This is a genomic window from Marinilabiliales bacterium (assembly GCA_007695015.1).
Taxonomy (GTDB): domain Bacteria; phylum Bacteroidota; class Bacteroidia; order Bacteroidales; family PUMT01; genus PXAP01.
Genome location: REEN01000044.1, coordinates 1 through 57671, shown reverse-complemented (window position 1 = coordinate 57671; position 57671 = coordinate 1). Strand labels below are relative to the sequence as shown.

Below are 57671 nucleotides of genomic sequence, written 5' to 3'. Positions count from 1 at the left end.
CAGGCGTGACAGTGATGATGCTTCACAGATATACATACTCCCGCTCAGGGAGCCGGGTGAGGCCATGAGGCTCACAGAGGTGCCAACAGGAGTGAGTGCTCCCAAATGGGCAGGAGACTATATCTATTTCATCACCCGTGTTTGGCCTGAAGCGGACTGGGATGAGATGGCAGCCCGGATCAGAGAGAACCGCGACTCACATATGTCAGCCCGTACATGGAACGCACTGCCCTATGCACACTGGGACCACTGGATAGACGAGGAACGCCAGGCCCATCTCTACAGGATACCCTCCGCCGGGGGAGATGTTGAACCAATTACCCTCCCCACAGGATGGGAGCTGCCCCGCTCAAGCCAGGGAGCTTCAAGCTATGATGTGGCGCCCGATAATTCATGGTTGGCCTTCACGGCCGACAGCAAAAGAGACGGAGTTGATCCCGAGATAGATGTTTTCATTGTAAGGCCCGGCAGCAGTGAGGCGATCAATATCACAGAGGCGAATGAAGCAAGCGACGGTTCGCCCCTTTTCAGTCCCTGCAGCCGCTACCTTGCCTTCAACCAGCAGAGGATAAAAGGCTTTTATGCAGATACCAGGAGGCTGCTGATCCATAACCTGCAAACAGGCAGGCAGAGGGAGGTGACCGGAGGATGGGACAGGTCGGCTGACGGACTTGTATGGATGCCCGACGGTAACGGTCTTTACGGCGCCATTGACGATGCGGGCACCAGGAGGATATATCATATAGATGCAGACACCGGCACCCCCCGGGCAGTAACGGGCGAAACCGATTACAGCGGACTGGACATTTCCGGAAACGGAACGCTTGTCGCCCTTAACCAGAGCTTCATGTACCCGCCGCGACTGGTGGTTGTCGATACCGGCAACGGGCAAACGCGGAGAATTGACACCATTAACGATGATATTCTGGCGAATGTTGACATGGGCACATACGAATCGGTTACCTACACCGGTGCTGATGGCAACGACATTCAGATGTGGGTCCACTACCCGCCGGGATTTGACAGAAACAAAAAGTACCCGCTCTTTCTCCTCATACATGGCGGACCGCACAGCGGGATAACCGACGGATTTCACTTCCGCTGGAACGCGCAAACTTTCGCTTCATGGGGATATGTAACGGCATGGCACAATTTTCACGGCTCTTCCGGATTCGGGCAGGAGTTTACAGATGCGATCAATCCGGACTGGATCACCAGGCCATACGAGGATACCCGGAAGGCGGCAGAATGGTTTGCCGGCCAGCCCTGGATAGATGAAACACGCATGGTTGCAGGCGGAGGCAGCTACGGGGGTTACCTGTCAAGCATTCTGCTTGGGAAAGAGCATCCGTTCAATGCCCTGGTTATCCACGCCCCTGTATACAATTTCTACAGCCAGATGGCCAGCGACTTTGCCGTCCATTCAACCAGATTTGGCAACTACTGGGAGGATCCCTCGCTGTACAGTGAGCTTTCTCCCCACTATTATGCAGAGAACTTTAACACGCCTGCGCTTATAATTCACGGACAGCTGGATTACAGGGTTCCTGTCGGGCAGGCCTTCGAGCTGTTCAGGACCCTTCAGTCCAAAGGCGTTGATTCGAGGCTTATCTACTACCCCGATGAGAACCACTGGATACTGAAGCCGAACAATTCCATCTACTGGTACTCGCAGGTAAGAAAGTGGATTGAAGAATACGCTGCCCCTGGGGGAAGATAGTTGTTTCAGGTTTTCCAGGTACCCGGCAATCTGATATTGGAGCCTGGTGCAGGAGCTTCAGACCATTTTGCGCTGTATCCTGATGGCGTTGAAGATGGCGGCAAGAGCAACGCCCATGTCGGCAAACACCGCTTCCCACATGCCGGCAAGTCCCATAGCGCCAAGTCCGAGAAACACCGCCTTGACCACAAATACCATCCAGATGTTCTGCCACACTATCCGGCTGGTGGCCCGGGATATCTGCACGGCCCGTGCGATCTTTGAAGGCTGGTCGGTCTGGATAACCACATCGGCAGTTTCTATTGCCAGGTCGCTGCCCATGGCCCCCATGGCAATGCCGACATCTGCCAGGGCAATTGAGGGTGCATCATTTATACCATCTCCGGCAAAGGCCACAACACCGGCTTTACGGTCCAGGTACTCCCTTACAATCGCCGTCTTCTCCTCAGGCAGGAGGTCGCCGTGTGCATGATCAATACCCAGCTTCCCTGCTATTTCCCTTGTGATGTTGTCGCGGTCGCCCGAAAGAACCACGATCTCCTTAACACCCAGCTTATGAAGATTGGTGACTGCCGCTCCGCTGTCTTCGCGTACCTCGTCGGCAATAACAAAGTACCCCAGGTATTTACCGTCCACTGCAACGTGCACACAGGTAAAGGGGATTGATGCCGCTTCAGGCGGGATCTTCACCGAATGCATATCCATCAGCTTCCCGTTGCCGGCAATAACCTCCCTGCCTTCAATCTTTCCGGTCATGCCATGTGCCGGGATCTCCTTTACATCTTCAACCTCTGTGCCTGAAAAGCCGTTTCCTGAATATTCAACTATGGCACGGGCAACAGGATGGTTTGACCGGCTTTCCAGGGCGGCGGTGAGCCTGACAAGCTCATCTCTGTCTGCATCATAAACTTCCACCCGGGTTACCCTGAAATTTCCCTTTGTAAGCGTTCCTGTCTTGTCAATTATAAGTGTATGGAGGTCCTTCATCCGGTCAAGAAAATCGGCGCCCTTGAAAAGAATTCCGTTCTTTGAAGCAGCGCCTATGCCCCCGAAATATCCCAGCGGGATAGAGATATACAGGGCACAGGGGCAGGCAATAACAAGGAAGACAAACGCCCGGTAAACCCAGTTGGCAAAAACGTACTCTTCCACGATAAGTAAAGGAAAAAAAGTGATAAGCAGGGCCATGGCCATTACCAGCGGGGTGTAATACCTTGCAAAGCGGCGCATGAACCTTTCGGTGGGAGCCTTCCTGTGTCCGGCCTCCTCAACAAGCGCCAGTATACGCGAAAGGGAGCTGTCGGCAAAAACGCGAGTGGTGATTACCTCGATCACCCCGTCAAGGTTTACCGACCCGGCCAGAACCTTATCGCCCCGGCGGATCCTGTCGGGCCTGCTCTCTCCCGTTAATGCGGCAGTGTTTAAGGTGGCGCCTTCAGTTGTCAGCTCTCCGTCGAGGGGGACCTTCTCCCCGGGCCTGACCATGATGATCTCGCCTTTCGCGACATCATCGGGCTTAACCGTGAGCCAGTCACCATCGCGCCTTACCGTGGCACGGTCCGGCCTCAGATCAAGCAATGCCTTTATGTTTCCTCTTGCCCGGTTAACAGCGTTAGCCTGGAAAAGCTCGCCGACCTCATAGAAGAGCATCACGGCAACGGCCTCTGCATACTCGCCAATTGCAAAGGCCCCGATCGTGGCAACAGACATCAGGAAAAACTCGTTGGCAAAATCGAGTCTGAGCAACTCCCTTACTGCCCTCACCACAACAGGCGCGCCAACAGGCAGGTATGCCAGGGCATACCAAAAAATCTGCACCTGTTCACTGAAGAATTCGGCATCAAGAACACTGAATGCTATTCCTGCCGAAACAAGCAATGCGCTGAATAAAGCGGGAAAATACTGTTTGAATGAACCCATCAGAAGCTGCCTGAATTGCCGAAATAATAAAACCAGGATGTCAGAGCAGTCCCAGTTCGAGCATGGCCTCTTCGCTCATCATGCTCTTGTCCCAGGGGGGATCGAAGGTAAGGTTGATGACCAGGTCGTTTACCCCCTCAATGGCCCTCACCTTTTCATTGATCTCGGCCATCAGCTCATCAACCATGGGGCAGTTGGGAGCGGTGAGCGTCATCACTATCTCCACCTTCTGCTCATCATCCACAATTATCTCATAGATCAGTCCCAGATCATAGATGCTTACCGGTATCTCGGGATCATAAATGTTCTTGAGCACCCGGCCGACCTCCGTCTCAAGTTCAAGGTAGTTATCCTGTTTTTCCATCGTCATTCGGTTTTTCACTTTTCACCTTGTATGCCAGGGCATACAACTTCATCTGTTTTATCATGGAAACCAGTCCGTTCGACCTGGTTGGAGAAAGATTTTCCTTAAGTCCTATCCTGTCAATGAACCAAAGATCATTGTCTATGATCTCATCGGGCTTCCTGTCCGACAGCACCCGTATGAGCAGAGCAATTATACCCTTGGTTATTACAGCGTCGCTGTCGGCAGTATAGACAACCTTCCCATCGTCCATGCCCGCATGAAGCCAGACACGCGACTGGCACCCTTCAATAAGGTACTCCGGTTTTTTGTGTTTTTCATCTATAACCGGAAGTGATTTGCTGAGTTCGATCAGGTAGTTGTACTTGTCCATCCAGTCGTCGAATAACCCGAACTCATCAACTATCTCTTCCTGAACTTTTTCTATATCCATGCCAAAAAAGTGTTACTGTTTTACCAGGTTTTGCCTAAGATGCCCGCCTGCCGTGCCGGGCGGTATATGGTTTGCCATGCAACCGGAGATCACCCAAACATCTCTTTTACCTTCTCAATGGCTTCGCAAAGCCTGTCAACCTCCTCGCGCGTATTGTACATGGCCATAGAGGCCCTTATAGTACCCCTTATACCGAACCGGTCCATTACCGGCTGGGCACAATGGGTGCCGGTACGAACCGCAATGCCGAACTTGTCGATCACCATTCCCGCATCGTATGGATGTATATCCTCAAGCACAAAGGAAATAACACTGATCTTATTCCGGGCATTGCCAAAAATGTGCAGTCCCCTGACAGAAGAAAGGCGCCGGGTTGCATATTCAAGAAGATCCTTCTCATATGCGGCAATTTCTTCAAGTCCGGTTTTTTCAAGGTACTCCAGAGCTGCTCCCAGCCCTATGGCCCCGATATAATTCGGGGTGCCCGCCTCAAACTTGAAGGGAAGGCGGTTGAACGTGGTCTTTTCAAATGTTACCTGGTCTACCATCTCGCCGCCCGTCTGGTAAGGCGGTATATCCTCAAGCAGGCTTTCCTTGCCGTATAGAACCCCTATACCGGTCGGGCCGTACATCTTGTGCCCCGAGAATATGTACATATCGGCGTCCAGGTCCTGTACATCGACCTTCCCGTGCTGCACGGCCTGGGCCCCATCAATGATTACCGGCACCCCCCTTTCATGTGCAAATGCGATCATCTCCCTTACCGGGTTGACTGTTCCGATTGAATTGGCAACATGCGTCAGCGACACCAGCCTGGTCCGGTCGCTGAAAAGCTTTTCATATTCAGCGGTAATGAGTTCGCCGTCATCATTAATGGGGATTATCCTGAGCCTTGCCTTCTTCCTTTCACACAACATCTGCCAGGGAACAATATTTGCATGGTGCTCCAATGCAGAGATTATAATCTCATCATCCTTATTGACATACTTCTCTCCGAGACTGAAAGCTGCAAGGTTGATCCCGGAAGTTGTCCCCCCTGTAAAAATGATCTCATGGTCATGCCTCGCATTGATAAACCGGCGTACCGTTTCACGGGCATCCTCATACTGCCGTGTAGTCAGGTCACTGAGGTAATGTACGCCTCTGTGTATATTGCTGTTGGTCTCACGGTACACCCGGTCCATAGACTCGATAACACTCACGGGTTTCTGGGTTGTGGCTGCATTATCTAAATACGCCAGCCGCCGGTTGTGTACCGTGCTCTTGAGGATAGGGAAATCTTCTCTTATTATATCTATATTGAACTCCATATTACCCGCATTGCATTGCGCAGTTGTTGCAACGGCTCAGCTCACCTCTCAGCCGCTTGTCAACCAGATCGTCTATCCTGTCCCTGAGAGCGTCGACCTTGATATTCTGAATTACCTCATGTGTAAAGGCAAACATAAGAAGCAACCTTGCCTCCCGCCGGTCAATACCACGCGAACGCAGGTAAAACAGTGCGTTCTCATCAAGCTGCCCCATTGTAGACCCATGGCTGCATTTCACATCGTCGGCATATATTTCGAGCTGTGGCCGTGAATACATCTTTGCATCATCGGTCAGCAAAATATTGTTGTTTGCCTGGTATGCATTTGTCTTCTGTGCATCACGGCGAACAAGTATACGACCGTTAAATGAACCTGATGCATAGTCATCAAGCACTCCCTTGTACAGCTGGTTACTGAAGCAATTGGGGGCCGCATGGTCAATGTGAACGAAGTTGTCTATGTACTGACCCTTGTCGGTCAGGTAGAGCCCCATGGTCTTGTTTTCGGCGCGCTCGCCGTCAAGCCTGACATAGACATTGTTCCTGATAAATCCGCCATGCAGTGATATGGTTATGGCCGACTGTTCCGACCCTCCTTCCTGCCGGCTGAATGTGTGTGTAACCTGCGAAGATCCGTTGTGCTCATTCTGAATTCTCGTGAGACTTAACTTTGCCCCTCCCGCGGTATATATCTCGTTCACCGAATTGGTGAGGAACCTGTGGGCAGATAGGGTATGGTCACAAACAACGATCCTTGCCTCAGCGTCTTCCTCAGCTATGAACAGGTTTCTGTGCTGGGTCATAAGATCGTTTTCAGCAATCATTATATTAACGACCTGAACCGGCTTTTTAACGCTGACCCCTTTGGGGACATATATGAATATGCCATCCTGGGCAAAAGCCGTATTGAGAGAAACCAGGCCGTCTTCCGAATCACCGGCATACTTTCCGTAATGTTTCCTGACGAGATCCGGATATTCTTTGGAAGCCTGTGCCAGGCTGCCGGCAATTATCCCTCCCGGCATCTTGCCGAGCATCTGCCCGTTATTATAAAACCTTCCGTTCACCAGAAGAAGGAGATTTGTTTCAAGATCGGGCACATCACAATGGAATATCTCCCTGATATTGAAGTTTACTTTCTTTTCGCCAAAATATTTCTCCAGATCGGCGCCGAAAACACCTTCAATATCAGCATAACGGTAGTTTTCGCTTCCCTTTCGGGGAAGTCCGGTCTTTGCAAACCTTTCAACAGCATCCTCCCTGAAAGAATTCATAAGATCCGAGGAATTACTATTGATTTCCCCTGACTTCTCCCTGTAAAGGCTGATGAAATGGTCCTTTAGTGATATTTTGCTGGTTACTGTACTCATAATTCAAATTTCGATCATTTTTAAACCCGGCAACCGGAGGAGAGGCTTTCTGCCATGCTGCTGACTGCCCGGTCATATCACTGTTTACCTTCAAGCTCCTCATTCTTTACCCATTCGTAACCCTTCTCCTCGAGCAGCAGGGCAAGCTCTTTCCCGCCCGACCTCACTATACGGCCCTTGTATAGAATGTGGACAAAGTCCGGTATTATATATTCCAGCAATCTCTGGTAATGTGTGATCACAATAATTGCATTTTCCGGAGATTTAAGATTGTTTACCCCTTTTGCAACCACCTTGAGGGCATCTATGTCAAGCCCCGAATCGGTCTCATCCAGTATGGCCAGTTTAGGCTCCAGCATCGCCATCTGAAATATTTCATTCTTTTTTTTCTCCCCGCCGGAAAAGCCTTCATTGACCGACCTGCTGGTAAGTGATGAATCTATCTCAACAAGCTCTTTATTTTCCCTCATCTTTTTCAGGAACTCAGAAGCCGATAACGGTTCCTCACCCCTGTGCCTGCGCATCTCGTTAATAGCAGTTTTCATAAAATTCACCATGCTTACTCCCGGTATCTCAATCGGGTACTGGAAGCCCAGGAAGAGCCCATCCTTGGCACGTTCTTCCGGTGATTTTTCAAGCAGGTCCTCACCGTTGTACCTCACTTCTCCCGAATCAACGCGGTACAGATCCCTTCCGGCAAGCACGGAGGCAAGGGTGCTCTTGCCGGATCCGTTCGGACCCATTATGGCGTGAACTTCACCCGCTTTTACCTCAAGATTGACACCCTTGAGTATCTCTTCTCCTTCTATGGAAGCTTTTAAATCCTTGATTATTAACATTCCTTGAGTTTTACACTTTAAAAATTAAGGGTTTTTCCCAGACAGCAATCATCCAACACTGCCCTCAAGACTTATCTGCAGCAGCTTCTGGGCTTCCACTGCAAACTCCATCGGCAGCTTGTTGAGCACCTCCTTTGCATAACCGTTAACGATAAGGCCTATGGCATCTTCGGTTGAAATTCCCCTTTGGTTGCAATAAAATATCTGGTCCTCACCGATCTTTGAGGTTGTTGCCTCGTGCTCGATGATGGCGCTCTGGTTGTCTGACTCAATATAAGGGAAAGTGTGAGCACCGCATTTATCTCCAAGAAGGAGTGAATCACACTGGCTGAAGTTCCGGGCATTCCCGGCGCCCCGCAAAACCTTTACCAGTCCGCGATAGCTGTTGTTGCTAAACCCGGCACTGATTCCCTTTGAAACAATTATGCTCCTGCTGTTCTTTCCTATATGTATCATCTTGGTACCGGTATCAGCCTGCTGATGGTTATTGGTTACAGCAACTGAATAGAACTCACCCGTGGTATTGTCTCCTTTGAGTATGCAGCTTGGGTATTTCCACGTTATCGCCGAACCGGTTTCAACCTGTGTCCACGATATCTTTGAATTATCTCCCTCACAGATACCTCGCTTTGTGACAAAGTTATAGATGCCGCCCTTGCCGTTTTTATCACCCGGGTACCAGTTCTGAACCGTCGCGTACTTCACTTCAGCATTTTCCATGGCAACTATTTCCACAATAGCGGCATGAAGCTGGTTCTCATCCCGCATCGGGGCAGTGCAGCCTTCCAGGTAACTAACATAGCTGTTGTCTTCGGCAACGATAAGAGTACGCTCAAACTGGCCGGTATTTGCAGCATTTATCCTGAAGTAGGTGGACAGCTCCATGGGGCAACGTACACCCTTTGGTATGTAGCAGAATGATCCGTCGCTGAAAACTGCTGAATTAAGTGCAGCAAAATAATTATCGGTGTATGGAACAACCGATCCCATATATTGCTTCACAAGGTCAGGATACTCACGCACCGCTTCACTGAAGGAGCAAAAGATGATCCCCATCTCTGCCAGGGTCTCCTTAAAGGTTGTCTTGACAGAAACACTGTCCATAACGGCATCAACAGCGACACCGGCAAGCTGCTTTTGCTCCTGCAGCGGTATACCCAGCTTTTCAAAGGTTTCAAGCAATTCCGGATCGACCTCATCAAGACTGTCCAGTTTGGCTTTCTGCCTGGGAGCCGAATAGTATATATGATCCTGGTAGTCAATCACTGGAATATCAAGGTGGGCCCAGCGGGGCATCTCCATCGTAAGCCAGTGCCTGTAGGCCTTTAGCCGGAACTCAAGCATGAATTCCGGCTCATTTTTCTTTTCAGATATCGTCCTGACAACATCCTCGTTAAGTCCCTTTCCTATGGAATCCTGCTCAATGTCGGTATAGAAGCCGAACTTATATTCCCCGGAAGTTACCTCGCTCAGTATTTGATCCTGTTCGTTCTGCATAAATTTATGAAACCGTATTATTTTATCAGGCCTTATTGATAACTTTGCATCCTGTTACGTTAAAGGCGCTCCTGCATTTGCCAAATTATCAGATTAAACGAATTGAATTAATCTAAATAAGTGCAAAGTTAGTAAAATAGTAACAAATTTTGTCCGCAATTGTTAACAGCTTGTTTCAAAACCAAAGATGAAAAAAAAGAAAAACAAGATAAAAGAACTGGGAGAATTTGGGCTGATAAGGCATCTTACATCGGATATCACGATGAAGAACCCCAGCACCCTTAAAGGACCCGGCGATGATGCCGCCGTACTTGATTACGGAGGAAAGCTTGTAGTTGTAACCAGTGATATCCTGATGGAGGGGATACATTTCAATCTGATCTACACTCCTATGAAGCATCTGGGATACAAGTCTGTTGTTGCAAACCTTTCTGATATCTATGCCATGAATGCCAGGCCGAGGCAGATAATAGTATCATTGGCTTTCTCCTCAAAGCTTACCCTGGAGCAGGTAGAAAACCTCTATGCCGGGATAAAGCTGGCGTGTGAAACATACAATGTTGATCTGGCCGGCGGCGACACCTCCACCTCCGTAACCGGGATGGCAATAAGCATCACTGCAATAGGCGAGGGAGAGAAAAATCGGATCGTATACCGGAACGGAGCAAAGAAAAATGATCTTATTTGTGTTTCAGGTGATCTGGGTGCGGCTTATCTCGGACTTCAACTGCTGGAGAGGGAGAAAAAGATATACCTCAATAATCCTGAGGTTCAGCCTGAACTGGAAGGATACGAGTACCTGCTGCAAAGACAGCTGAAACCTGAACCCAGGGCCGATATCATTGAGTATTTCAGGGAGCATAATGCAAAGCCATCTGCAATGATAGATATATCTGACGGCCTTTCATCAGAAGTCATGCACATATGTAAAGAATCAGGTACCGGATGCAAACTCTTTGCCGAACATATTCCAGTTCACAGTGAAACAGAAAAACTGGCAGCAGAATTCAATATAACCCCGCTTGTTGCAGCTCTGAACGGAGGAGAGGACTATGAGCTTCTGTTCACGGTATCACCTGGTGAATTTGTAAAGCTTAAGGAGAACCGGGACATAAGAACGATCGGACATATAACTGACAGGGAGAGCGATTGCAACCTGATCACCCATGACGGTTCGTTCATTCCACTTCAGGCACAGGGATGGAATGCCTGGCATGATAAGGACTGATCTTCGGCCTGATCAGGCGTCATCTTCCTCCCGTGGATCTGTTTCAGGATCATACCCCTTGATTATTCCCCTTGTTGATTCCCTGACAAACTCCACGACAAGATCCCTTTCATTACTTTGCGGAAGTTCACTGAGTATCCTCTCTATTGCCTGCGAAGTATTCAGCCCTTTCTGATAGAGTATCCTTAAAACATCCTGTATGGCATAAATCGTTTCATTACTGAAGTTTCTTCTTCTGAGCCCTATTGCATTAACTCCAACATACCTGAGTGGCTCGCGCGATGCCCGAATAAAGGGCGGGATATCTTTCCTTACCTTTGAGGCTCCCCCAACCATTGTATGTGCACCGATCCTGCAAAACTGGTGTACGGCTGTCATGCCGCCGATAATTGCAAAATCTCCAACTTCAACCTCGCCGGCAAGTCCCACACTGTTAACAAGAATCGAGTTATTCCCGATCAGACAGTCATGGGCAACATGAACATAGGCCATTAGCATGGTGTTGCTTCCAACTGCCGTTCTGCCCTTTGCGGCAGTACCCCGGTTAACTGTAACGCACTCCCTGATTATGGAGTTATTGCCTATCTCGGCATAGCTCTCCTCACCCCTGAATTTGAGATCCTGTGGGATAGCTGAGATAACGGCACCGGGAAAGATTTTGCAGTTTTTGCCTATCCGTGCACCATCCATTATTGTTACATTCGGGCCTATCCAGGTGCCGTCGCCAATAACAACATCTCCTTGTATGGTCGTAAATGCCTCTATTACTACGTCCTTGCCTATCTTCGCATCCGGATTGATTACATTCAGCGTTTTACTCATTAATTAAGCTTATGATTATTCTTTATTCCTGATTATCTGGGCCATCAGTTCCCCTTCCGCGGCAACCTCATCTCCGACGAATGCCCGCCCGAACATATAAACAATCCCCCTGCGCACCGGGGCCAGGTATTCAAGTTGAAAAACCAGGGTGTCGCCAGGAACCACCTTGCGCTTGAACTTCACCTTGTCTATTTTCAAAAAATAGGTTGAATATTTTTCAGGATCAGGCACCGATGTCAACACGAGTATACCCCCGACCTGGGCCATTGCCTCAACCTGCAGCACACCGGGCATTACAGGTTCATCAGGGAAATGCCCGACAAAGAAACCCTCGTTCATAGTCACATTTTTCACTCCCACGATGGTGGATTCGGTCACTGCCATGATCTTGTCAACCAGCAGAAAGGGCGGTCTGTGGGGAAGTATTCCCATTATCTGGTTGATGTCAAAAACAGGTTTGGCTTTGGGATTATATTCAGGAAAAACCGTCCTTTTCTCCTCTTCCTTTATCATTTGCCTAATTTTCCTGGCAAGCTTGTTATTTGCATAGTGTCCGGGGCGGCTGGCCACGATCCTTCCTTTGATCGGGCGCCCGATCAGGGCAAAATCACCTATTATATCCAGGAGCTTATGCCTTGCCGGTTCATTGGGAAAGTAAAGGTCTACATTGTTAAGCACCCCCTCGGAATTTCTTTTAATCCTCGGTTTGTTGAAAAGGTCGGCAATACGGTCCAGCTCCTCCTGCGGGACCTCCTTATCGAGTATTACAATTGCATTTTCAAGGTCACCGCCTTTGATAAGATTATTTTTAAGGAGAAACTCAAGTTCGTGAAAAAATACAAAAGTCCGGCACGGAGAAACCTCACTTTCAAAATCCTGCAGTCCGGACAGGGAGGCATACTGGTTTCCAAGCACCTTCGAATTATAGTCAATCATAACATCGACAGAGAGCCTGTCGTCAGGAAATATAACTATCTCAATCCCCTTTTCCTGATCCGCCCAGACTATCTTCTCTTTTATCTCATAATAGTTCTTCTCCTTTTCCTGTTCAACAATACCCGCTTCCTTAAGGGCGCGCACTATGAACTTGGAACTGCCATCTATTATCGGTGTCTCCGGGCCATTGATCTCCATGAGTATATTGTCTATTTCCAGCCCGTACAACGCAGCCATGACATGTTCAATGGTCCCTACCTTAACCCCGTTCTCTTCAATGGTCGTTCCACGCGATGTATCAGAAACATATTCGGCCCATGCATGCAGTTCCGGTTCACCGTCAAGATCGATCCTTTTGAATACATAACCATGATCAACAGGAGCAGGCCTGAATGTAAGGTCAACGTTCACACCGGTATGCAATCCCTTTCCACTTAAGGTAACCGACTTATTTAGAGTTTTTTGTTTTTTTGCCATCTGGGTGGTTATAACAGAAATTCTGATAAAAATTTCCGCAATATACAAATTTTCAACTAAATCGAAGGAAACTGGTACCAGTTTTTACCTGAAATTACCATAGCCCGGTGATTCTGCAGGATCTCTCATTACCAGAAACCGGACCATTTTATTACCTGATCTAAGCTCACTCCTTTTTCCTGTTTCCGGCTTCTCCAAGTTCTCTTTCAATTCTCTCAAGCCTGCTGTAGATCTGTGGCAATTTCCTGAAGAATACATATGACCTTTGATAACTGCTGTACCGGAATGACGGCGAACCCTGAACAGTAGTGTCCTTTTCATTTATACTGCCACCAACACCCGATTGGGCTGCGATCCTGGTACCATCGGCAATATTAAGGTGACCGACAATACCTGCTTGTCCGCCGATCATGCATCCTGCACCGATCCTGGTAGATCCGGCAATCCCCGATTGAGCAGCAATTACAGTATTCTCTCCGATCTCAACATTATGAGCCACCTGTATCAGGTTATCAAGCTTTACTCCCCGCCTTATGATTGTAGAACCGATCATGGCCCTGTCGATTGTACAGTTGGCGCCTATCTCAACCTGGTCTTCTATAACCACATTTCCTACCTGCGGTATCTTCTTGTAATTCATGCCGGTTTGCGGGGCAAAACCAAAACCATCACTGCCAATCACAACACCTGCATGCAACGTGCACTCCTTGCCGATAACGGAATCATGATAGATCTTTACGCCCGGATGAATAACGGTATTATTACCTATCGTGACATTCTCCCCGATATACGAATGGGAATGTATTATCACGCTGTCACCAATTACAACACCTTTGGATATAACCGAAAAATGGCCTATGTAGACATTTTTGCCCGTTATGGCAGAGCTGTCTACAAAAGCGTTTTCGGTAACTCCTGCCGGAGCGGGTTTCATCTGCTCCCTTAATTGCAGCAGAGCTGCAATGGCCTGGTAGGCATCATCAACCCTTATCAGGGTGCAACCTAATCTTTTTGAGGGCGTAAACTCCCTGTTTACAAGAACCACCGATGCCTTAGTGGTATATAGGTACTTTTCATATTTCAGGTTTGACAGGAAGGTCAGGGTTCCCTGCCTTCCTTCCTCAATTCTGGAAACATCATCAACCGTCACCTCACTATCCCCCTCCACTGTACCCTTCAGGTATTCCGCTATCTGTCCTGCTGTAAAATGCATCTTTTTAACATATTATTATCCAGGCCTTAAGCCTGAAACTATCAATTACAATTCAATTACATTGCTCCGTATCTTTCGGGTAGCAAAGAAAATACTTTTTAACTATTTTGATAACACCGAAACATTAAGCATATCCGAGGCTTCCAAAATACCGGCAAGCTCACCTGAATTAAAAGAAAACTTATGTTTTAATGCAGACCCACGGGAGCAGAGAGCTTAACATTTTTATACAGTCGCAAAAATAAGTAAGATTTGTCATTTATCCCCTTCGTTAAGGGAAATGTTCTAATTTTCAGTCGCATATTTTTGTGTTTTCGGTAATTATTTATATTTTTGCAGGTTGAATGTTGAAGAGTAATAAGACGTAGGGGACTAAAGTCCCCTATTTTAATAGATAGTACCGGAATGATCGGCAAAGAAAAGATACAGGAGCTGGTTTGCAGACATACTGAGGGAACAGGGCTCTTCCTTGTGGATATTCATGTATCACCATCCAACAGCATCAGGGTGCTGGCAGACAGCAAGGAGGGCATCACCCTGGAGGAGTGCGTGCAACTATCAAGGGCTATTGAAAGCAGCCTGGACAGGGAGGCTGAGGATTTCAACCTTGAAGTCTCCTCACCCGGACTGTCAGAACCGCTTAAGGTGATACCCCAGTATGAAAAGAACATTGGCAGGGAGCTGGAGGTATTATCAGTCGACGGAAAGAAGATAAGGGGCAGGCTCACGGGGCTGAGCGGCAAGGGTGTGATCATTGAACAGCTCGTCAAAATAAAGGGAGATAAGAAAAAGCCTGAAATTAAACCGGTAAAAAGTGAACTCGGCTTTGACAGCATCAAAACCGCTAAGCTTGTAATAACATTTAAATAATTGGAAAAGATAAATTAAGATGGAAAATTTGAATCTCACAGAACCATTTTCTGAGTTCAAGGAGCTGAAGAGCATAGACAGGGCGACAATGATGAGCGTGCTTGAAGATGTTTTCAGAAGCATGCTGATCAAATATTTTGGTACTGACGAGAACTTTGACATTATTATCAATATAGACAAGGGTGATTTTGAGATTTGGAGGAACAGGGAGGTTGTGGAGGACGGAAGCGTTGAGGATCCAAACCTGCAGATACCGATTTCCGAAGCACAGAAAATTGATCCGGAATATGAGATGGGGGAGGAAGTCACCGATGAAGTAAAACTTGCAGATTTCGGCAGAAGGGCTATACTGGCCCTGCGCCAGAACCTCACTGCAAGGATCATGGAGCTTGAAAAGAATAATGTTTACCTGAAATACAAGGACCGGATCGGCGAAATAGTCACCGGAGATGTATACCAGGTATGGAAACGGGAGATACTCATTCTCGATGACGAAGGGAACGAACTGATACTTCCCCGCACAGAGCAGATCCCGACCGACTACTTCAGAAAGGGTGACACTATCAGGGCCGTGGTCATCAAGGTTGAAATGAAGAACAATATACCGCTTATTATACTGTCAAGAACCTCTCCTGTTTTCCTTGAGAGGCTTTTCGAACTTGAAGTGCCGGAAATATATGACGGACTGATAACCATTAAGAAGATTGTCCGTGTGCCCGGCGAAAGAGCGAAGGTTGCCGTCGAATCCTATGATGACCGAATCGATCCGGTTGGGGCGTGTGTGGGTATGAAAGGTTCCCGGATACATGGCATTGTCAGGGAGCTCAAAAATGAGAATATTGATGTTATAAACTACACAACCAATGTCCAGCTTTATATTTCCAGGTCGCTCAGCCCCGCAAAAATAAGCTCCATTAAAATAGTTGAAGATGAAAAGCGGGCCGAGGTATTCCTCAAGCCAAACGAAGTATCCCTGGCTATCGGCAAAGGCGGTCTCAACATCAAACTTGCGGGTCAGTTAACCGAGTATGAAATAGATGTATTCCGGGATACTGAAGGTGAGGATGAAGAAGATGTTAACCTGGATGAATTCGGCGACGAAATAGAAAGTTGGATCATTGACGAGCTAAAGGCAGTTGGATGCGATACAGCAAAGAGTGTACTTGAACTGCCGGTTGAGGATCTTGTAAAAAGGACCGATCTCGAAGAGGAGACAATCCGGGAAGTGGTCAAAGTTTTAAAGGCGGAATTTGAATAACTGTCAATGAAGCGAAATACCCCTTTTGGGGGAATTACAAATACGAGAGGTTTTTAATATGTCAGAGGTAATCACTACAAAAAGACTTAGCAAGGTAGCAAGGGAGTTTAACCTTGGGATATCAACTATTGTTGAGTTCCTCAAGAAAAAGGGATTTGACATTGATGCCAACCCGAACACCAAGGTTACTGAAGAACAGTACCACCTTTTGCTGAAGGAATACAGTTCAGAGATCAGTGTGAAAAAAGAGTCTGAAAAGATAAGTCTGAGGATTGCCCGTGAGAAGAAAGAAAGCATATCCATTGATGATGAAGAAAAGCAGCCCTCTGATGAGGAAGAAACAGAGCCATCTGAGAGTGCTGATGAAGTTCTCATAAAAGATACAGCAGCCAAAAAGCCTGCTGAACCTGACACAGCCAAGCCTCCCGTCGAAAAGAAAGATGAACCTGCAGAAGAGGCTAAGGAAGAAGTACCCTTGCCGGAAGAACCGGAGGAAGATCCTCAGGTCACAGAAAAAGAAGAGGAGGGACCTGGTTTGAAAATTGTTGGGAATATCGATCTTGACAGCATCAACCAGAAGACCCGCCCTGGAAAGAAACCCAAATCCGCAGAAAAAGAGCAGAAAGAGAAAGTTAAGCCGCCCGGGGATGAGAAGAAAGAGGTCACTGAGAAGGACCAGGAACCGGATGCAGTAACTGAAGAGAGGGAACCGGAGAAAAAGGAACCTGAAAAAAAGGAGCCTGAAAAAGAATTGCCTGAAGATGACGTTTTTAAGCACAAAGTAAAAAAGCTGTCCGGGCCCACTGTAATCGGTAAAATTGATCTGCCTGTAAAGGAGAGGAAAAAACCTGTTGCATCATCAAGCGATACTGAAAAAGGAAAGAAAAAGAAGCGGAAACGGATACGCAAAGACACCTCAGATGCGGGCATTCCATCCGAAACCCCAGGTACTGTTGCGGGCGACCAGAAGAAATCAAAGCTAAGAAAAAGTAAGAAAAGACCGGTAAGACATGAAATCAGTGAAGAAGACGTTCAGAAGCAGATAAAGGACACACTTTCCAGATTGACATCAAAGGGCAAATCAAAAGGAGCGAAATACAGGCGCGACAAACGCGAGATGATGAGCCAGAAACAGCAGGAAGAGTCCGAGAAGCTCGAGATGGAGAGCAAAACCCTGAAGGTAACAGAGTTTGTCACGGTCAACGAGCTGGCCACGATGATGGATGTGCCTGTTAATGAAATAATTTCCTCATGCATGAGCCTGGGCCTTTTTGTATCTATCAATCAAAGGCTCGATGCTGAAACCATCGCACTTGTTGCAGAAGAGTATGGATTTACGACCGAGTTCGTAAGTGCCGATCTTCAGGAGGATATAGACCTTGACGACGACCATGACGATGAAGCAAGTCTCACAGATCGTTCCCCTATCGTAACAGTAATGGGTCACGTCGACCACGGTAAGACATCTCTTCTGGACTTTATACGCCAGGCCAATGTGATTGCTGGAGAAGCAGGGGGCATCACCCAGCACATCGGAGCCTACAGTGTTGAGATTGATAATGGTAAAACAATAACCTTCCTTGATACTCCCGGGCACGAAGCATTTACCGCCATGAGGGCGAGGGGTGCCAGGATAACGGATATTGCCATAATAGTTATCGCAGCCGACGACAGTGTAATGCCCCAGACAGTTGAGGCAATCAATCATGCACATGCTGCAGGGGTACCGATAGTCTTTGCAATAAACAAAATTGACAAGCCCGGTGCCAACCCTGAAAAGATCAAGGAACAGCTCGCGAACATGAATTTCATGACAGAAGACTGGGGTGGTAAATACCAGTCACAGGAGATATCGGCAAAGAGCGGGACCAACATCGACAAGCTCCTTGAAAAAGTGCTGCTTGAGGCAGAACTGCTTGAGCTGAAAGCCAATCCCGAAAAACTGGCATCAGGCACTGTAGTCGAATCTGAACTTGACAAGGGCCGGGGATACATCACCACCGTTCTGGTTCAGACCGGCACACTGAAAATTGGCGACATTCTGCTTGCCGGAACACACTACGGGCACGTCAAGGCCATGCACAACGAACGGGGTAAGCCCATAAAAGAAGCAGCCCCGTCAACCCCGGCACTGGTGCTCGGCCTTAACGGTGCACCGCAGGCAGGGGATAACTTCAATGTTATGGCTACCGACCGGGAGGCAAGGGACATTGCAAACAAGCGGGAGCAATTGCAGCGTGAACAGGGGCTGCGTACCCAGAAGCACATAACACTTGATGAGATTGGCAGGAGAATTGCCATAGGCAATTTCCAGGAGCTCAATATAATAGTCAAAGGTGACGTTGATGGCTCAGTCGAGGCAATATCTGATTCGCTCATTAAGCTGTCGACCGATGAGATCCAGGTACGGATAATCCATAAGGCTGTTGGACAGATAAGTGAGTCGGATATCCTGCTGGCAGCCGCATCAAATGCCATTGTAGTAGGTTTCCAGGTACGGCCGTCACTGGCAGCCAGAAAACTCGCAGAGAAGGAAGAGATTGACATCAGGTTGTACTCGATCATCTATGATGCAATAAACGAGATTAAATCCGCAATGGAAGGGATGCTGTCGCCCGAGATTAAAGAAGAGGTCGTTGCAACCCTGGAGGTAAGGGAGACCTTCAAGATCACCAAGGTAGGAACAATAGCCGGCTGCTTTGTCAAAGACGGCAAAATCCACCGCAATACTAAAATCCGCCTCATAAGAGACGGGATAGTTGTACACTCAGGAGAACTCGGCTCCCTGAAGAGATTCAAGGATGATGTCAGGGAGGTAGCTTCCGGGTATGAATGCGGGCTGAATATTACCGGCTACAATGACATCAAGGTAGGCGATATCATTGAAGGTTACAAGGAGGTGGAATACAAGAAAACACTCTGATCGCTATCCCGGTTAAACAAAAATAAAGTCTTTCAGGATAATGCCGTCCAGGTTCCGGCATTCAGGCCGGGTTAAAGGATATCAGGCATCAATCAGGCCCCTGTACTGATCTGCAGTCAAAAGCGAATCAACCTGCGAAGGATCTGACATCCTGATCCTGATCATCCAGCCCTCCCCGTATGGATCCTTGTTAATTATATCAGGAGTCTCTGCAAGCTTTGAATTAACTTCGTCAACCTCGCCTGACACAGGCATAAACATATCAGACACGGTCTTGACCGCTTCAATGGTTCCAAATACCTCGTCCTTGTCCAGGGTATCCCCTTGGGTCTCAATCTCAATGAATACTATATCGCCAAGCTCTCCCTGGGCAAACTCGGTAATACCTACAACTGCAACACCATTTTCAACCTTCACCCATTCATGATCTTTTGTGTACTTCAGTTCAACCGGAATTTCCATATCGAATAGTTTTTAAGGAATTATGTATTCAACAATTGCCATAAGTCCCAAAAGTAAACATTTTTTAGAATTTCCAAGCACGATTCTGCCAACAGATGTTAACCCTGGCAGGCCGGCTGCCAACCGCCGTCGAAAAACCAACCGGGCAATCAATCCTCATCTTCACAATTATGGTATAAGAGTAAAGCGCAGACTGAAACCAAAGCTGGTATTGGTTGTGGGAAATGACAAACTTACAATGGGACGGTTTATTACACGGTCTAAAAAGAGCCTTACATCAAACCGGTTGCTTATGACATAGTCGGCAGAAGCGTTGAGAGATATAACAGTCTGGCCGGCAGTGGGCTGAACTCCGTCTTCGGCCAACCTCCGAACTATGGTCATATTCTCCCTTATGGAGAGATCGGCCCGCAGGTTGAGGTCGCTCCTCAGTTCCCTCTGGACACCACCCGTCCTGTAAGCTATCTGCACATCCCTGAACCTGTAACCGATCCCCATGACCACTTCGTCACTTTTAAGCTCAGAAATCTGGTTGTTTGCAAGGCTCAGTGTAACCGTCCTCGATTTTCTCAGAGCCGCCCTGGAGGTGAAATTGTTGTTCCATGTTACATCTATATTAATAAGAGGATCAAACCTCTCACTTATTGCAACCGAAGAAATGTCATGTTCGGGAACAAAATATCCCCTCACCTTGTCCCTTATTATTCCAAAGCCGTCTTCCCCCTCCAGATAGTTCAGGTTGGTCACATAATTTGAGATACTGTAGGTTGACCTGTAAACATGGTTTATGCTGGCCGATTGCATGATAAGGTTCAGAAGGGGGGCACGCGCAAGTCCGTCATACACAATTCTCCAGTTAGGCATGGGTATCAACGGGAAAGTTTTGAGTGACACATTCATCGGATCAATTTTACCGTAGGCAGCCAGGAATGCAGGTAAAAGCACATCCTGTGAAAGGCTTCCGTAACCATCCGGGAAACCTTCCTCATCAATAAGTCCCGGGTCATACATGTCTGAGTACCCTCTCTGCTCTGCAAACCTCATGGCTATCACACGCCTGTACCTTTGAAAATCCTCATAAGCCTCCGAAGCATAAGCATTGTCGCCCGAAGGTTTTTCAAAAGCTGTTCCCAGTGACAGAAATGAAATATTGAAGTTCCCCGAATTAAATTTATTGCTGGCATAAAAAGTACCGTGCCTGTCGGCATAATAATACTCCTGCATATTTTCGACAAAAGTACGGCTTGCAGTAAGATCTATCCTGAAACCCGGAATGGGCTCAATCGTGCTTCTGAGGTTAAAGGTATTGCTGTGGCTCATCAAAAAGGGCTCATTCAGGGTGGTGTCGGTGGTCATCCACCCGCGGCGGACTGCCTGCCAGGCAAATTCAGGATCCTGGTAGCCCAGTATGAACGGGATCCCGGGAGCAATATGGTCATCAAAACCGCGGGTTCCCAGTATGTCGGTGCCAGGCAGGTATCCATGCAATACTGTGCCGTCTGTATGTGAATAGGATATGCCTATGTTCTGGACCGACATGAGCAGCCTTGAAGCGTGCTCGGCAATTTTGGTGAATATCGATTCCCTCACCTCAACAGTGCCTTCAACAAGTATGGTAGCTCCTTCAACATCAGTTTCGGGAGTAAATACGGCCCTCCTCTCATTGATAATATCGGTGCTGCCCCTGACCGGTCTTCCCTGGGCATCCTGAATCCTTACGGAGACCTCTTCGGTGTTCAGATTGTGAATAATGTTTTGCGGCCTGTTCGCGGTAAGGTTCACATTGGCCCGTTCATACCACACCTTCCTGAACTCAGGCTGCGGCTGCTCCTGCTGCCTGCCCGTGGCAGCCTGCATCTGCCTGGTTCTCTGGTTAACCCGCTGAAAATAATCAACCTTGTTGTACAGGTTAAGAAGGTTGAACTGAGCGTTCAACTGACTTGTATTACTGTTCCTTATTACATTGCCAAGGTTTATGCCAAGAGAATCCGGCAGAATAAGTCCGGTATCCCACCCGTAGGATGCATTGTACCGGGCAGTAACATTTACCCAGTTAAAAAACGGTATCTTGTTAAGAGGCAATGTATAGGTGAGATTGGCCGAGTGGAAGTACTGGGTGGTGCGTCCCAGGTTCTGGAGGTTGATCATGACAGAGTCCCTCCATCCCCTGTAACCATCAGGATCCCTGTAACGGTCAACTATTCCCTCGGGTTCATCTATACGGGCTGTATTGGTTGCCGAGAACTCAAAACGTAACTGCCTGGTGATGTCAAACCGCATATCATAGAACCTGTTCCAGAGGAAGTCCTTCTGATATGTCGGCAGGATGAGGAAATCAGGATTGTTAATATTTCTGAGCTGTCTTGCATGGTAATGCCTGTTAAGGTCTGTCCTGAAAGAGATGTATGAAGGTGCATAGTAGAAATTAAAGTCCCTCAGTATCCTGAGCGCAGGGGAGCTTAATATTCCCCAGTTGCTGAACGGGGTGACGTTTTGGGGACTAGCAGTATAGTTGTAGTTGATCCCCCCCCTGTAATTTCGTTGCAGCCGGTAATCGGTATTGATGTTCCTGCCGTACATCTCGCTGTAGGCATAGTTGATTGACCAATTGGCCAGGCTGTAGAATCTGGGCGGGCCATCGCCCCTGGCAATCTGCACATTCGTAAAATTAAGGCTCTTTCTCTGGGTGTAATCCTGTGCCATATCCCTTATCGAATCCCTTTCCCTCCGGGTTTCAGCGAGATCAAGAGCATCCTGCAGTGGCACATCAGGGTCGAGCGGATTATACCTGGGGTTGATGAACCCCTCTGAATAGCCAATATACATCGGTATGCGCACCCCCGAATCTTCAGGGAAGAACCTGCCCAGCTCCAGATTTGTTGAGACATCATACTGGTTGACCTGTACCTGCTGTCTCTCATTTACCTTCTGTTCAATACTTCCGAAACCAGGTTGGCTTGTTGATCCGGCCACTGTAACCGACCCCAGGTCGGCAAGCCTTGCCGTGACCCGGGCATTAGCAGCCCACCCTCCCTCATCGTTGAAATGTGAGAGGCGCAACTCATTAACCCATATCTCTCCCGACTTAGGCATCCCGTCATCCCCCGGAAGGGGATTGGTATTGCGGCCGGGATTCCTTACCCCGATCATCATGGTGCGGACATTGCTGAGATTAGGGTTGCCTACAACCCTCACCCTGTTTTCTCCGTCCATCCGCATAAAAACCGATGACATGGTTATTCCCGACCCCGGCACCTGCATCTGCCTGTTCCTCTCCTGCTTCAGCTCCTGGAAAATATCAAGCTCAATATCGAGCCGGTTTTCCCTGGGCCATACTGCTATCCTGTCACTCTCACGGTTGTTGTTATACCGGCCGGGAGGGGTAACCCTCAATGGGATCTCATACTCGTAATAGTTGTTCCTGTAGTCGGTTCCCAGTCTTACAAACACAGTCAGATCGCCATCATTCAGCAGATCGCCCGGCAGCGCGGCAGCGTGGACCTCCATCTGTATCCTCCTGTACTGCCTGATGTCAAGATTCATATTCTTGAATGCCGCCCTTGCATCTCCATCCTCAAGATTCTCAACCTTCAGCACCATAGACTGTTCATTGAGCTGCTGCAACTGCGGGTTTGTGGGATCGATCACCCTGTCAATGCCCGGCGGAAGAACATAGTTAACGGGTGTCTTGCTTGCATTCTCCTCAATGTTCACAGCCGAGATATCAAAAGTCCCCGTTGAAGGATCAGGATGAGCCAGCCCCTCCTGCCCTTCCATAAGCGACAGGTTGTACTGACGCCAGTCGCTCCTTACCAGGTCGAGCCTGGCAAACCTCATCACTACCGGATCTTCAAACCCGGTAAGGAACATTCTCATGAACCTGATCGACTTGAAGTCCTGGATCGGACCAACCGCATTCTCGAAATCAGACAGCGGGATCTTGAACTGGTACCAGTTTACTGCAGACTGTTCCCCGTTTGGGAAATTGACAGTGGTGCGCACCGAGTCAACAACATAATTATGCCCGACCCTCAGATCTCCGGGTCTTATACTGACCCGGTACTGGAAATAGGCCTCAGAACGGTTAAGTGTATTGTCGCGGTTTATATCTTCGGTGTTCGGGAGGGTTGTTGCAGAGGTGGGGTAGGATTCGGGCGACTGCTCAGAGGTGGGCGAATTCCCCTCCATATTGTTGTAGTACATGTACCTGGAAAGGATGTCCGCCTCCATGGCATCCCACTCCCTGCCCCTGAAATAGCGGTAATTATCGCTCGAAGGATCCTCCCAGGCACTCTCAAAGGCCGGCGAATCCTCCCCGAAAATCTGGGCTATCTCATCAAGGAAATCGAAAAAGAACGAACGTTCGTCTACCGTTCGAAGACCGTCAAGTCCGACATCCTGAAACTCACGGGCCTGGGGATTATTGTCGAAAGCGTTCACAAGCGACTGTTGTGTGGGCACCCGGCCCCATGCCGTGGTATCTACATCTACTACCAACTCGCTGGCAGGCAGTCCGTTCTCAAAACTCTTGCGCCCATCTTTCAGGATATCCTCAGAAACGTTGCCCAGGTTTATGTAAAAATCGCCCCCCGAGTGGTCTGCCATATCTTCAATGAACGGGTCCATAAGCCAGAATTCAACGTATTCGATATTGGCAGCTTCAAAATCGGTCGTATGGAGGGCCCTCATGATGCCTCCCCAGCGGCTGGAAGGATCCATAAGCCGCCCTTCCTCATCGATCCCTGCCGAATATGCCGACGGACTGACATCATAATTGTAGGGCCCGCGGTGGCTGGGATAGTAGGCAAGGTTAAGCACGGGTATGTTGGTGGGAATACCCGTGGGGGTTTCCCTTTCGGGGAACAGTTCGCGCTCGAACACCTCCCTTACGAAATGGCTGGACTGCAGATCGGGGTTGTTCCTTATATGAGTGGGCGTAGCCGAGGTATTCCTGAGGAAAAGAGGGTCGATTACATACCAGGCCAGCAGGGCACGGTTGTAGCCATATGCCAGGTCGTTGTTCAGGGCTGCTTCAGGGAAAAGCGGTTGTCCGTCAGGTGTGCTGGATATGAACCATGCACTGGGTGTCTTCAGGTCTATTGTTGTTTTGGTAGCCTCAAAATCATCTATGTATGAAACACCGTCCCTCCCGATGGCTCTTGAATGACCGGGAACGAGATGTGCAAATTCACCCTGAAAAGATATGGTGGATATTTGGTTGGTATTGATGAAGGGAAGCCTGTCTACCAGGTTTGTCAGGAACATCGATTCGGTACGGTAAGATGTATTCAGTCCCCAGATTGTATTGGATATCGGCTCATCCCCAAATCCAACCTTCTGAGTCAGCGGACGTTCCGTCAGATTCAGGATTGTGGCCCCCACATTGAAATTATCGGAAATGCGGTAATTAAAATGAGACCCAACAAGGGTTTTGGTCTGTATGGCAAACAATGACTGGCTCTCCAGTGATACCCTGATAGGAGTGCCCGATTCCAGCAGGCCCTGGTTTATTATCTGTACCCTTCCAAGAGTATAGTCAACAGTGTAATCCACATTTTCTGTAAGCTGAACACCACCGGCAGTGACCGTTACCGAACCGCGGGGCACATTCATGGCATTCAGCGGTATCTCTGAGCCGGCGGAGGACTGGTAGGTGCCGGCCAGCATGAACTTGTTCTTCTCGGCAACCTGCCTTGCCCTTGTCAGCGTTGAGTCGTAGAGCTCCTGGAAAACATACCGGTCGGCAATAGCATCATCGCCAATCTTTGCTCTCAGGTGTGACCCGAACGGCTCAAGCACCGGGAACACGATCCTCCCGTTTTCCGGGTATATGGTTACACCCTCAATAAAGTCAAACATGCCGTCGGGATGGGGATCCAGCTGTGAGTTAAGCTGGTCAAGGTTCAATACCCTCAGAAGTGTCTGCTCCTGGATCCTACCCTCGGGAATATAGTTTATGGCATTACCGGTCTGGTCATCACGATATAGCACATTAAGCTCAAAATTCCTGCGGTCAACCTGCCAGGCGCCAATGGAATAGACGTTCTTCATCATCAGGTCCCAGGTCGGAAGCCGCGGAGTTAGATTGGTTCCCTTCACCATCTTAACAATAAGCGCATCAGGAGCAGAGATCCCTTCATTCGAGAACTCCCCCACCCTGTAGGTCTGCCCGCCCATTGTATATTCAAATGCAACTGCAAGCACCTCATCGGCATTGAGTGCCGTGTTAAGCGAGATATAACCAAGCCTCCTGTTTATGGTATATTCACGTTGTGAAAGCATCCTCGCGTTCTCAATCTCCTCATAATCCTGGCCTATTGCAAATCCAGAGGGGGCCAGCGGCTGAAGGACCGAAGTAACCTGGTTGATGTTCCTGATGCCCGAATAGGTGGTGGTCATCATCTCGTAGAGGTTATTAAGGGCATTGCGCGGATGATCGCCCTGCTGCGACGGGTCCCGGGAAAAGTTCTGCGGCGAGAATATGTTCTGCTGAGTTTCGGCCAGATCCATAAAAGCCACAATATTCCGGGCATCTTCAAACCTGTTTGTCTTGTTGGTTATCCAAACCTCCACCCGCGTAATGTTTATCCCCGAACTTATAACGGGCAGATTTCTGAGCGATCCCTCGTAGGTATCCCTGAAGTACTGCGAAAGAAAGAAATGCCTGTTTGCATCATAATCGTCGGCATACACCTCAAACTCCTGCGTCTGAGCGCCACCTCTCACTTCAATGCTCCTCGATTCACCCTTCTGCTGAGAAAAGACACTGGTAACTGTAAGATTTCCGAATTTGAGCTCACTTTTCAGGCCGAACAGGCTCTGGCTTCCGGTAATCAGTGAACCAGGCAGAGGCAGGGTTACGTTTCCGGCTTCTATCCTTTGGATAATCTCATCCTCGCCGCCGGTATACTCCAGTTTGGTCTGGTTTTCAAACTCAAACATCGCTTCGGTGTTGTAATTGATCCCCAGATTTATCCTGTCGCCTATACTCCCGGTAACATTCATCTGTATCTTCTCCCTGAAATCAAAGGTGGTAACCCTCCTCAGCTCTTCCTGTATGTCAGGCCGCTCATTTTTAACGGTATTTATACCGAATATCAGTTCGGCCGATCCCTGCGGCTGTATATTGACCACATCACTCCCGAAAATCATATCAATGGCATCAACACCCAGGGAGAGTCCGGGAATGAATTCTGTACGTGCATCCGCGGCAATACCACGTGATCGCTGTTGCCAGTAATCCTGCATGGCCCTGTCAAGTGAATAACTGTGGTATTCCTCAAAGGTCATCATGCTTGGCCTTCCAATCTGGATGTCACCAACCATCCTCCTCATAAGGTATGTGTTGGTTCCTATATCATATTCTGTGGTGATACGGAACCAGGGAGGTATGGGTATTTCCCCCCGTGAAGACGGGCCTGCAGAATAATCCTGAAATATTTCAGGCATATGTAGCTCACCGGGTGAATTATCACCTGGGTCAGTCTTGTCAGTTACCGCACCGTAATTATAGCCAGCGTCTGGAAATCTGGTTGAGGCGCCCGGGGCCGAAACAAGTACCCATAACAACAATACACAAAAAGATATGCAGGAATATTTTGATGCCTTAGCCAATAAATTTATTTTCTAAAGTTTTTTCAAAGCCCTCTTTACCAGATCCTCGGCAGTTTTCACCTCACCGTCATTCAGAAGCTGGCTGATCACCTTTTCAACCGCATTACGGGAAAACCCCAGCATTATTAAAGCAGATAACGATTCTTCCCTGATGGTATTGTCTGCCCCCGCAAATATTTCTGTACCGCCATCCGTTTTGCTCAGCTTATCCCTGAGATCAACAATAATGCGTTGTGCCGACTTCACCCCTATCCCTTTTACACCCTTAAGCGCTTCAACATTACCAGATGCTATGGCCTTCCTTATGTCGGCAGGCGACAGCGACGAAAGCATTACCCTGGCAGTATTTGCGCCTATTCCCGAAACGGTTATCAGTTGCCTGAACAGTTCCCGCTCGTCCTTGTCGGCAAACCCAAACAGGAGCAATGCATCTTCTCTTACCACCTGGTGCAGAAATATTTTACCGCTCTCCTTACCCGAAAGTGCAGAGAAAGTATTGAGCGATATATTAACAAAAAATCCCGTACCTGCACTGTCTACAACAAGGTGGGCAGGGGCCAGTTCATGAAAGGTTCCGGTTATGTATTCATACATGGTTAATAATGTTTTTGTGCAAAATAAATAAATGCTGACCGGCAATTTCGATAATTATTCAATGATTCTTGTGTTATTATAAACATCATTGTATAAATTTGGATGTCAGCTTTAGGACTACGTGTCTGTTCGGCTGCTTTTAACTGTTAACCTGCTTTTAGCAGGGCTAAAAATAATAAATCCATTTGAGCTAACAGATGCAAATTCTTCAAAATACCGAAATAGCCTTTAAAATAAAAACAGACTCTGAACTCAGGAAGGCTGAAATTATGTTCAGGATGATGTCATCTCCGTTGGCAGTCAATATAATGGGAATGCTGGCAAAGCTTGCCCTTGGCTTGAGAATTCCGCTCAGATGGATCGTAAAACCTACGGTATTCAGTCTCTTCTGCGGCGGGGAATCACTTGATGAAGCGAAAAAAGTGGTGGAAAAGCTGTCAGAACACAATGTTCTGTCCGTAACCGATTTCGCCGCCGAAAACCGCAGATCCGAGGATGAGATCAACCAGGTGATAACCGAAATAGTTGCTGCAACCGACTATGCGGGAACTTCTGAGGCTGTTCCGTTCTCTGTCTTCAAGCCCACTGCACTGGCACCCCCGGGTGTTCTTGAGGAGACATGCACATTCACAGGCAGGCAGGCAACTGACCTGCTGGCAGCAGGAAAATTCAGGGAAAACATAAGAATCCTTTGCGAAGCAGCTCACAAAAGAAGTGTGCCTGTTATGATCGACGCCGAAGAGTGTCAATACCAGCAGCTGATCGACGACATCTGTGAGGAGATGATGGAGATATACAATAAAGAGAAAGCTGTCGTTTTCAATACTCTTCAGATGTACAGGCACGACAGGCACGGTTTCCTGAAAGAAGCTGTCGCCAGGGCCAGGAAAAAGCGATACTTCGCCGGGTACAAGCTTGTCAGGGGGGCTTACATGGATCAGGAGCGCGAACGAGCAAAAAAATTGGGTTATCCCTCTCCCATCCATCCCGACAAGGAGAGTACCGACAAGGCATTTGACGATGCGGTAACCACCTGCCTGGAAAACCTTGATATGACAAGCCTGTTTGTTGGCACACACAATGAGGAAAGCCTGTTGCGGCTTATGGAACAGATGAAGGACATGGGGATCCCCAAAGATGATCCCCGCATATGTGTGAGCCAGCTCTACGGGATGAGCGATCATATCAGCTTCAATATGGCGGCACACCAATACAATGTGGCAAAGTACCTGCCTTACGGACCAATAAAATACCTGATCCCTTACCTGATCAGGAGGGCCGAAGAGAACAGGTCGGTTACCGGGCAGTCGGGCAGGGAGCTGCATTATATCAGAATTGAGAGAAAAAGAAGAAAAAAGATATCCAAAACCTGAACAAGATGACGATAACAAATCAAAAGCAGGCGGTAAACCTCAGGATAATCAAATCACTGGCATTGCTGTTCCTGATAATATTCATCGGATTGTTGTATTTTGCAAATGTTCTGCGCGACGGGGCCTTTGGTTTTACCAGGGACCATATTGCCGTGTTCACGATCATGCTCGTTGTGCTATTCTTTCTCCTGAATTATGTGAGGGACCACCATTATATCTACTACTCCGACACCGGCGACAAGTTCATCCTGCGCTATTTCAGCCTGCGGCCCATGGCTGACAGGAAAAGTGCAATTGAGTTCAACAAGAGTGAGCTATCCAATTATGAAATAACCAGGTCATTGCACGGACTTAACAAAAAGCTTGTCATCTACAGGAAGACTGCACGGGGAGTGGCCAAATATCCGCCGGTAAGCCTGACTGCACTTTCAAAGAGCGATCTGGAAAAGATCATGGCCTCTATGCAGAGAATACTGATTGCCAACCGATCGGCAAAATAGAGGGCAAAAACATATTCTACAGCATGTTTTGTCTCCATCAAGCCACTTATCTTCCTGTCTAACTGCCTCTTAACGCTGAGGCCCATGAGAAAAGTCATCGGCATGCATGAGGAAAGTCATAGCCGGCATATCTGCTTTTCAGTTACATTTGTGTACTTCTCCTAAATCTTCAGGAAAATAAACCATAACCAACTAAACAACACTATCATGAATGTAGACAAACTAATGATCGATCTGGAGAAAAAACATCCCGGCGAAACAGAGTATCTCCAGGCGGTAAGGGAAGTTCTGGAATCGATCGAGGAAGTGTACAACCAGAATCCGCAGTTTGAATCAGCAGCAATCATCGAACGTCTTGTCGAACCTGACAGGGTGCTGACATTCAAGGTGCCCTGGATGGATGACCAGGGGCAGGCCCATGTCAACACCGGATACAGGATACAGTTCAACAACGCCATCGGACCCTATAAGGGGGGGCTTCGTTTTCACCCCAGCGTAAACCTTAGTATACTGAAGTTCCTGGGATTTGAGCAGGTATTCAAGAATTCGCTTACAACACTGCCCATGGGAGGCGCCAAGGGGGGCTCGGACTTTAACCCGAAAGGAAAATCGAATTCCGAGATAATGCGCTTCTGCCAGGCATATATGCTTGAGCTGTGGAAGATCATAGGGCCCGACACGGATATTCCGGCGGGTGATATAGGTGTTGGAGGCAAAGAGATAGGATACATGTACGGAATGTACAAGAAACTTTCATCCGAGCATACAGGTGTACTTACGGGCAAGGGGAGAAACTGGGGAGGCAGTCTCATCAGGCCGGAAGCCACCGGGTTCGGGACCGTCTATTTTGCCGAGGAGATGTTGAAGACCAAAGGAGAATCATTCAAGGGCAAGATTGTTACTGTTTCCGGATTCGGGAACGTGTCATGGGGAGCCATTATCAAGGCCACACAACTTGGCGCAAGAGTTGTTACCATATCGGGCCCTGACGGCTATATATACGACCCTGACGGAATAACCGGCGAAAAGATCGACTACCTTCTCGAACTCAGGGCTTCTAACCAGGATATAGCGAAACCATACTCTTTCGAGTTCCCGAATGCCCAATTCCACGAGGGCAAAAGACCATGGGAGGTCAAATGTGACATAGCCCTTCCCTGTGCAACCCAGAACGAACTTGACGAAGAAGATGCCAGAAACCTGGTTCAGAACGGCTGCATGTGTGTTTCTGAAGGAGCAAACATGCCCTCCACACCCGGTGCGATAGAACTGTTCCTGGAGAACAGGATCCTGTACGGCCCCGGCAAGGCTGCCAACGCCGGCGGTGTTTCGACAAGCGGACTGGAACAGACGCAAAATGCCATGAAGCTGAGCTGGACATCAGAAGAGGTTGAGGAGAAACTGCACCTGATCATGAAAAACATTCATGAATCATGCGCAAGATACGGGGCTGAACCTGACGGATATATAAACTATATGAAAGGGGCAAATATAGCCGGTTTCATGAAAGTTGCCAATGCCATGCTCGATCAGGGGGTTATCTGATAGAACAGGTACATAATTATCCATTAAAGAGGCTGCACCATTAGTGCGGCCTTTTTTTATACTGAACAACACGTGATCAGTTGCTGCTTTCCCGGTCTTTTTGTATATTTAATATATAATACGGAGTTATGGCAGACCTTAATGATCCGCTGCTCAGGTACAAGACAGGCCTGATGCTGATCCCGGGCATAGGGGGGATACTGGCCCGGAAACTTGTTGAATATACCGGCAGCCCCGAAGCAGTCTTCAGATCAGATCAGGCCACGCTTCAGAAGATTCCCGGAATAGGCAGGACCCTTGCAGGCAACATCCTTGACAGCAGGGTCCTTGAGGAAGCCGACAGGGAGATCGATTTCCTTTCCAGGTACAACATCAGGGCACTGTATTACCTCGATGATGATTATCCGGCCCGGTTAAAAGAGTGCCAGGACGCCCCTGTTGTTTTGTTCAGCAGGGGCAATGCCAACCTTGACAGTGTGAAGGTCCTGAGTATAATAGGTACAAGGAGTGCATCAGACTATGGAACCGGTTTCTGCCGGGAGCTGGTTGCTGATCTGGCTGCAAGGGGACACGATCCGTTGATTGTTAGCGGACTTGCCTACGGCATTGATATTTGTGCGCACAGGGCGGCCCTCGATAACGGTCTGCAGACAGTGGCTGTACTGGCTCACGGACTCTCAACAATTTATCCGCCGGAACACCGGAAAACTGCAAAAAAAATAGCAGTCCAGGGGGCACTTGTATCTGATTTCGGGAGTAAAACAGGTCCGGAGAGAGGCAATTTCCTTAAGAGAAACCGGATCATTGCCGGACTTGCTGATGCCACGGTCGTTATCGAGTCGTCATTATCGGGTGGTGCCATGATAACTGCCGGGTTTGCAGGCTCCTATAACCGCGATGTCTTTGCACTCCCCGGAAGGATAACCGACAAAAGATCCCATGGATGCAACAGCCTCATAAAAACGAACAGGGCAGCACTGATTGAAAAAACCGGCGACCTCGAATATATACTTGGCTGGGAACCTGGTACAGGTAAACTACCGGATGACAAACAGATGCTCTTCCCCGGAACAGGAGATGATGAAAAGGCAATTCTGCGCATGCTTGAAGTTAATTCCTGCATGTCGGCCGATCAGATATCTGCAGGGCTGGGGCTTGGTGCGGGAAAGACATCATTCCTGCTGCTGAACCTGGAGTTTATGGGATACATATTGAGCCTTCCGGGAAAAATGTACAAGCTGTCGGCCACAGCCATTAACAGGTAGAAAAGAAAAACAGCTACCCCATGCACTTGTTTTGTCAGAAAATATTTAAGTTTGTTCCTGTAAATCACCGTGTATTAACCAACCCCTGAAAAATCATGGATCCAAGAGCAGAAAAATTCATGGCTGCCATAACAGCCAAAAACCCCGGAGAGGTTGAATTTCACCAGGCAGTGAGAGAAGTTGCCGAATCCCTTATACCGTTTATTGAAGAAAATCCCCGGTATAAGCATGCAAAGATCCTTGAGCGGATCGCCGAACCGGAAAGGATAGTGCTGTTCAGGGTCCCGTGGATTGATGACAAGGGTGAGATACAGATAAACAAAGGCTACAGGATCGAAATGAATTCGGCCATAGGCCCCTACAAGGGGGGGATAAGGTTTCACCCTACCGTGAACCTCAGTATCCTTAAATTCCTTGCATTCGAGCAGGTATTCAAGAATTCCCTCACCACACTCCCAATGGGAGGAGGCAAGGGAGGATCAGATTTTGATCCAAAGGGGAAGACCGACAACGAGGTGATGAAATTCTGCCAGAGCTTCATGACCGAACTCAGCAGGCACATAGGTCCAGAAACCGACATTCCTGCCGGTGATATAGGGGTCGGCGGAAGGGAAATAGGCTATATGTTCGGGCAGTACAAAAGGCTCAGAAATGAGTTCACCGGAGTGCTTACCGGTAAAGGCAGGGAGTGGGGTGGCAGTCTGATCAGACCTGAAGCTACCGGTTACGGTTGTGTCTATTTTGCTCAGGCAATGCTCATGACCCGTGATGACACTTTTAAAGATAAGACAGTGGCGATATCCGGATCAGGTAACGTGGCACAATTTGCAACTGAGAAAGCGACCTCCATGGGAGCCAGGGTTGTAACGCTCTCAGACAGCAACGGATTCATATATGATCCGGCAGGAATTGACCCTGAAAAGCTGGAATGGGTTATGGAGCTGAAGAACATCAGAAGAGGCAGGATCAGTGAGTATGCCGAAAAATTCGGGGTTGAGTATTACCAGGGGCAGAGGCCATGGCCGGTAAAATGCGACATAGCCCTTCCATGTGCCACTGAAAATGAGATTACCAGGGAGGACGCTGAGATGCTGATCAAAAACGGTTGTTTTGTAGTTTCGGAAGGGGCCAATATGCCCTCAACAATCGATGCTGTAGAGGCATTCCTGCATCACGGTATACTGTATGGCCCGGGTAAGGCAGCCAACGCCGGGGGAGTTGCCGTGAGCGGCCTTGAAATGACCCAGAATGCCATGAGAATTAGCTGGCAAAGGGAGGAGGTTGACGCGAAACTGCAGCAGATAATGAAGAATATACACGAAACCTGTGTCAGGTTCGGGCAAAACGAAGACGGATCGGTCAACTATGTAAGGGGTGCCAATATAGGGGGGTTTGTCAAGGTAGCCGATGCAATGCTCGCACAGGGGGCCGTCTGATATGCTTTTTAATCCGCTGCCGTAATACCGTCAGCACATAACAATCTTGCAGCATGATGCTGATTGACACACATGCGCACCTGTATTTGCCTCATTTTGAGAACGATATTGACCGGGTTATCGGCAATGCAAAAATGAACAATGTAGGCCGTATACTAATGCCGAATATTGATGTCAGGTCAGTTGACCCTATGCTCCGGGTCTGCTCTGCATACCCCGGTTTATGCCTGCCTATGCTGGGCCTTCATCCAACTTCGGTTAAGGCTGATTATGCAGGCATGCTTAAAACCCTTGAAGGCCTGCTTGAAAAAGAAAATTTTGCAGCGATCGGAGAAACCGGCATGGATGCACACTGGGACACAAGCTTCATGGACCAGCAAAAGAGATCATTCATTACGCACCTTGAATGGGCTGAAGAGACAGGCCTTCCAGTCGTCATTCATTCCCGCAGTACAATGGACACCATCATCAGAATACTGAAAGATGGTTACAGCAAAAAAATAACCGGTGTATTCCATGCTTTTTCGGGGAGTGAAGAGCAGGCCAGGGAAATTACAGAAATGGGATTCATGCTGGGTATCGGGGGAGTTGTTACCTATCCCCGTTCAGGACTGGCAGAAGTTATCAGTAAGATCGGACCGGAGCATATAATCCTGGAAACAGATGCCCCCTATCTGACGCCGGTCCCCTTCAGGGGTAAACGCAACGAAAGCGCTCACCTGGTATATATCGCCGGAAAAATAGCTGAAATAAAGGGGTTGACCATTGAACAGGTTGCAGAGGTTACAACAGGCAATGCCCACCGTCTTTTTAAACTTAAAAGGGAATAATGCATAACAGATCAACAATCCTGCTGATATATACCGGAGGCACCATTGGAATGGAGCTCAATCCGGGAACCGGAGAACTAACCCCGGTAAACTTTGAGAATATATCACGGGAAATGCCTGAGCTTATGAGGTTTGAGCTGGACATCAAGACTGTGTCTTTCTCACCTCCTGTTGATTCATCAGAGATAGGACCGGAGATGTGGGTCAGGCTTGCTGAGACTGTTGAGAAGCACTATGACCGGGTTGACGGTTTCGTGATCCTGCATGGAACCGACACGATGTCATACTCTGCCTCTGCCCTGAGCTTTATGCTTGAAAACCTCGGCAAACCGGTTATTTTCACCGGGTCCCAGCTTCCCATAGGAATGCTTCGCACCGACGGCAGGGAAAACCTTGCCACATCAATAGAGATCGCTGCTGCAAAAATAAACGGTGCACCCGCAGTACCTGAAGTATGTGTATTCTTCCAGAACAAGCTGTTCAGGGGCAACCGGACAACAAAATATAATGTTGAGTATTTTAATGCATTCAGGTCTGAGAACTACCCTCCCCTGGCAGAGGCCGGGATTAACATCGAATTCAACTTCCATGCTATAAACTACCCTTATGGCGATAAGAAGCTTAAAGTCTACAGGGAAATGGACAATAATGTGGCCATCCTGAAGATTTTTCCGGGAATTACCGGAAAACTGCTAAGCTCACTATTCAGTACAGAAGGCCTGAAGGCTGTTGTTATGGAAACTTATGGCGCCGGTAACGCTCCTGCCGGCTCCTGGTTCATCTCAGAGATTGAAAAAGCTGTCAGCAGGGGGATACTGATAGTAAATGTGAGTCAGTGCACAACCGGGAGTGTTGATATGAATAAATACATTAACGGAAGAAGGCTGAAGGAGGCCGGTGTACTGAGCGGCTATGATATGACAACCGAGGCGGCTGTGACAAAGGTAATGTTCCTGCTCGCCCAAACATCAAATGCAAAGGAGCTTAGAACGTTAATAAATAGTTCGATAAGAGGAGAAATAAAATAACGGATTTGCTTTTATTATATATTTTTTTGTAACTTGGCACGCTGAAATTTTAAAGATTTTTCTTGCTGGAGAGGTGGCCGAGTGGTCGAAGGCGCACGCCTGGAAAGTGTGTATACCTCAAAAGGGTATCGCGGGTTCGAATCCCGCCTTCTCCGCAATTGAAAATTGTAATAGTGATAACTTATAACTAAATTTGAACCTCATTAATTAATTAATTATCGACTAACCATGAAAAATCTATTTGCGTTTTTAGCAGTAATGGGAATGCTGACATTCGGAACATCGGCAATAGCAATTGCACAGGAAGATGTTGTTGAAGATCCCACAGAAACAGAACAGGTCATACCTGAAACTCCTGCACCTGTTGACGTAGAAACAGACGAAGAAGCTCAGCCTCTTCACCAGGAGATTAAGAGGATTTTTATTGAGGGTGGCGCCGGTTTTATGGGTGTTGTACTCCTGGCCCTTATCTTCGGCCTGGCAATATCAATCGAGAGAATTCTGTATCTCAACTTTGCAACCACCAATACAGAAAGCCTGTTGCTGGATGTTGAGGAAGCGCTCGAAAACGGCGGCATTGAAGCTGCAAAGGAGGTCTGCCGAGACACCAGGGGGCCGGTTGCCAGTATTTTCTACCAGGGTTTGAGCAAATTTGACGAGGGAATTGATGTTGTTGAAAAATCAGTCGTTGCCTATGGCGGTGTTCAGACAGGATTGCTGGAGAAAAATATGACATGGATATCACTTTTTATCTCGATTGCACCTATGCTTGGGTTTATGGGTACCGTGATAGGTATGATCGCAGCCTTTGACTCGATCGAGGCTGCTGGTGACATTTCACCTTCGCTGGTGGCAGGCGGTATCAAGGTTGCACTTATTACAACCGTATCCGGCCTTGTTGTTGCCATCATACTCCAGGTATTCTACAACTATATTGCATCAAAAGTCGATTCACTGGTTAACACCATGGAAGATGCCTCAATCTCTCTGATCGACATTCTGGTAAAATATAACCTCAAAAAATAATTGATATGTCCAATATAATTCAAAAAATAATAACCATTTCCCTCTACGCTCTGATGGGAATATCAGTTGTACTTACACTGCTATTCTACTTTGGAGCTGATGTGCCGGGAACAGAAGGGACGCCAATGAGGGAGCCGGTTGTTACCGAAACCATCCTGATCTGGGCCTACATACTGGTAGGTATTGCACTGCTGTCGGCATTGCTCTTCCCTACGGTCATGATGATCATGAACCCGAAGAATGCCAAAAAGACCCTTATAGGTATTGGGGTAATTGCCGTTATAGTATTCATTTCCTGGCAATTTGCATCTGACGATATTTTACCGCTTGCAGTGGACAATCCGGATAACGTTCCGCACGTTTTAAAACTGGCAGGTACCCAGTTGGGAACCATGTATATTTTGCTTGGGCTGGCTATCCTGTCAATTTTTTACACTGAGATAAGAGGACTATTTAAGTAAAACTTTTACCCCTGCAGGGGTAATTATAAATAATAATAATTATGGGACGAGTAACTCCGGAAATACCCTCCGCCTCCCTGGCAGATATCGCATTTATGCTGCTGATATTCTTCCTGGTTGCCACAACCATGGATGTGGATTCTGGAATATCGAGAATTCTGCCGCCCATGCCTGAAGAAGAGCCGGATGATGACCAGCAGATCAGGGAGCGGAATATTTTTACAGTACGCGTAAATGCTCAGGATATGCTTCTGGTTGAAGGTGAGCTTGAGAACTTGGTGAATCTGAGAGACAGGGCAAAGGAGTTTATTGCCAATCCGAGGGATGAAGAACATCTGCCGGAGAAGGTTGTTGAAGAGGTTGAATATTTTGGCGAATATCCTATTTCAAGGCAGGTAATATCACTTCAGAATGCAAGAGGCACTTCCTACGGAATGTATATCAAGGTTCAGAACGAATTGACAGCTGCCTATAATGAGCTAAGGGATGAGCTTGCGATGGACCGGTTCGGAAGAATATTTGAACGTCTTGACGCCAGTCAGCAGGCTGCAGTCCGAAAAATTTATCCAATGCGTATTTCAGAAGCAGAACCCAGACAAGTAGGAGGAAGATAATATGTCAAAATTTCAAAGAAAAGACAAAGGTAAAATGCCGGGAATCAGCACAGCTTCCCTTCCCGACATTGTATTCATGCTGCTGTTCTTTTTCATGGTCAGCACAACGATGCGTGAAGTAACCATAAACGTGCGTCAGCGACTGCCTTCGGCGACGGAGGTACAGAAACTGGAAAAACGTTCCCTTGTAAGTTTCATCTATATTGGTGAGCCCAGAACGGCTTTTCAGGCGCTTCTCGGAACCGAGCCGCGTATTCAGCTCAATGACCAGTTTGCTACAACCGCCGATATCGCGGCGTTCATTGCCAGTGAAAGAGAGGCGCGTGATGAGTCTGAGATCCCCTTCATGAGAACTTCGCTCAAGGTCGATAATGAGGTCCGAATGGGTATCGTAGATGATGTAAAGCAGGCTTTACGACGGGCAAACGCACTTAATATCAACTATTCAACCCTGACAGTAGAGTCAATATTTGACTAGTTGATCAGTATTGCTAAAGTAAAAGAGGCTGTCTCAAAAGGGCAGCCTTTTGCTTTTTTACCCAGACCCGATCTGGATATTCAATTATAACTTTTTCCCGGCAACTTTCACCTCCTGCAGCTGTATGGTTAACCTTTACCGGTAATTTTTTTGATCAGCATCACTTCGTACGAATAACAGCAGCCCAGTGACCGGTACCCGGCGATTTTAAATCTAATTTCCTGCCTCCGTTCACTTGCAGTTCCTCCGACCAAACGCTACGGTTAATATCAAGCCAACGCACCATTAATGACCCTGAAATTTCAGTGACATCTAGTTTAACCTCACCTCCGTCGGGGAAATAAACGGCATACTGTTTCCCCTGCTGTGCCAGCAAATAAGCTTCATTGATATCCCGCTCTGAAAGGAGTTCATTACGAGGTTCTGCAGTGAATAAATCAAAGGCCCCAAACAGCATCCGCGCACTGCGAATAGTAGATTGTGCCCGGGGACTAAGGCCCAGCCCCCAATCTGTCGACACCTCATGAGCATCGGAATCCTCACGGAAAGATGGCCTGTGAAATCTGGCACTGGCGCCTCCGGCAAAGAATACACGAAAGAACCTTGCGACGGATTCTTCAACACCATCCCTGTTATAGATCTTAACTGTGTTGATTGGACGGGGTGAGTCGCTGATCAGGTCTCTTACATAAATAATCCTGTCGTAATGAATCTGGCCGGTCTGCCAGCTATTCTGTGCAATGTCAAGATAGTTGTACCGCTCCGGATTATTGTAAATATGATTATGATCAGGGGAGCGGGTATTACCACTTCGACGCATGTCCGTAACATAAATTTTCCGGCCTGCATCCCGGGCTTTCTGGTGCAAATAATCTGCCCAATAGTCCCCAAATGCAAGCTCCTCGCCGGATTCATTCTGAATAGAGTACAATACGTTCGGATACCTGAGTGAATGAGAAAGCATCCTGTCTACATACGCATGCTGGTAGTCAAGGAACAGCTTGTTGTTATCAAGAGCCGGAACTGTGCGATAAAATGCATGTTCACTAGGAGACCCGGTCGGAACGTAGTCGACTGAGGTTGGCAGGCCAGACTGTTCAGCAGTATAATTGATATTGTTGGACGGGTTAAAAGGATGCTTTGACCATCCGCCCTGCCCCTCATCGGTAAACATATCCCAGGGATCGAATACCTCAATTTGGATTATGATATCACGCTCGTATGCCAGACTCAGAAAGTTTTCGAAGCGTTGCCAATATTCATCGTTAAACCGGTCGAGGTCATATTTACCATCGATAAGCTCATATGCGAACAAGTTACCTGTATTTCGGTGACTCATGGTATTTCGCACGTAGTTGCCACCACTCTCCAGTAGCAGATCGAGATGTCTCTCCAGGCCTTCCGGATGATTAAAAAGGTTGTCCTGCCAGGTACCGCCCAACAATACAACAGGTTTTCCTTTGTATTGCCAGTAATAAGGATTATCTGGAAAGGGCTGAATTGAGCAGGCACTATTAATTGTCTGGGCAAAACAGTTCCATTGTATGAAAATTAAAGAACTCAGAGTTAAAATACGAAATGATCTCATAATATTATTAATTAACTACCAGTATAATCTGATGTAACTCCCGATTATCTGGAATACCCCGTTTTATACTCCCGGTATAATCCTTATGCAATTGCTATTCGGTCGAATTCACAACAGTAAATACTATCTGCCAATCATTCCCAATTAGGGCTTACATTTTATTTTGTCCTCCCGGGAATGATGAGGCCTCAAATTTAAATGTCCGGAAACCTAAGATATGGTAATACATTAATCAGCCGGCGGATTCCAGGTAAAATTAAATGTTTGATCGGGTTCCAGGGTTACATCAAAACTGGCCCAACCAAAACCATCCTCATCTATTTTACCCCATACCGTAATATCGCCGGCGGGAATACTCTCATAAGTGGTCTGATCGCCGTCATTGATTACCCTTGGATCATTCTCATCCATGTCACCCCATCTGACATCGGTAATGATGCTGAAACCGGTCTCATTTATCACAACCACGGTACCAAACTCCTCCTCATCTTTTTCGCAGCCTGAAAGAACAAAAAGAAATCCGAAAGCTGCAGCAAGCATTAAAACCCTTTTAAGCATAACTTATAGATTTAAGTTGGAATTATTTACTGTAGATACTACGCAGGAAATTCAAAAATAGTTTACATAATCAGCAGATTTCCTGAAACAAGGCTAAATGGCTGGCACACGACCCGCTCGTGATCCCTCAGGGCACCCGTGACTGTTCAAAACCTGCAGAAAACACAAAGCTCCGCATTAATGCAGAGCCCTGTGCCTTGTGACCCCGGAGGGATTCAAACCCCCGACCTTCAGAACCGGAATCTGACGTTCTATTCAGCTGAACTACGGGGCCGGTATAATTATTATTTTGAGTTGCGAATTTAAAAATTTTTTGGATAGGAACCGCCCGCGCGTATCAGTTTTATTACAGAAAGCTGAAGGACATCGATTCTTCCGGGGCAGGCAACGTCCCCCGGGCAGCGCCAGGCAGCCGGCCGGGACTGGATCAGAAAACAGGCAGCCGGCCGGGGCTGGATGAGAAACCTGAGAACCGGCTGACGCATCAGGAAACAGCAAACCAGCTGATGCATCAGAAAACACTGAACCGGTTGCTGTATCTGGAAAAAGTGGACCTGCCGGTTCCCATTAGGGCAACGCCTCACCCCAACAGCGAAATAAATGTGCCAAAGATTTTCTATTTTCGCAGATATTTCAAAGCTAATCTTACACCATACTTTCAATGATGGAATACAACTTCAGGGAGATTGAACAGAAATGGCAGAAGTTCTGGGAAAAGAACAAAACATTCAGGGTTACCGAAAACAACCAAAAGCCCAAATTCTACGTGCTTGATATGTTCCCTTACCCATCAGGGGCAGGCCTCCACGTTGGCCACCCGCTGGGCTATATCGCCTCTGATATTTATTCAAGGTACAAAAGGCTGAAAGGATTCAATGTCCTTCATCCTATGGGATATGATTCATTCGGACTGCCTGCCGAGCAGTTCGCCATACAAACAGGGCAGCACCCGGCCGTCACAACCGAAAACAACATAAGGCGATACCGCGAACAGATGGATAAGATAGGCTTCTGTTACGACTGGGACAGGGAGATCAGGACATGTGACCCGGGCTACTATAAATGGACCCAGTGGGTATTCATAAAAATGTTCAAACACTGGTTTAACAAAGAGAGCGGTAAGGCTGAACCGATTGAAAACCTGGTTGCTGAATTTGAAAAGAAAGGAAATTCAGCGGTTAAAGCGGCACAAAATGAGTGCCCTGTATTCACGGCTTCTGATTGGAAGGCTATGGGTGAAAAGGACCAACAACTGATCCTGCTTAAATACAGACTGGCATACTATGACGATACCCTGGTTAACTGGTGCCCGGCTCTTGGCACCGTGCTGGCTAATGACGAGGTGAAAGACGGGTACTCTGTCAGGGGCGGCCACCCCGTGGAACAGAAAAAGATGAAGCAGTGGCAGCTCAGGGTGACAGCTTATGCTGACAGGCTGGTTGACTCACTTGAAAAACTCGAATGGAGCGACTCTATGAAGGAAATCCAGAAAAACTGGATAGGAAGGTCTGAAGGAGCCCTGATCAACTTCAATCTGGATTCATCTGCCGCCGATAAAAATAAGGATGATAAGATAGAGGTTTTTACCACCCGGCCCGACACAATATTCGGATGCACATACATGGTTCTGGCCCCTGAACATCCTCTTGTTGAAAAAATTACCACACCCCGATACCGTGACAAGGTTCAGGTTTATCTTGAAGAAACCGCAAAGCGCACCGAACGGGAGCGTATGGCCGATGCAAAAACAATTACCGGCCAGTTTACCGGTGCTTACGCTCTTCACCCCTTTTCCGGTGAAAAGCTTCCGGTCTGGATTAGTGACTACGTACTTATAGGATATGGAACAGGCGCTATAATGGCAGTGCCTGCCCACGACAGCAGGGATTACGATTTTGCCGGGCATTTCAGTTTGCCGGTCAGGGAAGTAGTAACAGGCGGTGATATTTCAAAAGGATCATACGACAACACTGATGGCAAATTGATCAATTCCGATTTTCTTGACGGGCTGAATGTTAAGGAAGCTATAGCCAGAACGATCGATGAACTGGAGAAAAAAGGCATCGGCAAAGGAAAAGTCAACTACAGGTTAAGAGATGCCATCTTCAGCCGGCAACGTTACTGGGGAGAACCCTTCCCTGTGTATTACAAGGACGGAGTGCCCAGGGTAATGGATGAGGAGGATCTGCCTCTTATACTTCCTGAGATAGATGCAATTCTGCCGACCGAGAAGGGAGAGCCACCTCTTGGAAGGGCAAAAAACTGGAACACCAAGGAGGGATACCCCATAGAGCTGAGTACCATGCCTGGATTTGCAGGCTCATCGGCATACTACCTTCGTTATATGGACCCGCGTAACGATACTGAGCTTGTATCCCGAAAAGCAAATGACTACTGGAAAGACGTCGACCTGTATATAGGCGGTACCGAACATGCGACCGGACACCTGATATATTCACGTTTCTGGAACAAGTTCCTTTATGATATGGGACTAGTATGCAGGGATGAACCATTCCGAAAGCTTATCAACCAGGGGATGATACAGGGGCGCTCCAATTTTGTCTACAGGATCAGGAACACCAACAAGTTTGTTAGTTACGGACTTACAGACCAATATGACGTAACACCCCTGCATGTTGATGTGAATATTGTCAATAACGACATACTCGATATTGAAGCTTTCAGAAACTGGAACCCTGAATACAAAAGCGCTGAATTCATTCTTGAGAACGATGGCAGTTACAGGTGCGGATATGCCATTGAAAAGATGTCGAAATCACTTTATAATGTGGTTAACCCTGATGATATTATTGAAAATTACGGAGCCGATACACTAAGGTTATATGAGATGTTCCTTGGGCCGATAGAGCAGTCCAAACCATGGAACACCAACGGAATTGACGGAGTGCATAAATTCCTGCGAAGACTTTGGAAACTATTCCATAACTCAAAAAACGAGCCGGACATTTCAGATGACAGACCATCATCAGATGAACTTAAAGTTCTTCACAAAACGATTAAAAAGATCGAAGAGGATATTGAAAGGTTCTCATTCAACACATCGGTAAGCGCATTCATGATTTGCGTCAATGAGCTGACCGCGCTGAAGTGCAATAAGAGGGAAGTCTTGTCTGACCTGATTATAATCCTCTCTCCCTTTGCACCCCATATTGCAGAAGAGCTATGGCAGCTGCTGGGTAACACCGGCAGTATAAGTGATGCGGCCTTTCCTGCTGCCAGAAAGGAGTACCTTATTGAAGACACCATTATCTACCCGGTTTCCTTTGACGGTAAAACCAGGCTGAAGCTGGAGTTTCCTGTAAAATACGGGAGCAGTGAAATAGAAAGGGAGATTGTTGAAAACCCCGACGTACAGAAATACCTTATGGGCAAACCTCCCAAAAATATAATAGTTGTCAGCGGGCGTATTATAAATATAGTCACCGGATAATCCTTTTTTACACCTAATTACTGGAGCTGCTTTTATATGTGCCGCCTCCGGCCGGGGCTAACTGATGATCCGGCCCTGAAAAGTACCTGTGCATGTCCTCTGCAAGGTGAGTGCCCATGACCGGACAGGGATATGGTGATTTGTCAGGAAAATCTTAATATTGCAGACTGAGAAGCGAGGCCGATAATATGTTGAAGAAAGATTTATTTCCACAGGTTCTGACAGGCATTCTGCTGCTTGTGGCCATCCACTTCTATATGGATGGCATTACCATTGAAGAAGATGCATCATCTATACATGAACCTGGAGAAACTGAAGAACCCCAGGTCCCTCCAGTCACTATTAATGAGTATGGGATTGCCGAAGGAGAATTCACCCTGGTTGAAGGAAGGGTTCAGAGAAACCAGACCCTGTCTGTAATCCTTTCCGGTTTTAATGTCAGCGCATCACTAATCCACCAGGTTGCCGGCTATTCAAGAGAGTTGTTTGATGTGAGGAGGATCAGGGCCGGCGACAGGTACAAAATTTTTCATTCAAACGACTCACTGAACCTGCCCCGGTATCTTATCTACCAACCCAATGAGCTTGAATTTATAAAAGTAACTCTTTACGAACCGGTTAGTATCAAAAGAGGAAGCCGAGAGGTTACCCGTGTGCTTAATCATCTTTCGGGTACGATCAATTCATCACTCTGGAATGCAATGATTGAATCCGGATCATCTCCCGTACTGGCACTTGAACTTTCTGAAATCTATGCATGGACCGTTGACTTTTTTGGTCTTCAGAGAGGTGATTCATTCAAAGCATTCTACTATGAAAATTATGTCGGATCAAACCCGGCAGGAATTGACAGGATAGTTGCTGCATGGTTCAGTCATATGGGCAGGGAGTTTTATGCAATACCTTTTGAACAGGACAGTGTCATGAGTTTTTTCGATCAGGACGGCAACAGTCTGCGCAGAACCTTCCTCAGGGCCCCGCTAAGATACAGCAGGATATCATCAGGATTCTCCCACTCAAGAATGCACCCGATACTGAGGGTCAGGCGGCCGCATCACGGAGTAGACTATGCAGCCCCCGTAGGAACGCCGGTATATGCTATCGGCGACGGCAGGATTACTGAGACATCATATACAGCTGGAGCCGGCAGAATGGTGAGAATAAGGCACAACAGCGTTTACAGTTCAGCATACCTGCATCTCAGGAATTTCGAACCCGGAATCAGGCCTGACGTATGGGTCAGGCAGGGAGATGTCATTGGATATGTGGGCACTACAGGCATGTCAACCGGACCGCATCTCGATTTCAGGATGTGGAGAAACGGTCAGCCTGTAGACCCCCTGTCAATTGAAGCGCCACCGGTAGAACCGGTGAAAGAGGAGAATCTGGAAGATTTTGAAAGGATTAAACGAATGTGGATTGACAGGCTTGACAGCCTATGAGTCCTCATCCAGAAGTCTCCCGATAATCCTGGGATACCAGTGATGCTCAAGCTTATGAACTCTTTCGGCAAGAGATTCAGGAGTGTCATCTTGCCTGACTTCACAGGTGTGCTGCGAAACAATACTCCCGCTGTCATAATCTTCATTGACCATATGGACCGTGATCCCTGAAAACTTATCCCCTGCCTCAATAACAGCTTTGTGAACACGCATTCCGTACATTCCCTTCCCCCCGTATTTGGGCAGAAGTGCAGGATGTATATTGACTATCCTTTCGGGGAAGGCCGCGAGTATGTTTCCGGGGATCTTCAGAAGGAAACCGGCAAGGACAATAAAATCAATATTATGCCTGCGCAAAGCTTTGAGAACAGCATCCCCGTGGTAAAGTTCATCAGGGGTAAAAACAAAACTGTCAACACCCGCCTCCCTGGCCCTATGCAGCGCACGGGCATCCGGCCGGTTGCAGAGGAGCAATTTAACCCCTATACGGTCATGGCCCGCGAAGTAGTCTGTTATCGCCTGAAAATTCGTGCCCGAACCGGATGCAAATACCGCTAAATTAATCACAGATAATTGTTTATTTACAGGTTGCTGCATAAAAGAGACCCTTGCTGGTTCTACCGGCAAAACCAGATTTTCGTCCAGCTTTCGGTTTCGTTCGAAACATAATACGGTAAATATCTATATATTAACTCAATCTCGAGGTATGCGGTCAAAAAAATGATAAAAATTGTTTGATAATATTGCCAGAATATCTTTCTTTGCAAAGTTAAAATTTATTACTAATTAAAAACTAAAGCTATGTCAGACATTCCATCAAGAGTAAAGGCTATCATCGTTGATAAGCTTGGCGTTGACGAAAGTGAAGTTACACCTGAAGCTAGCTTCACCAACGATTTGGGTGCGGACTCACTGGATACAGTTGAGTTGATTATGGAGTTTGAAAAGGAGTTCAATATGTCTATTCCCGACGATAAAGCAGAAACCATAGGCACTGTCGGTGACGCCATCAAATTCCTTGAGGAAAACGCAAAGTAAATATTTTTCTGAAGTTTTAAATTACAGTATATGGAATTGAAACGAGTTGTAGTAACAGGTCTTGGAGCAATTACACCTTTGGGTAAAACTGCAAATGAATTATGGGAAAATCTGAAAAACGGGGTAAGTGGTTCAGACCTGATTACTCGTTTCGATACCGAAAAATTTAAAACCAAGTTCGCGTGTGAGGTCAAAAATTATAAGGTAGAGGACCACTTCGACAGGAAAGAGGCCAGGAAACTTGACCTCTATGCACAGTATGCGCTTGTTGCAACGGATGAAGCAATGAAGGATGCGTCTCTCGACCTTTCTGCTGTAGATTCGGATAAAGCAGGTGTAATCTGGTCTTCAGGAATAGGAGGCCTGAATACATTCCTTGATGAGATAGCCGGGTTTGTAAAAGGCGATTATACCCCCCGCTTCAGTCCCTTCTTCATACCTAAAATGATCTCAGACATTGCGTCAGGTCACATATCCATAAAATACAATTTCAGGGGACCCAACTTCAGTACAGTATCTGCATGTGCATCATCAACAAATGCCCTAATTGATGCCCTGAACTACATCAGGCTCGGCAAGGCCAATATATTCATCACAGGCGGATCAGAAGCAGCAATAAATGAAGCCGGACTTGGAGGGTTCAATGCGATGCAGGCCCTTTCAACCAATAATGAAGAATATAAAACGGCTTCCAGGCCGTTCGACCGGACCAGGGACGGTTTCGTCATGGGAGAAGGAGGAGGTGCCCTCGTACTTGAAGAATATGAACATGCCGTCAGGCGGGGTGCAACCATATACTGTGAGCTTACCGGAGGAGGCATGAGTGCCGACGCCTACCATCTCACAGCCCCGCACCCCGAGGGACTTGGTGCTGCAAGGGTTATGCAGAATGCTATTGAAGATGCAAATTTGAAACCTGAGGATGTTGACTACATCAATGTTCACGGCACCGCCACTCCGTTGGGCGATATAGCAGAAGTCAAAGGCATCAGGGCTGTTTTTGGCGAACATTCCTACAACCTGAACATAAGTGCTACAAAATCAATGACCGGGCATCTTTTAGGAGCTGCCGGCGCTGTTGAGGCAATTGCTGCAATACTGGCTGTAAAGCATAATATTGTTCCTCCCACTATCAACTTTGAACATGAAGACCCGGACCTTGACAATAAGATGAATTTTACTTTCAACAAGGCCCAGGAGAGAGAGGTCAACGTCGCTCTCAGCAATACATTCGGATTTGGAGGACATAACTCCTCGGTTATTTTCAAAAAACTTAAATAGCACCAGTGTTTCACATCAGGACCCTGATTAAATCTCTTTATACGAATTTCGACAGTAACAGCAGATTACGCAGGGATATTATCTCCATAACAGGCCTCAGGCCGCGGAATATCAAACTCTATATTTCAGCACTAACACACAGGTCTATTGCAAGTAAGCAACACAATGGATCAGACCGCGATAATGAACGGCTCGAATACCTTGGAGATGCTGTTTTGAGTGCGGTTATAGCCGACTACCTTTTTAAACGCTACCCCGGCAGCAAAGAAGGATTCCTTACCAAAATGAGATCAAGGTTGGTCAACCGGGAAAATCTCAACAGGATCGCCCTCAGCATGAAGATCGACAAGCTGGTGATGCTTAACAGGAATGGTGTTCCTACCAAAAAATTCATTTACGGCAACGCACTGGAGGCCCTTATTGGAGCTATATATATAGACAGAGGTTATAAGAATGCCAGGAAGTTCATAACAGGACAGATTATTTCATCCCAGGCCATAGACAAGCTCGAAGGTAGTGAATGGGACTATAAAAGCCGTATTATCCAATGGGGGCAAAAGAATAAGCAGGAGATATCATTCGAAAGTTATGAGCTTGATAAGTCCGGCAACCCGGAGCCTTTGTTTGTTGCGACCATACATATAATGGATACCGTTGCAGGAGAAGGTTTCGGATGCACCAAGAAAGAGGCTCAGCAGCTTGCTGCAAGGAAGGCACTGGAGAACCTCCCCTCCTGATTATGATATGTACCTGGTGCCATTACGTACAATAAACATATCACAAAAAAGGTTTATCATATAATATTCAGCTATCCCTGCCGGTAATCCGGCATCATGTTCACCAGGCACTGACAAATGAAGAAGAAAGTCCATAAGTTGATTGTTCCGGAATCAAACCCCTTCAAACTGCTGGGTATTTCATCTCATGAGAACGACTATCGCATAAGCTGGGTCCTTAACAGGAGGATGGGAATGAAATTCAGAAAAGCAGACAATCACCGGGGTAAACCGCTATTAACCGGAGAATATCCGGAATTCTCAGTGTTCAGCTCATATGACGAAGACAAAATCATTAAGATGAACCTGGTTTCAAACAGGTGCCCGGACTGCTTTCTGGTAAGTGACATGAAAAACATAGACTATTTCCTCCAGATTTTCGGAGAAATAAGCCAGGAACAACTGGACGGCTTATCTTCAAAGATCAAGGGAGATGAGCTGATTTCTGCGGTTTTTGAGATTAACCCTGACAGAATAAAAAAGACCTGGCATCTGCCTCCGGAATAACCCGGAATGACCAGTCAAAATCGGCCCCGGTCCTTTAAAAGCCGTTTTAAATATAATTAATCAATCAACCTGCAAGTTAAAAAGTGTTAAATTGCCAACTGTACTCTGAGCTGTCGGTTATCTTTGTATTAACGAATTAATTCGGGCATCATGAGCAGAAAAGTTATCTGGATACTTATAGGTGTAATGACACTTGCCACTACCGGACTTATTATAGTTCAGAGTTACTGGATTACCAATGCCATTGAGGTCAAGGAGCAACAGTTCAGGTTGACCGCCTGGCGCACCCTGGGTACCATATCAAACGAAATAGAAAAACAGGAGGCGCTGACAATGGTTCTGAGTGAACTTCGCCCCTCCTCGGTAGTTGACAGTGTAACATGGTCATCAGGGTTTACGATTAACTTCAATCACCAGTTCCAGTCCGGAACCCATTCAGGCCAGCACAGTGCATATTTCTATTCAGGACGTTTTACAGGGAGGCCCGGCCAGGTGGATTCACGTGGTCTTTTTGAAGGATCCGAATCACAGATCAACTTCAGCAATGTCGACTCCATCAGGATTTTCAGCAGGCCGCAAAACCTCCTGGGCCCGTCGCATGAGATGGGCCACACAATTTCAAACAGGGCGGTTATTGTTGAAAAGATCATCGACGAGATGCTCAGCTACAACAAATGCATCGAAGATCGTCTGAATGTGGCGCTTCTTGACAGCCTTATTAAAAAGCAGATGCATAATGTTGGCATCAACCTGGATTATGAATTTGCCGTGCGTAACCAGGATGGAGAATTTGTACTTAAATCAAAAAATTTCGAAGAACGGCCCGAAATGTTTCTCAGAAGGCTTTTCCCCAATGATGCATTCATGTTTCCCAACCATATTGCCCTCTACTTTCCCGAACAGAAATCATACATTCTCCAATCGGTTGGTTTCATGGGGCTTTCTTCAACCCTTCTTACCCTGATCATTCTGGGGACCTTTGCCTTTACAATTTACATAATCATAAGGCAGAAAAAACTTTCGGAGATTAAGACAGACTTTGTCAACAACATGACCCATGAACTGAAGACACCCATCTCAACTATATCCCTCGCGTCGCAGATGCTTAGGGACAACAGTATTCCTTTTGAAAACAAAAATTTTGAAAACATCTCAAACGTTATACATGAAGAAAGCAAAAGGCTTGGTTTTCAGGTAGAAAAGGTGCTTCAGATGGCCATTTTCGAAAAGGGAAGGCTCCGATTAAAACGGCAGGAGGTTGACGTTCACGACCTTATAAGCAATGTTGTGAACAATTTCATCATAAAAGTAAGGAACCAGAACGGCGAGATCATACAAAAGCTGAATGCCAGTGAACCGGTACTAAAAATCGATGAAATCCACTTTACCAACATCATTTTCAATCTGCTTGATAATGCTGTAAAATACAGCAATGGCATAACACACATTACCGTAGGCACAAAAAGCACAAACAATAATTTCCATTTATACATTGAAGATAAGGGAGTCGGGATCAGCAAGGAGAACCAGAAACGTATATTTGAACAGTTCTACAGAGTACCCACCGGGAATATCCATAACGTTAAAGGGTTCGGACTCGGACTGAGTTATGTTAAAAAGATCGTCGAAGAGCATAACGGACGTATCAGCATCCAGAGTGAATCGAAGAAAGGTACAAGATTTGACATCACCATCCCCCTTAAACAGACAGAGGACGCATCCGTGTAAAAACTATTTACTAAACCGGACAACATAAAATGGATGTTGCATATTGCCCTAAAACTTATAACTGATGACGACAACAAAAACCAGGATACTGCTTGCCGAGGATGATGAAAATCTCGGACTTCTCCTGAAAGAGTATCTTAAGGCCAAGGGTTTCGAAACCAATCTTTTTGCAAACGGTGAACTCGCATTCAGAGACTTCGTTAAGACCCAGTATGACATCTGCATTCTTGATGTGATGATGCCCGTCAAAGACGGTTACACCCTTGCAAAGGAGATCCGTCAGATCGATGAGGATATACCTATTATCTTTCTCACCGCCAAATCAATGAAAGAGGATGTTATCGAGGGGTTTTCAATTGGTGCCGATGACTATATGACCAAGCCTTTCAGCATGGAGGAGCTTCTTTTCAGAATTGAGGCAATACTGAAAAGGACCAGCAGCAGTTACAAAACTGCCCCACCCGACGAGTTCAATATAGGTAAGTACGTTTTTGATTTAAAAAAACAGACGTTGCAGATTGGAGAAAAGGTTAACAAACTTACTACAAAGGAATCGGACCTGCTCAAGCTGCTCTGCACCCACCAGAACAAGATCCTTGACCGTAATTTTGCACTCAAGACCATATGGCTTGACGACAATTACTTCAATGCACGCAGCATGGATGTCTATATAACCAAGCTGCGCAAATACCTTAAGGAAGACGAATCGGTTGAGATATTGAATGTTCACGGCAAGGGATTTAAACTTGTAATGTAGACCCCCAAATTGGCAGTCTGTCAGTTCATCTTTTATTATAACCAGATGCAAACCAGGTTCGCATTCATTTTATCAGTAATCATAGGCCTGGCAGCTGCTGCCCCGGGCCATGGGCAACAGCCGGGGTTCAGGCTGAGCAGCCAGGCAAAGATCTCACTTCTGACATGTTCCCCGGGAGATGAACTATACTCGGTATTCGGGCACAGTGCAATACGGGTTAATGATCCTGTACGGGATCTGGACTGGGTCTTCAATTACGGTACCTTTGATTTCTCCGACCCCAACTTTTACACCAACTTTGTCAGAGGCAGGCTGAACTATATTCTTTCGGTATCCGAATACAGGCATTTCGAGCAGGAGTACAGAAGAGAACAGCGCTGGATATGGGAACAGGATCTAAACATTACCCAGGCCGAAAAGCAATATCTTTTCGATTCACTGCTGATCAATTACCAGCCCGAAAACCGGTACTACCTTTATGATTTCTTCTACGATAACTGCGCCACCCGCATACGTGACGTATTTGGCGAAGCCATCAGCAGGGAGATAGTGTTCGATTATGATGTGCTTGACAAGGGGCAAAGTTTCAGGGAGCTATTGATGCCCTACCTCAGGGAGAAGCCCTGGGCCAGGCTCGGTATAAACCTTGCATTGGGACTACCCTCAGACAAGACTGCCACTCCGTGGGATTATATGTTCCTTCCCGATCATATGATGACCCTGTATGAGCATGCAGACTTTCGTGCAGGTGAAAGCCTGGCTGCGTTCACCCCGGGAAGCAGGCTGATACTTCAGGGTGAGGAGCTGCCCCGTGCGTTACTGCGCCATTCACCCCTCTGGCTCTTCATATTGGTTTTGATGGGTACCATTATCCTCTCCCATTTCAACCTTCAGTCTAAGAAATTCACATGGTGGTACGACCGGATCCTTTTCGGGAGTGTGGGACTTTTAGGTTTGCTGATCGTTTTCCTCTGGTTCTTTACCGACCACGCTGTAACCGCCTGGAACCTGAATATTATCTGGGCCCATCCGCTTCATTTCTTTATTATCTTTTTCCTTTCGGGGAAAAAGAATTTCAGGCTTATCAACTATTACTTCATGGCTAACCTTGTAATTCTCATCCTGCTGATCTTTTCCTGGCCTCTGCTGCCCCAGCCACTGCCCTGGGTGATAATGCCGCTGGTAATGGCCATGGTGGTCAGGTCAGCCGTAATAATAAGAATGTTCAAACCCGATATTCTCGGGGCCGGCCAAAAGAACAGCAAACAGGTTCAAAAGAGCAGCGGAACACCCAAACAGCCTGTCACTTCCTGAACCTTGTCTGAGCCCTGGAAACCGCCGATACCTGGAAAAAACCCCTGGCGCCTTCGCTCATGTTGGTAGGTATGTTTGCCGGCGGGGCGCCGGCAAAGGGGTTGCCCGAAAGGTCGGTCTGGAAGAAGAAGATCTGGTAGAACTCGTACTTTTCACGCGAAATGCTTCTCATGTCAAGCCTGATGGTATCGCCGGCATGCATGTCATTGCCGTTAATGGTCCTTACCGACCGTGACACGTAGCTGCCCAGGTCCTGGTCACTTATAACGGTTTTTTGCGAGGGCCTCGGGGTCTGAAGCTTACCGTTGATTGTCACGTCGATCAGGTAGTGATCACCCTTGCCCGGCAGATCGGCAAAATGGACCAGTATATCATAAAGCCTTTCGTCGGTCAGCCCTGCAGATGAGAAAAAATTGAGCCTTGTAGTGACAGAATCTATTCCGGGAACAGCCCTGTATTCACTTACGGCGGAGTATCTGTTCCCCTCATGCTCAATAGAAAGAGTGTAACTGCCATCGACAAGTTCGGCGCCGATATCGCTGTTGAAATATAATCCGGCCAGGCTGTCAGGCCCCTTCCCGGTAAATAGCCACTCCCCTTCACCTGAAGATACCATAACATCAGCTCCCGTTACAACTGCACCTTCCGTCACATCATAATATGAACTGGAAAGGCTGAGCCGGATCCACTGTTCGGCCGTTGCATCGTCGATGTTTGCCTCAACTATAAGATAGGCCCCCTCCCTGTCCGAAAGCTCCAGGATAACCTCCTTCTCACAAGATACAAGCCCAAAAACAATGACAATCATGGCTGCAATACCGGTTATACTCCACCTTACCAACTTTCCGGCCTGCTTATGATAATTTGTACTGCTCAACATCGCTTCTCAGAATTTGAAGTTATACGTTACCGCCGGCACAGGGCCGGGAATATAAAAAAATGAAGACCTGGGTATGCCCGGCCTGTCAGCATCTTCGGCAAAAGATACCGAGATCGGGTTTACTCGCCCGTAAACATTGAACACCGAGAAATTCCAGTCGCCGCTGAATCTCCTGTTTAACCCGCGCCTTTGCGGGGTGTATGTAACCGACAAGTCAAGCCGGTGGTATGCAGGCAGCCTGCTCGAGTTCCTCTCAGCGTAAACAGGCGCAAAGGCTCCCTGGTAAAACATCTTCCCTTCCGGCAACGTAAAGGCCCTTCCCGTTGCATAAACAAAACTCATCGAAACACTCACGGCCGGGGTGATTGAATACCCTCCGGTAAGACTCAGATCATGCCGCCTGTCGTTGGGTGCATAATAGGGCCTGCCTTCATTGATGCCGTCAATCTGCCTTCGGGTGCGCGACCACGTGTAGCCGGCAAAACCGCTGAACCGTCCCTCATCCTTCCGAACCAGGAACTCGGCCCCGTACGACCATCCGTCACCTACTCTCAGCTGTCCCTCGAGCAACTCGTTCCCAAGGATATCACCATTGTCAATAACATCCGAAATAGCCGACATATCCTTATAATAGAGTTCAACCGAGGTCTCTACCCGGTTACCGAGAAAGTTCCTGAAATACCCGACCGCCACCTGGTCGGCCACCTGCGGCGGTATATTGTTGCTGCTCATGTACCAGACATCGTAGGGCGCAACCGACTGGGAACCCTGGGCCTGCTGTATATACTGTATCATGCGGTTGTAGCTCGCCTTTACCGAACTGCCGGGCCCTGTACTCACCCTCAGGCTCACCCTGGGCTCCAGTCCCCCGAAAGATTCATAGATATTCCCTCTTTCGAGGATGACGGTATCGGCCACCTCCCAGGCCTGAGGGGCAGACCTGTCAAAAACATACTGTTTACCGGGACCCAGAACCTGGAACAGCGACCCTCTTACCCCGTAAACTACAAGAAGCCTGTTGTCAAAAAAACTTTGCTCGTTGTTGATGTAAATCCCGTGTTCCAGCGCATAGCCGGGAGTGAGCTCGGCAGTGGTACTCGATGCCCCTGTCAGCTCAGCCCTGATGGTACCGGGATCAAGCATATGAAGCACCGTTCCCGCCCCGAATGAGAGAGTACTGCCGGTATCAGAAAAGTAGTTGAAATCGGCCCTTAAGTTTACATTGTCGATATCAGACTGCCACCTGAAGGAGGCAGGACCCACATCGCCGGTTATATTGAACCGGTAATTGCTGTAAAGGAGCGAAAAATTACCGGCAAAGTTATCTGAAAATGTGCTGTTCCACCTCAGGCTGCCTGTGCTATTGCCCCAGTCAAAACCAAACAGGTCGCTGAAAGCGGTCAGGTCCTTGCCATGATAAGCGGAGAGGAAGATCCGGTTACGTTCGTTCACAACGTAGTTCATCCGGGTGTTCAGGTCATAGAACCACAGCCGCGAATCCCGCTGGTTCTCATCCGGCGAAAGCCGGAGAAAAAGATCGGCGTAGGTGCGTCTCCCGGCCACAAGGAAGCTGCTCCTCCCCTCCTGAATTGGTCCTTCTGCACTGATCCTGCTCGAGATCAGTCCGATTCCCCCTGTAAAACCGTACTCATCCATGCTGCCCGACCTCATCTCCACATCCAGCACCGACGAAAGCCTTCCGCCGTATGAAGGGGGTATGCCTCCCTTATAGAGCCGGATATCGGCAACTGCATCGGGATTGAATACCGAGAAGAAGTTAAACAGGTGAGATGCGTTGTATACCATGGCATTGTCAAACAGAACCATGTTCTGGTCGGCATCGCCGCCGCGGACAAAAAAACCTGTATTGCCGTCGCCGGCCGACTGCACTCCGGGCAATAGCTGGATAGTACGCAGCACATCAACTTCGCCGAGGAATGCAGGCACATTACGTATGGCCTCCATGCTGACAGCTATGGTACTCATCTCGGCACGCTCAACGTTACGGTCGGCCTGCCTTGCAGAAACCACAACCTCGTCAAGGCTTACACTCGATACACGGAGCTCAGCATCAAGCGCGGATATCTGAGGATCGACCACTGCCTCATAATTCTCATATCCAACAAACGAAAAGATTACCCTGTATTGGCCGTCAGGCAGGGGTAGCCGGTAATTCCCTTCCGGGCCGGTAACAACACCAAACTGTATATCGGGCACAAAAACAGTTGCGCCAACAAGGGTTTCACCGGTTTCGGCATCAGAAACGGTGCCGGTCACGACATAGCCCTGGGCAGTTGCACTTACAGGCACCAGTATAGTGAGAATCACTGCTGCAATAATTGATATACGTGCTATCCGGGTCATGGAAGAATATAACAACTTATACGGGAAATTATTTCAGGCGGGCAATTTTAAGATCAAAGATATTGCCAATTACTCAAAAGATTATATAGATTATGGTAATTTTTTGTCATAAATATTACCTCACTTGATAAACGGCATAAACAGACAATTGTTCGGGCATATTGTCAGAAAATTTTCGGAGGCTGTCCCGGAATATTTATAGACAATCTAAATAAAAGCGCAAAAACCTGTACATTAGGTTGAAGTCTGCATCCCTTAACTATACAGGTCTATTCCCACGGTGTGCCGGCGCCAATAAATTTGAATTTCAGCTTTATTTCCAATAAAGTTGATTGTGACCCAGTCATTATCATACATTTGAATCACATCATGATTGCTGTATCCAAATCAAAAACAATACAGACCAAATCTGCCCATAACCATCTCATGATCATCTAATAATAATTAAACACCGTCCCCTGCCTTGCTTTACGGTTCCCGGGCCAAATACCCCGGAAGGTAAAGTATTTTCTTACGCCGGCAGGGACCTGCAAACAAAACTGCCATGAGGACATTTACCCTTCTGCTTTTAGGTTTTATAGCAATTACAGCCGTTCGGGCTGAAGAGAACACCATGACCCTGAGGTTTACAGCAAACCATACATGCACCTATATACAGCTTGACAGCGTGCTGGTTGAGAACCTCACCAGGGAAGGCTCCAGGGCTCTTTACTATCCCGACACGGTGCTGACGATCGTCCCTACATTCATAGATCAGCTTGATGAAGCGTATGACGGACTCTATGTCTCCCAGAACTACCCCAACCCTTTCTCGGCTGTTACCGACATAGATATATACGTGCCCGACCCTGACCTTTTCAGGATAAATGTGCACGATATGTCGGGAAGACTGCTGGTGGTTCATGACGCAAAACTTGAACAGGGCATGCACCACTTCACCTTTCATGCCTGCAACCAGCAGAGCTACCTTCTTACTGTCAACTCCGGCAAATACAGTCAGAGGAGGATAATGATACAATCCGGCAGGGGCGGGAGATCCACCTCCAGAATAGAATATAACGGGATGTCACGAAGCGGCAGAACCGGGCAGGCAGAGTCCGCGCCAACTATAAAGGCCACCCTCAAGTCATCCCCCGGATTCGATTACGAACCCGGAGATGAACTCAGGTTCACGGGCTACGTTACAAGTCCTTTTTCCTATGAGATTGATTACGGAGTCATTACCGACACACCTGAAACGGATACCGATTACCTGTTTGACCTGGCTGACTCGGCACCGGACCGGCCCTCGGATATATCAGGGCCTGAAACTGTTATGAAGTATTCAGGCAATCTCGGCTATGAAATAGAATCCAGTCCGGGATTAACCTACAACTGGAGCGTGCCGGAAGGCTGGTCTATTGCAGCAGGACAGGGGACCAATGCTGTTACAGTCGATTCGGGGGCTGAATCGGGCAACATAGAGGTCAGGGCAGTGAACAACTGCGGTGAAGGTCCACCCAGCATACTCCATGTAACCATCCTGCACACATTGACCCTGCAGGCATCACCTCCGGGAACAGGTACTGTAACGGGAGCAGGC

45 protein-coding genes and 2 tRNA genes (1 of these 47 running past the window's edge) are annotated in these 57671 nt (G+C 47.5%); 27 read left to right on the top strand and 20 right to left on the bottom strand.

Annotation, left to right across the window (positions count from 1 at the left end):
• Positions 1 to 1720, top strand: the 3' portion of a protein-coding gene (locus EA408_04445) for a S9 family peptidase (GenBank protein TVR73558.1). It extends 323 nt beyond the left edge of the window; the window shows 1720 of its 2043 coding nt (coding positions 324-2043); its start codon lies beyond the left edge, outside the window; the stop codon is at positions 1718 to 1720.
• A gap of 57 nt (positions 1721 to 1777) precedes the next feature.
• On the opposite strand, the gene cadA is transcribed toward EA408_04445, so the two are convergent.
• The 7 genes from cadA to sufB all read right to left on the bottom strand — a co-directional run bounded on the left by cadA (position 1778) and on the right by sufB (position 9452).
• Positions 1778 to 3640 (bottom strand): cadmium-translocating P-type ATPase, encoded by a 1863-nt coding sequence (cadA, locus tag EA408_04440; GenBank protein TVR73557.1) that lies wholly within the window; start codon positions 3638 to 3640, stop codon positions 1778 to 1780.
• Between the two features lie 40 nt (positions 3641 to 3680).
• On the bottom strand, positions 3681 to 4004 hold the full coding sequence (locus EA408_04435; GenBank protein ID TVR73556.1) for a DUF59 domain-containing protein: 324 nt from the start codon (positions 4002 to 4004) through the stop codon (positions 3681 to 3683).
• Positions 3988 to 4437 carry a SufE family protein gene (locus EA408_04430; GenBank protein ID TVR73555.1) on the bottom strand — a complete coding sequence of 150 codons (450 nt, stop codon included), beginning with the start codon at positions 4435 to 4437 and terminating at the stop codon, positions 3988 to 3990. The genes EA408_04435 and EA408_04430 overlap by 17 nt, the downstream gene beginning before the upstream one ends.
• 89 nt (positions 4438 to 4526) lie before the next feature.
• On the bottom strand, positions 4527 to 5747 hold the full coding sequence (locus tag EA408_04425; protein ID TVR73554.1) for a cysteine desulfurase: 1221 nt from the start codon (positions 5745 to 5747) through the stop codon (positions 4527 to 4529).
• A gap of 1 nt (position 5748) precedes the next feature.
• Positions 5749 to 7116 (bottom strand): Fe-S cluster assembly protein SufD, encoded by a 1368-nt coding sequence (sufD, locus tag EA408_04420; GenBank protein ID TVR73553.1) that lies wholly within the window; start codon positions 7114 to 7116, stop codon positions 5749 to 5751.
• Positions 7117 to 7193: 77 nt separating this feature from the next.
• Positions 7194 to 7955 carry a Fe-S cluster assembly ATPase SufC gene (gene sufC / locus EA408_04415; protein TVR73552.1) on the bottom strand — a complete coding sequence of 254 codons (762 nt, stop codon included), beginning with the start codon at positions 7953 to 7955 and terminating at the stop codon, positions 7194 to 7196.
• Between the two features lie 48 nt (positions 7956 to 8003).
• Complete coding sequence (gene sufB, locus EA408_04410) at positions 8004 to 9452, bottom strand: Fe-S cluster assembly protein SufB (protein ID TVR73551.1); 1449 nt, start codon at positions 9450 to 9452, stop codon at positions 8004 to 8006.
• 187 nt (positions 9453 to 9639) lie between these two features.
• Here sufB and thiL point away from each other — a divergent pair, with 187 nt between their 5' ends.
• Positions 9640 to 10680, top strand: coding sequence for a thiamine-phosphate kinase (gene thiL, locus EA408_04405; GenBank protein ID TVR73550.1), 1041 nt, complete (start codon positions 9640 to 9642; stop codon positions 10678 to 10680).
• A 12-nt stretch (positions 10681 to 10692) separates the two neighbouring features.
• Here the strand turns inward: thiL and EA408_04400 are convergent, their stop codons facing one another.
• The 3 genes from EA408_04400 to lpxD all read right to left on the bottom strand — a co-directional run bounded on the left by EA408_04400 (position 10693) and on the right by lpxD (position 14128).
• On the bottom strand, positions 10693 to 11502 hold the full coding sequence (locus tag EA408_04400) for an acyl-ACP--UDP-N-acetylglucosamine O-acyltransferase (GenBank protein TVR73549.1): 810 nt from the start codon (positions 11500 to 11502) through the stop codon (positions 10693 to 10695).
• 15 nt (positions 11503 to 11517) lie between these two features.
• Entirely contained in the window at positions 11518 to 12915 is a 1398-nt protein-coding gene (locus EA408_04395) for a bifunctional UDP-3-O-[3-hydroxymyristoyl] N-acetylglucosamine deacetylase/3-hydroxyacyl-ACP dehydratase (protein ID TVR73618.1), read from the bottom strand.
• Positions 12916 to 13081: 166 nt separating this feature from the next.
• Positions 13082 to 14128 (bottom strand): UDP-3-O-(3-hydroxymyristoyl)glucosamine N-acyltransferase, encoded by a 1047-nt coding sequence (lpxD, locus tag EA408_04390; protein TVR73548.1) that lies wholly within the window; start codon positions 14126 to 14128, stop codon positions 13082 to 13084.
• A 405-nt stretch (positions 14129 to 14533) separates the two neighbouring features.
• Here lpxD and rimP point away from each other — a divergent pair, with 405 nt between their 5' ends.
• From rimP to EA408_04375, 3 genes are read left to right on the top strand one after another with little or no spacing between them, the layout of a single operon-like run.
• Entirely contained in the window at positions 14534 to 14998 is a 465-nt protein-coding gene (rimP, locus tag EA408_04385; GenBank protein TVR73547.1) for a ribosome assembly cofactor RimP, read from the top strand.
• Between the two features lie 19 nt (positions 14999 to 15017).
• Positions 15018 to 16256 (top strand): transcription termination/antitermination protein NusA, encoded by a 1239-nt coding sequence (nusA, locus tag EA408_04380; protein TVR73546.1) that lies wholly within the window; start codon positions 15018 to 15020, stop codon positions 16254 to 16256.
• Between the two features lie 58 nt (positions 16257 to 16314).
• Positions 16315 to 19179, top strand: a complete 2865-nt coding sequence (locus EA408_04375; protein ID TVR73545.1) for a translation initiation factor IF-2 — start codon at positions 16315 to 16317, stop codon at positions 19177 to 19179.
• A gap of 81 nt (positions 19180 to 19260) precedes the next feature.
• On the opposite strand, the gene gcvH is transcribed toward EA408_04375, so the two are convergent.
• The 3 genes from gcvH to ruvA all read right to left on the bottom strand — a co-directional run bounded on the left by gcvH (position 19261) and on the right by ruvA (position 27849).
• Entirely contained in the window at positions 19261 to 19641 is a 381-nt protein-coding gene (gene gcvH, locus EA408_04370) for a glycine cleavage system protein GcvH (protein ID TVR73544.1), read from the bottom strand.
• A gap of 168 nt (positions 19642 to 19809) precedes the next feature.
• The gene (sprA, locus tag EA408_04365; protein TVR73543.1) at positions 19810 to 27264 is read right to left on the bottom strand and encodes a cell surface protein SprA; all 7455 of its coding nucleotides are present in this window, start codon (positions 27262 to 27264) and stop codon (positions 19810 to 19812) included.
• Positions 27265 to 27267: 3 nt separating this feature from the next.
• A complete protein-coding gene (gene ruvA / locus EA408_04360) occupies positions 27268 to 27849 on the bottom strand; it encodes a Holliday junction branch migration protein RuvA (protein TVR73542.1) in 582 nt (193 codons plus the stop codon).
• Between the two features lie 197 nt (positions 27850 to 28046).
• Here ruvA and EA408_04355 point away from each other — a divergent pair, with 197 nt between their 5' ends.
• From EA408_04355 to EA408_04300, 12 genes are all read left to right on the top strand, one after another.
• Complete coding sequence (locus EA408_04355) at positions 28047 to 29222, top strand: proline dehydrogenase (GenBank protein ID TVR73541.1); 1176 nt, start codon at positions 28047 to 28049, stop codon at positions 29220 to 29222.
• Positions 29223 to 29227: 5 nt separating this feature from the next.
• A complete protein-coding gene (locus EA408_04350; GenBank protein TVR73540.1) occupies positions 29228 to 29722 on the top strand; it encodes a hypothetical protein in 495 nt (164 codons plus the stop codon).
• A 207-nt stretch (positions 29723 to 29929) separates the two neighbouring features.
• The gene (locus EA408_04345; GenBank protein TVR73539.1) at positions 29930 to 31267 is read left to right on the top strand and encodes an NADP-specific glutamate dehydrogenase; all 1338 of its coding nucleotides are present in this window, start codon (positions 29930 to 29932) and stop codon (positions 31265 to 31267) included.
• A gap of 128 nt (positions 31268 to 31395) precedes the next feature.
• Complete coding sequence (gene dprA / locus EA408_04340; GenBank protein ID TVR73538.1) at positions 31396 to 32532, top strand: DNA-protecting protein DprA; 1137 nt, start codon at positions 31396 to 31398, stop codon at positions 32530 to 32532.
• A 95-nt stretch (positions 32533 to 32627) separates the two neighbouring features.
• Positions 32628 to 33968: an NADP-specific glutamate dehydrogenase gene (locus tag EA408_04335; protein ID TVR73537.1), complete on the top strand. Its 1341-nt coding sequence runs from the start codon at positions 32628 to 32630 to the stop codon at positions 33966 to 33968.
• Positions 33969 to 34021: 53 nt separating this feature from the next.
• Entirely contained in the window at positions 34022 to 34798 is a 777-nt protein-coding gene (locus tag EA408_04330) for a TatD family deoxyribonuclease (protein TVR73536.1), read from the top strand.
• The gene (locus tag EA408_04325; GenBank protein TVR73535.1) at positions 34798 to 35826 is read left to right on the top strand and encodes an asparaginase; all 1029 of its coding nucleotides are present in this window, start codon (positions 34798 to 34800) and stop codon (positions 35824 to 35826) included. The genes EA408_04330 and EA408_04325 overlap by 1 nt, the downstream gene beginning before the upstream one ends.
• Before the next feature lie 67 nt (positions 35827 to 35893).
• A tRNA-Ser gene (locus EA408_04320) sits at positions 35894 to 35984 on the top strand.
• A gap of 70 nt (positions 35985 to 36054) precedes the next feature.
• The gene (locus EA408_04315; protein TVR73534.1) at positions 36055 to 36852 is read left to right on the top strand and encodes a MotA/TolQ/ExbB proton channel family protein; all 798 of its coding nucleotides are present in this window, start codon (positions 36055 to 36057) and stop codon (positions 36850 to 36852) included.
• 5 nt (positions 36853 to 36857) lie between these two features.
• Entirely contained in the window at positions 36858 to 37313 is a 456-nt protein-coding gene (locus EA408_04310; GenBank protein TVR73533.1) for a hypothetical protein, read from the top strand.
• Positions 37314 to 37354: 41 nt separating this feature from the next.
• A complete protein-coding gene (locus EA408_04305; protein TVR73532.1) occupies positions 37355 to 37927 on the top strand; it encodes a biopolymer transporter ExbD in 573 nt (190 codons plus the stop codon).
• A gap of 1 nt (position 37928) precedes the next feature.
• Positions 37929 to 38405 carry a biopolymer transporter ExbD gene (locus tag EA408_04300; protein ID TVR73531.1) on the top strand — a complete coding sequence of 159 codons (477 nt, stop codon included), beginning with the start codon at positions 37929 to 37931 and terminating at the stop codon, positions 38403 to 38405.
• A 160-nt stretch (positions 38406 to 38565) separates the two neighbouring features.
• Here EA408_04300 and EA408_04295 read toward each other — a convergent pair whose 3' ends face one another.
• From EA408_04295 to EA408_04280, 4 genes are all read right to left on the bottom strand, one after another.
• Positions 38566 to 39993: a hypothetical protein gene (locus tag EA408_04295; protein ID TVR73530.1), complete on the bottom strand. Its 1428-nt coding sequence runs from the start codon at positions 39991 to 39993 to the stop codon at positions 38566 to 38568.
• A gap of 228 nt (positions 39994 to 40221) precedes the next feature.
• Entirely contained in the window at positions 40222 to 40551 is a 330-nt protein-coding gene (locus tag EA408_04290; protein TVR73529.1) for a hypothetical protein, read from the bottom strand.
• Between the two features lie 197 nt (positions 40552 to 40748).
• Positions 40749 to 40825 (bottom strand) — tRNA-Arg (locus tag EA408_04285).
• A 28-nt stretch (positions 40826 to 40853) separates the two neighbouring features.
• Positions 40854 to 41063 (bottom strand): hypothetical protein, encoded by a 210-nt coding sequence (locus EA408_04280; protein TVR73528.1) that lies wholly within the window; start codon positions 41061 to 41063, stop codon positions 40854 to 40856.
• A gap of 152 nt (positions 41064 to 41215) precedes the next feature.
• On the opposite strand from EA408_04280, the gene EA408_04275 reads away from it, so the two are divergent.
• Together EA408_04275 and EA408_04270 are read left to right on the top strand one after the other, a co-directional pair.
• Positions 41216 to 44002: a leucine--tRNA ligase gene (locus EA408_04275; GenBank protein TVR73617.1), complete on the top strand. Its 2787-nt coding sequence runs from the start codon at positions 41216 to 41218 to the stop codon at positions 44000 to 44002.
• Positions 44003 to 44190: 188 nt separating this feature from the next.
• Positions 44191 to 45444 (top strand): metalloendopeptidase, encoded by a 1254-nt coding sequence (locus EA408_04270; GenBank protein ID TVR73527.1) that lies wholly within the window; start codon positions 44191 to 44193, stop codon positions 45442 to 45444.
• Here EA408_04270 and purN read toward each other — a convergent pair.
• Positions 45439 to 46011, bottom strand: a complete 573-nt coding sequence (gene purN, locus EA408_04265; protein ID TVR73616.1) for a phosphoribosylglycinamide formyltransferase — start codon at positions 46009 to 46011, stop codon at positions 45439 to 45441. The two genes, EA408_04270 and purN, sit on opposite strands and share 6 nt — an antisense overlap.
• A gap of 234 nt (positions 46012 to 46245) precedes the next feature.
• Between purN and EA408_04260 the strand changes: the two genes are divergently transcribed.
• The 7 genes from EA408_04260 to EA408_04230 all read left to right on the top strand — a co-directional run bounded on the left by EA408_04260 (position 46246) and on the right by EA408_04230 (position 52845).
• Positions 46246 to 46482: an acyl carrier protein gene (locus tag EA408_04260; protein TVR73526.1), complete on the top strand. Its 237-nt coding sequence runs from the start codon at positions 46246 to 46248 to the stop codon at positions 46480 to 46482.
• 30 nt (positions 46483 to 46512) lie between these two features.
• The gene (gene fabF, locus EA408_04255; protein ID TVR73525.1) at positions 46513 to 47763 is read left to right on the top strand and encodes a beta-ketoacyl-[acyl-carrier-protein] synthase II; all 1251 of its coding nucleotides are present in this window, start codon (positions 46513 to 46515) and stop codon (positions 47761 to 47763) included.
• Entirely contained in the window at positions 47760 to 48500 is a 741-nt protein-coding gene (rnc, locus tag EA408_04250) for a ribonuclease III (GenBank protein ID TVR73524.1), read from the top strand. Before fabF ends, rnc begins: the two co-directional genes overlap by 4 nt.
• A 117-nt stretch (positions 48501 to 48617) precedes the next feature.
• On the top strand, positions 48618 to 49046 hold the full coding sequence (locus EA408_04245; GenBank protein TVR73523.1) for an IPExxxVDY family protein: 429 nt from the start codon (positions 48618 to 48620) through the stop codon (positions 49044 to 49046).
• Between the two features lie 150 nt (positions 49047 to 49196).
• Positions 49197 to 50774, top strand: coding sequence for a sensor histidine kinase (locus EA408_04240; GenBank protein ID TVR73522.1), 1578 nt, complete (start codon positions 49197 to 49199; stop codon positions 50772 to 50774).
• Between the two features lie 64 nt (positions 50775 to 50838).
• Positions 50839 to 51531 (top strand): DNA-binding response regulator, encoded by a 693-nt coding sequence (locus EA408_04235; protein ID TVR73521.1) that lies wholly within the window; start codon positions 50839 to 50841, stop codon positions 51529 to 51531.
• 9 nt (positions 51532 to 51540) lie between these two features.
• Positions 51541 to 52845 (top strand): DUF4105 domain-containing protein, encoded by a 1305-nt coding sequence (locus tag EA408_04230; GenBank protein TVR73520.1) that lies wholly within the window; start codon positions 51541 to 51543, stop codon positions 52843 to 52845.
• Here the strand turns inward: EA408_04230 and EA408_04225 are convergent.
• Entirely contained in the window at positions 52835 to 53725 is an 891-nt protein-coding gene (locus EA408_04225) for a DUF4249 domain-containing protein (protein TVR73519.1), read from the bottom strand. The genes EA408_04230 and EA408_04225 overlap by 11 nt on opposite strands.
• A gap of 6 nt (positions 53726 to 53731) precedes the next feature.
• Positions 53732 to 56089 (bottom strand): TonB-dependent receptor, encoded by a 2358-nt coding sequence (locus EA408_04220; GenBank protein ID TVR73518.1) that lies wholly within the window; start codon positions 56087 to 56089, stop codon positions 53732 to 53734.
• Positions 56090 to 56633: 544 nt separating this feature from the next.
• Between EA408_04220 and EA408_04215 the strand changes: the two genes are divergently transcribed.
• Positions 56634 to 57671, top strand: a 1038-nt coding sequence (locus EA408_04215) for a T9SS C-terminal target domain-containing protein (GenBank protein ID TVR73517.1), incomplete at its 3' end; no start/stop codon positions are given.

Bases quoted from the DNA above. Each gene is read 5' to 3' on its own strand.
- cadA (TVR73557.1), bottom strand. From the start codon at position 3,640: ATGGGTTCATTCAAACAGTATTTTCCCGCTTTATTCAGCGCATTGCTT.
- EA408_04435 (TVR73556.1), bottom strand. From the start codon at position 4,004: ATGGAAAAACAGGATAACTACCTTGAACTTGAGACGGAGGTCGGCCGG.
- EA408_04430 (TVR73555.1), bottom strand. From the start codon at position 4,437: ATGGATATAGAAAAAGTTCAGGAAGAGATAGTTGATGAGTTCGGGTTA.
- EA408_04425 (TVR73554.1), bottom strand. From the start codon at position 5,747: ATGGAGTTCAATATAGATATAATAAGAGAAGATTTCCCTATCCTCAAG.
- sufD (TVR73553.1), bottom strand. From the start codon at position 7,116: ATGAGTACAGTAACCAGCAAAATATCACTAAAGGACCATTTCATCAGC.
- sufC (TVR73552.1), bottom strand. From the start codon at position 7,955: ATGTTAATAATCAAGGATTTAAAAGCTTCCATAGAAGGAGAAGAGATA.
- sufB (TVR73551.1), bottom strand. From the start codon at position 9,452: ATGCAGAACGAACAGGATCAAATACTGAGCGAGGTAACTTCCGGGGAA.
- thiL (TVR73550.1), top strand. From the start codon at position 9,640: ATGAAAAAAAAGAAAAACAAGATAAAAGAACTGGGAGAATTTGGGCTG.
- EA408_04400 (TVR73549.1), bottom strand. From the start codon at position 11,502: ATGAGTAAAACGCTGAATGTAATCAATCCGGATGCGAAGATAGGCAAG.
- EA408_04395 (TVR73618.1), bottom strand. From the start codon at position 12,915: ATGGCAAAAAAACAAAAAACTCTAAATAAGTCGGTTACCTTAAGTGGA.
- lpxD (TVR73548.1), bottom strand. From the start codon at position 14,128: ATGCATTTTACAGCAGGACAGATAGCGGAATACCTGAAGGGTACAGTG.
- rimP (TVR73547.1), top strand. From the start codon at position 14,534: ATGATCGGCAAAGAAAAGATACAGGAGCTGGTTTGCAGACATACTGAG.
- nusA (TVR73546.1), top strand. From the start codon at position 15,018: ATGGAAAATTTGAATCTCACAGAACCATTTTCTGAGTTCAAGGAGCTG.
- EA408_04375 (TVR73545.1), top strand. From the start codon at position 16,315: ATGTCAGAGGTAATCACTACAAAAAGACTTAGCAAGGTAGCAAGGGAG.
- gcvH (TVR73544.1), bottom strand. From the start codon at position 19,641: ATGGAAATTCCGGTTGAACTGAAGTACACAAAAGATCATGAATGGGTG.
- ruvA (TVR73542.1), bottom strand. From the start codon at position 27,849: ATGTATGAATACATAACCGGAACCTTTCATGAACTGGCCCCTGCCCAC.
- EA408_04355 (TVR73541.1), top strand. From the start codon at position 28,047: ATGCAAATTCTTCAAAATACCGAAATAGCCTTTAAAATAAAAACAGAC.
- EA408_04350 (TVR73540.1), top strand. From the start codon at position 29,228: ATGACGATAACAAATCAAAAGCAGGCGGTAAACCTCAGGATAATCAAA.
- EA408_04345 (TVR73539.1), top strand. From the start codon at position 29,930: ATGAATGTAGACAAACTAATGATCGATCTGGAGAAAAAACATCCCGGC.
- dprA (TVR73538.1), top strand. From the start codon at position 31,396: ATGGCAGACCTTAATGATCCGCTGCTCAGGTACAAGACAGGCCTGATG.
- EA408_04335 (TVR73537.1), top strand. From the start codon at position 32,628: ATGGATCCAAGAGCAGAAAAATTCATGGCTGCCATAACAGCCAAAAAC.
- EA408_04330 (TVR73536.1), top strand. From the start codon at position 34,022: ATGATGCTGATTGACACACATGCGCACCTGTATTTGCCTCATTTTGAG.
- EA408_04325 (TVR73535.1), top strand. From the start codon at position 34,798: ATGCATAACAGATCAACAATCCTGCTGATATATACCGGAGGCACCATT.
- EA408_04315 (TVR73534.1), top strand. From the start codon at position 36,055: ATGAAAAATCTATTTGCGTTTTTAGCAGTAATGGGAATGCTGACATTC.
- EA408_04310 (TVR73533.1), top strand. From the start codon at position 36,858: ATGTCCAATATAATTCAAAAAATAATAACCATTTCCCTCTACGCTCTG.
- EA408_04305 (TVR73532.1), top strand. From the start codon at position 37,355: ATGGGACGAGTAACTCCGGAAATACCCTCCGCCTCCCTGGCAGATATC.
- EA408_04300 (TVR73531.1), top strand. From the start codon at position 37,929: ATGTCAAAATTTCAAAGAAAAGACAAAGGTAAAATGCCGGGAATCAGC.
- EA408_04295 (TVR73530.1), bottom strand. From the start codon at position 39,993: ATGAGATCATTTCGTATTTTAACTCTGAGTTCTTTAATTTTCATACAA.
- EA408_04290 (TVR73529.1), bottom strand. From the start codon at position 40,551: ATGCTTAAAAGGGTTTTAATGCTTGCTGCAGCTTTCGGATTTCTTTTT.
- EA408_04280 (TVR73528.1), bottom strand. From the start codon at position 41,063: ATGCATCAGCTGGTTTGCTGTTTCCTGATGCGTCAGCCGGTTCTCAGG.
- EA408_04275 (TVR73617.1), top strand. From the start codon at position 41,216: ATGGAATACAACTTCAGGGAGATTGAACAGAAATGGCAGAAGTTCTGG.
- EA408_04270 (TVR73527.1), top strand. From the start codon at position 44,191: ATGTTGAAGAAAGATTTATTTCCACAGGTTCTGACAGGCATTCTGCTG.
- EA408_04260 (TVR73526.1), top strand. From the start codon at position 46,246: ATGTCAGACATTCCATCAAGAGTAAAGGCTATCATCGTTGATAAGCTT.
- fabF (TVR73525.1), top strand. From the start codon at position 46,513: ATGGAATTGAAACGAGTTGTAGTAACAGGTCTTGGAGCAATTACACCT.
- EA408_04245 (TVR73523.1), top strand. From the start codon at position 48,618: ATGAAGAAGAAAGTCCATAAGTTGATTGTTCCGGAATCAAACCCCTTC.
- EA408_04240 (TVR73522.1), top strand. From the start codon at position 49,197: ATGAGCAGAAAAGTTATCTGGATACTTATAGGTGTAATGACACTTGCC.
- EA408_04235 (TVR73521.1), top strand. From the start codon at position 50,839: ATGACGACAACAAAAACCAGGATACTGCTTGCCGAGGATGATGAAAAT.
- EA408_04225 (TVR73519.1), bottom strand. From the start codon at position 53,725: ATGTTGAGCAGTACAAATTATCATAAGCAGGCCGGAAAGTTGGTAAGG.
- EA408_04220 (TVR73518.1), bottom strand. From the start codon at position 56,089: ATGACCCGGATAGCACGTATATCAATTATTGCAGCAGTGATTCTCACT.